The organism is Dysosmobacter sp., assembly GCF_052306735.1.
Taxonomy (GTDB): Bacteria; Bacillota; Clostridia; order Oscillospirales; family Oscillospiraceae; genus Oscillibacter.
This window is the reverse complement of sequence record NZ_DAWBAJ010000007.1, coordinates 19002-74977: the sequence shown is the minus strand read 5'-3', so window position 1 is coordinate 74977 and position 55976 is coordinate 19002. Positions and strand designations below refer to the sequence as shown.

Here is a 55976-nt window from a genome sequence, read left to right as displayed (position 1 = left end):
CGGTATATCGTCTGCTGAAATATGCCAAGATCAATCGGGTCCTCTTCTTGGTGGATACCAAGGGCCTGGGCGAACAGGCGGAGCGGGAATTTCTGGCCTACCGCCCCAATGATGACAACCGTTCCTTCTCGGAAATTTATGGGGTACGGCGGCTGAAAAGCTCTTACATTCCCCAGGATGTGCAGGTGTGCATCAGCACCATCCAGCGGATGTACTCTATTCTGAAGGGGGAGGAACTGGACGAGTCGGCGGAGGAGACTTCCCTTAATGAGCTGACCTCGGCAGACCACCAGAAGGCCAAAGAGGTAGTTTACAACGAAAAGTATCCGCCGGAGTTTTTTGACTGCATCATCATCGACGAGTGTCACCGCTCCATCTACAATGTCTGGCAGCAGGTGTTGGACTATTTCGACGCCTTCCTCATCGGCCTCACCGCCACGCCGGACAAGCGCACCTTTGCCTTTTTCAACGAGAATGTGGTCAGCGAATATTCTCGGGAGCAAGCCATCATCGATGGCGTCAATGTGGGCGAGGATATTTTCCTCATTGAGACCCAAGTGACCAAAAGCGGCGCCCATATCATGAAGCAGGTCATCGAATGCCGTAACCGGCTTTCGCGGGAAAAACGGTGGAAGCAGCTGGACGAGGATGTGGACTACCAGCCCACCCAGTTGGACCGGGACATCGTCAATCCCAGCCAGATCCGCATGGTGATCCGCACATTCCGGGACAACCTGTTTACCACGCTGTTCCCACGGCGTAAGGAAGTCCCCAAGACTCTGATTTTTGCCAAAACGGACAGCCACGCTGACGACATCATCCAGATTGTCCGGGAGGAGTTCGGCGAGGGTAACGAGTTCTGCAAAAAGATTACCTACTCTGCTGAGAATCCGGAGAGCGTGCTCAGCGACTTCCGCAACAACTACAATCCCCGCATTGCGGTGACGGTAGATATGATCGCCACCGGCACCGATGTCAAACCCATCGAGTGCCTGATCTTCATGCGGGATGTGCGAAGCAAGAACTATTTTGAGCAGATGAAGGGCCGGGGAACCCGCACCCTCAGCAAGGACGATCTGCAAAAGGTAACTCCCTCGGCCACTGAGAATAAGGACCACTTTGTCATCGTGGACGCGGTGGGCGTCACCAAATCCAAAAAATCCGAGACCCGCACCTTGGAGCGCAAGCCCTCGGTCTCTTTGAAAGAGCTGATGATGACGGTGGCTTTGGGCGCTCGGGACGAGGACACCTTGACCTCTCTTGCCAATCGGGTGATCCGGCTCAATAGTCAGATGAGCGCCGGCGAGCGGAAGGAATTTGCCCAGGTGGTGGGCGTTCCGGCCAATCAGCTGGCGGAGAATCTGCTCAACGCCTTTGACGAGGATGTTCTCACCGCCCGGGCCCAGGAGAAGTTTCACACCCAGAAGCCCACGGCGGAGCAGTTGCAGACGGTACAGTGGGAGGCAGCAGCCCAGGCGGCCGCGCCCTTCTGCCGTCCGGAGGTGCGGGACTTTATCGAGAATGTCCGCCGCAGCCATGAGCAGATCATCGACAACACCAATCCGGATACCCTGATCTTCGCCGGGTTTGACGCCCAGAAAGAGGAAAACGCCGACCGGGTGATTCGAACTTTCCACGAGTTTATCGAGGAGAACAAGGACGAGATCATTGCCTTGCGCATCCTGTACAGCCAGACCTATCAGGATCGGCCCATGGCCATTGAAAAGCTGAAAGCACTCTATGAGAAGCTGCGGAGCAGGGGCGTGACCATCGAACGGCTGTGGGACTGCTATGCCATCAAGAAGCCGGAGAAGGTGAAAGGAACAGGCACGCTGCGCCAGCTGGCCGACCTGGTGTCCATCATCCGGTTTGAGATGGGGGAAGCAGAGGGTTTACAACCCTTTGCGGATAAGGTAAACTACAACTTCCAGCAGTGGACCTTCCGCCGCAACGCCGGCGCGGTGCATTTCACCCCGGAGCAGATGGAGTGGCTCCAGCTGGTGAAGGATCATATTGCCACCTCTCTGAGTATCCAGCCGGAAGACCTGGACCTGAGTCCATTTGACCACAAGGGCGGCCTTGGGCGGTTCTATGAAGTGTTCGGGGAGCAGTATGAGGCGATTTTGATGGAAATGAATCGGGAATTGGTGGCGTAAGGAGATATACTATGGGAATTTATGATGCTTTTAAAGATGCACTTAATGTGGCACAAAAAGCAGACAATATTGAACTCTATCGGCAGCTTTTGGATTTAAGTGCCCAGGCGCTCGATTTGCAGGCAGAAAATGCGAGATTAAAAGAAGAAAATGCTGAGTTACGCAAAGTAAAAGATTTAGAACAGCAGATTGTTCGGCACAAACAGCCATTTATTTCTCTTAGTAACGATGAACAGAATATCCCTTATTGTGCTGTGTGCTGGGCTAAAGATAATAAACTTTATCAAATGAGAGTGCTTAATACTTACGGATTTGGAGAAGTGTATTGCAAAAACTGCGGAAATAGGTGCCGATATGAAAAGTGATACGCCGAGATATTTACTTAAAGATGTGGCTATCATTATAGCAGGACAGTCTCCAGATTCGAAATATTACAACACCAAAGGAGAAGGCCTTCCTTTTTTTCAGGGAAAGGCAGACTTTGGAGTACTGTATCCTAAAATCAGGACCTACTGTTCTCAACCAACAAAAATTGCTGAAAAAGATGATATTCTTTTGTCGGTTCGTGCCCCTGTTGGTCCAACGAATCTATCGCCTGGTAAGGTATGTATTGGTCGTGGTTTAACGGCAATTCGTCCGAGCAGTCGAATTTGTTTAAAATATCTCTTATATTTTTTCAGGTACTATGAGGTACAGTTACAGAAATCAGGAACAGGGACCACATTTAAAGCAATTACTCAAAATGTCATTAAAAATATTGAGGTGCCAGTTCCTGATCTTTATGAACAAGAGCGCATTGTCTCCAAAATTGAGGAGCTGTTTTCCGGGCTGGACGCCAGCGTGGCGGAACTGCAAACCGCAAAGGAAAAGCTGAAGGTCTACCGCCAGGCGGTGCTGAAAGAGGCGTTTGATTCAGTTCGAGTCAATAGCAAACGAGTAACGATCAGAAGCGTCTGTGAAACCATTAAAGTTGGGATTGTGATCAAACCTACTCAGTATTATGTGGAGCAAGGGGGAGTATTTGCTTTTAGAAATGCAAATGTTCGCAGAAATTATATCGAAGACAAAGACTGGGCTATGATCTCCCAGGAAGGGCATCAAAAAAACTTAAAGAGCCAAGTGCATAAAGGCGATGTACTTATTGCAAGATCCGGTGTGAATTTGGGGATGGCTGCTGCTGTGCCTCAAGAATATGATGGATATAACGCGATTGATGTAGTGATTGCTGTGCCCAAAAAAGAATTTATTTTACCTCAATATCTGGCTCAGTACACCAATTCACCATATGGACTTGAGATTGTAAGAAAGAATCAGCATGGTGCAGCTCAAGGTCACTTGAATGTGAAGGAATATGGCAATCTACCGATTTTCTTGCCTAACATCCCAGAACAATATAGTCTGCTTGAGAAAATTGAGTCTCGGCTGTCTGTCTGCGATAGTATTGAACAGACCATTGATATTTCCTTGCAGCAGGCGGAAGCCTTGCGGCAAAGTGTTTTGAAACAGGCCTTTGAGGGGAGACTGATATAGGTGCGAAAGCGGATAGAAGGCAAATGTAAGCTCTGCGGGCAAGTAAAACCTTTGACCTTTGAACATGTACCGCCGGAAAGCGCCTTTAATTCCTTTCCGGTGAGAGAAATCCCATTTGAAGAAAGCATCAAACTCATGACCGGAGAAGATGGTCGGCTCCCGTGGGATATGGAAGGATTAAAAGGCAAACTGAATCAGAGAGGTGGAGGAGGATATTATCTCTGCTCAGAATGTAACAACAGCACTGGTTCTTGGTATATTAGTGAATATGTTCGATTTGTCAGAGCCCTACACGAAATACTTTCTGAGTTGAAACCGTCAACAAATGACAGGTGTCAGTTTGTGCTTGAAAAAGTTCATCCGCTTCAAATTATTAAGGCCATCATGGTAATGTTTTGCGATATAAACCATGGGTGTTTTGGAGACGAATCTCTGAGAGAATTTTTACTGAATAAAGAATCAAATGTATTTAATAAAGAAAAATACTCTGTCTATCTCTATCTCACTAAAGGTCCGATGGTAAGAATTAATAGCCTAGCAGCAATTTGTCGTTCAGATGTAGGAATTGTCACACAATCTGAAATATCCCGCTATCCATTAGGAGCGGTATTATACATCGATAAACCAAAAGCGCTGACACCATTAGGGTTAGACGTTACTCAATTCGCAGATTGCAGATATTCCGATGAATGCAATGTGTCTTTTTATGGTATCCCACTGTTGGAAGTCAATACACAATTTCCTGATGACTATCGAAGCAAAAATGAGATCATCAAAGGGATTGAGTTATCACAGAAAGAACCGCCTCTGGAGGAGAACTGAATGTCCGAACAAACCACAAGCATAATTTCCAAGGTCTGGGGGATGTGCGGGCCGCTGCGGGATGACGGCGTGTCCTACGGCGACTACCTGGAACAGCTCACCTACCTGATCTTTTTGAAAATGTCTGACGAGTACGCAAAGCCCCCCTATAAGCGCCAGACCGGTATCCCGGAGGGCTGCGGCTGGGCAGATATGAGCGATCTCAGGGGCGCGGAGCTGGAGGAGAAGTATAAATCCATCCTGGAGACCCTGGGCGAGCAGGGTGGCACACTGGGCAAGATCTTCAAGGGCGCCACCAATAAGATCAATAACGCCGCCATTCTGTACCGCATCGTCCAGATGATTAACAATGAAAAATGGGTGTCCATGTCCACCGACGTCAAGGGCGAGATCTATGAGGGCCTGCTGCAAAAGAACGCCGAGGACGTGAAAAGCGGCGCAGGCCAGTATTTTACGCCCCGCCCGCTGATTCAGGCTATGGTGGAGTGTATCCGCCCGGAGCCCATGAAGACTATCGCCGACCCTTGCTGTGGCAGCGGCGGCTTTTTGCTGGCGGCCCAGAGCTACCTGGCCGACCCGAAGCACTACAACCTGGACCGGGAGGAAAAGGAGTTTTTGAAAAAAGAGGCCTTCCGGGGCTGGGAGATCGTGCCTACTACCTTCAAGATGAGCCTGATGAATCTCTACCTCCACAACATCGGAGACCTCTACGGCCAGGTGCCCATCACCCTGGGGGACGCCCTGCTCACCGATCCCGGTGAGCGGTTTGACTACGTGCTTACCAACCCGCCCTTTGGCAAAAAGTCCGCCTTGACCTTCACAAACGAGGAGGGAGAGCAGGAGGAAGAGGATCTGGTCTACAACCGGCAGGACTTCTGGACCACCAGCTCCAACAAACAGCTCAACTTTCTCCAGCACATCAACACTCTGCTGAAAGCCACCGGCAAGGCGGCGGTAGTAGTACCGGATAATGTGCTCTTTGAGGGGGGAGCAGGCGAGACCATCCGGAAGAAGCTGTTGGAGACCTGTGACCTCCATACCATCCTCCGCCTGCCCACTGGCATCTTTTACAAGCCCGGCGTAAAGGCCAACGTGATCTTTTTTGACAAGCGCCCTGCCAGCCCGGAGCGGCAGACCCAGGAGATCTGGGTGTATGACCTGCGGACCAATATGCACTTCACCCTCAAGCAGCATCCCATGACTTTTGGGGATTTGGAAGACTTCATTCAGTGCTACAACCCGGAAAACCGACATGAGCGCCATGAGACCTGGAGTGAGGAGAACCCGGAGGGCCGTTGGCGCCGCTTCACGGCGGAGGAGATTCTTGCCCGGGACAAGACCAGCCTGGATATCTTCTGGATCAAGGACAAGTCCCTGGCCGATCTGGACAACCTGCCCGCCCCGGAGGAACTGGCCCAGGACATCATGGAAAACCTGCAATCGGCTATGGATGGCTTTAGCGAGCTGTTGGAGACACTAAAGAAGTCATAGTACGGTTTGTTCCTACATTTAGAACTAAGTTGAAAAAGCCTGACAACAAAAGTCTCGCCAATAAACGGAATTTGATGACGTCCGCGGCCGGAAAGGATATTTCTGCGCCCACCGGAAGATTGCCTTTTATTCCTGTTCGTTCTGTGTTATGATAACAAAAACGAGACGGTCGGCATTTCGGCCGTGATCACGGCAAGGGAATGGCCAAGGAGGTATCCATGGAACAGATCTATCGTCAGCTCGGCGAGCTGGCCCGCCGGCATGGAGCCCGGAAGCTGGTCCTCTTCGGCTCCCGGGCCAGGGGAGATTTTCGTGAGCGCAGCGATATTGACCTGGCGGTGTACGGGATGCCCCCGGAAAATCGGACTTCCTTCTGGCTGGATGCAGAGGAGCTTCCGACTCTCCTGAAGCTGGATATCGTCCATGTGGCCCCTGATATGGCCCCTGAATTTTTGTCGAACATCGAAAAGGACGGTGTGATCCTTTATGCTGCAGAAAGTTGAAAATTACCGCAGGGCTGTGGAGCGGCTCAGGGAGGCGCTGTCTGATTTCGCCCAAAATCCGGACTCCACCGTCATTCGTGACGGCGTGATCCAGCGGTTTGAGTTCACCTTTGAGCTGGCCTGGAAATCCCTGCGGGAATACCTGGAAGACCAGGGGGCTGACATGAGCGGGATCGTTTTCTCCAAGCAGGTATTCAAAGCCGCCTATGCCGCGCAGATCATCAGTGACCAGCAGGTCTGGCTGGATATGCTGGCCTCCCGGAATATCACTTCGCACGTGTACGATGACGCGCAGGCGGCCCAGGTCGTCGCAGATATCAGTGATCGCTACATTGGTCCTCTCACCGCCCTGGCTGAGCGCTATCTGGAGGCATGAAACGGCGCCGGAGGATCGAACCGTTTCGCCTTTGACGCAGACTACTATTTGACTACTATCGAAAAAATCCCCGGAGGCATTGCGCCGCAATGCCTCCGGGGATTTTCTTCAATTCTCTGAAAATTTGCCAAAAACCAACAAAACCACTGTGCCTCAACGGGTTCCCGTTTGATCGCCTGATGACTCCGACTAGTAGCCTAAATCCGACTGTGCTATGATGCTCAAACCACTGCAGCACAACGGACTTGGGATCTGAATTTTGCAAAACTACAGGAAAGCATTACCGGGTTATCTACGACATAAAGCCTATGATTTCCAGAAGCAAGACGATTGCTCTATGTGAAAATGAACGTGTTTTCGCTGCGATGGCAATCGAGGGAATCAAACATTGCTTCGGAGCTGAAAGGGGTCACCGTATGTTCAGAGCTAAATACAAACAGACGGCACATGTGATGGACATACGTCAAATTATGCTGTATAATCGTAAAAACTACACACATGGAGGCCTGTATGGAAAATGTGATTGTGGAGCGGGTGAAGCACGCTACTTTAACAAAGGCACAGCAGAAGATTGCAGACTATTTCATTCGCAATCCGGAGCGCGTTGGTATGTGTTCCTCCATGGAGGTAGCTAGGGAAATCGGGGTCAGTGACGCATCCATTATTCGTTTTGCCAGAGCCATCGGTTATGACGGCTTTACAGATCTGAAGAATGACATTTACAATAGCCTGGCTATGCAGGCCTCCGGTGGAAGCAGTGGCCTTTCCCTGTCAGAGCGGTACGAGATTAACCGCAGCAAATACGGAGGAAAAGGCTCTCGGGAAGATTATATCAAAGTGATGCGGTATAATCAGGAGCGAACCTTTCAGCAAAATGGAGAAGAACTGTTCGACCGGGCAGTTTCCCGATTGATTTCCGCCAAGCACCGCTATATCGTGGGCTTTCGCGGCTGTCTTGGGATCGGGATTCAGTGTGCCTGGCTGATGAGGTTTCTGCTGGATCATGTCACAGCTGTTTCCGATGAAGGGCCGGGGGGAATCGGTCTGGTGCAGGATATCTCGGCCGAAGACTGTATGCTGTTTTTCTCCCTGAGTCGTTACTACAAAAGTGATCTGCGGTTGGCAAAACTCTGCCGGGAGCGGAACGCCTCTTTGATTGTTGTGACGGACAGTATTCTGTCGCCGCTGGCCGAGCTTGCGGACGTGCTTTTGGTTGTGGAGGTTAAGCAGATGAGTTTTTTCAATTCCACAGCTGCGGTTAACATGATTTCTGAATATTTGATTACGAAGATTGCCCAGCAGCGGACCGAGGAATACCAAGGGACAGCGAAAGAGCGGGATCTGCTGACCGAGGAACTTCGATTGTGAAGGACGTGACAAACTGGACAGAAAAGGGCGGGTGAAAACCCGCCCTTTTGCTTTTTTAAACAAAAAATATGTTGTATTTACTTCAAAATATCAATTGACAGAAATGAATGCTTCGATATATCATTTAGGTAGTGGTTACAACATGCAGATATAGAAAGAAATGAGCACTTCTCTTACGGCCGAAGAGAAGGTCACCAGCAAAGAGGAGGCAGAGAACATTTATGGTTGTCTATTTAAGCGAGTACATTTATCCTGAGGCGGCAAAAAAGCTGCGGGAACATGCCACGGTCGTTGATAATTTCGATCACATTGAGGACATCGATGCGATCATTCTGCGGAATATTCCGGTTACCGCAGAGATGATGGACCGAGCGAAAAAGCTGAAGGTCATTGCCAAGCACGGCATCGGCGTGAATACTATCGATGTGAAAGCAGCCAAAGAGCGGGGCATTCAGGTGATTTACACGCCCACTGCCAATGCAGACTCTGTGGCGGAAATGACGGTGGGACTGTTCCTGGCTCTGGAGCGTGGCATTGTGGAGGCCAACTTCAAATGCCGTAGGGGAGAGTTCAAGACCATCGCTCCCCGAAACTTCATGGGGACGGAGATCATGGGAAAGACCTTTGGTCAGATCGGCATGGGAAATATCGCCCAGCGGATTGCCCGCATCATGAGCGCAGGCTTCCAGGCAAAAGTTTTGGGGTACGATCCCTTCATCTCCGCCGAGGAGGCTGCCAGCCGGGGATTTGAAAAGGTGGAGACCCTGGAGGAACTGCTGGAGAGATCCGATATGGTGAACATCAATGTGCCTCTGGTCAAGAGCACGGAGAACATGATCTCCGGTGATCTCTTCAATCACTTTAAACCAGGTGCAGTCTTTGTCAATGCGGCCCGGGGCGCTGTGATCAACGAAGAAGATCTTTACAATGCGCTGGTCAGCGGAAAGCTGAAGGCCGCTGCCTGCGATACCTTTGTCAATGAACCGCCAACTGGTGAGAATAAGCTGCTGCAGCTGGAAAACTTCAGCGCTACGCCGCACCTGGGGGGTAACACGGAGGATGCCCTGCGTAAGGCCGGTACGGAGGTGGTGGAAGAGACTCTGAACGTCCTGGCCGGAAAGCCCCCGATCCATCCGGTTCCGTAAAAAGAGAGCAGTAGTGGGAGGAGAAAAATACTATGGAAATTTCCGCTGGTAACGTTTTTTCCGTCGCGGTAGACGATCTTGCGATTTTGCTGGTATTTCTGTTAGTCGGCCTGGTTCTGCGCCAGTTGATCAAGCCGCTGCAGAAACTGTTTCTGCCTGCTGGCCTGGTGGGAGGAGCTTTGGCACTGATTCTGGGGCCGCAGGTACTAGGCATCATCGATATCCCCTCCACCTGGTCGGGCATGGCAACGCCCATGATCAACGTGGTGCTCACCTGCACCATGTTCGGTACGGTGCTCAACGCCGGTAAAATCAAGAGCTATGCCGGCGCCATCAATCTGATCATTCTTACGTATTTTGCCCAGATGGTTGTGGGCACCCTGGTTGGTATCGGTCTCAGCCAGATCTGGACAGACCTGCCGTATAGCTGGGGCGTTATGACTGTTTTTACTTACTGGGGAGGACACGGTGCTGCCACCACGGCTGGTACGCTTTTTGAAGATCTCGGTATCAACGGAATGCTGAGCTTGGGCATTATTTTGGCAACGCTTGGGCTGATTGTAGCCATGGTGGCCGGTATGGCGGTGGTCAACTTTGGCGTCCGCAAGGGATGGGCCACCAATCTGCTCAAAAAGCCTGTGGGCGAGAAGGTTACCATCAGCGCTCTGATTCCAAAGGAGCAACAAAAACCCCTGGGTCACGCTACGGTTTCCTCTGATGCAGTCAACGGCCTGGCATTGCAGCTTTGCTTCGTGCTGCTGAGCATGTGGTTGGGCAAGATGATTTTCACCAACCTGGCAAAGGTTCCTGTGGAGCCGGTGGCTACCGTTATGGGTATGATCCCCGCTCTGCTCTATGGTATTGTGGGCGCGGCCATCGTTTGGGCCATCATGTGTAAGACGCATCTGGACGGCTATGCGGACAAAGAGGCGGTGGACAATATTTCCGGTGTAGCGCTGGAAATCTGCATTTGCTCTGCCACTGCAACATTGAATCTGGAATTGTTTGCGTCCTTCCTGGCGCCCATTCTGATCCACATGGTGTGCATCATTGCCCTGATGACGTTCATTTGCGTGTTCCTGGTCCGCCGTTGGATGAAGAAAGAGTGGTTTGAGCTGTGCCTGATGGCCTTTGGCCAGGGACACGGCTCTACTCCCAGCGGCCTGGCACTGGCACGCTGCGTGGATTCCGATCACAAGTCTACCAGTTGGGAAGCCTTTGGCGTTGCCCTTGGTTGTGTGACACCGGTCACATCGGCTTTGGCGGCACTGCTGCCGATTTTAGCGGCTCAGTCCCAGTGGATTCCGGTGGGTATCGGCTCTGCGGTGACCATTGCGTGCCTGCTGTTCGGTGAACTGGTGATCCGACGCAAGAGCTGAACTATATAAATAACAATTTCCCAGGGGCGGTGGTGCATCCGCACCTCCGCCCCGCACACTCCTTGAAAAGAGAAGGCAACCATGGATAAGCGCATACACTATGGATGGTTGATCTGCCTTTCCTGTACATTGCTGATGGTTTGCACCATGGGCTTTTGCAACGGCGTGTTTCCTGTGTATCTGCCTTTTTTGGAACGGCAGGGAATGTCAGGAGCCCAGACGTCGGCGTTGCTTGCCATCCGCTGCTTGTTTGGAATTGCGGGTATGTTGTTGGCAGAACCGTTTTATCGCAAGCTCTCCATGCGGATGGGCTTGACCGTTACCTGTGGGATTACCGCTGGAGCCTTTTTCCTCTACGGTGTTTCCCGGACAGCCTGGATGTTCGACGCAGCTGCTGCTGCCAGTGGAATTGGGTACGGCCTTGGGACCATGATTCCGGTGGGAATTTTGATGAAACGATGGTTCAGCAAACGGCGTGGAGTCGCCGTGGGGATATGTGCCGCAGGATCCGGCATCAGCATTACCCTGTTTTCCCCATTGATCACATGGATCATTGAATCCTGGGGTGTTTCAGTTGCCTTCCGCTTTCAGGCGATTTTTGTTGCCGCGGTGGGGCTGCTCTTGGTTGCTTTGGTTCGGGATTTCCCGGCTTCCATAGGACTGGAGCCTTATGGGGGGAGCGACTGTGAGAAGTCCCAGGAACAGACACGATCCGAAGGCGGACGGCGGCCTGGAGCTGAGTGGGCTTTGGTCAGTTGCTTTTTGATCGGGGCGGTAGCAACCTCGGCGCCCGGTCATTTCTCTGCCCACTTTGCGGCACAGGGATATGAGATGAGCCTGGTTTCCCTGGCGGTGTCCACATTTGGACTGTCCCTGACCTTCGGGAAACTGGTATGCGGAGAACTGATTGATGTGCTGGGAGGGCGCAACGGTCCGCTGGCGCTGTTTGCTGCTGCGTTGGCTGGCTGTATTCTCTGCTGCATGGCGGACGGGTTCCATGGCTGGATTCTGTTTGCGGCACTGATTTTAATGGGGGTCGGTATGGCACCGGCTACTGTGGGCATTCCTCTTTGGGCAGGAGATTTCGCCGGTGGAGCGGAATACCCGCGGGTATTGAAATGGCTGCAGATAGCCTATGCGGCCGGCGGCATGATATTGACCATGGTGCCCGGCCTGATTTTTGATCACACAGGCAGTTATCGGCTGGCTTATGCCCTGATGGTACTTTTGCTGGCTGCAGCAATGGGCCTTCTTTGGGGCGCTTATGAGATTCAAAAGAAACACAGAGTGTATTAAGGAGGAATTTTTCATGAATCTGTTTGATAATACCCTTCGAGACGGCGGTAATGTGGTGGGTCATGGTTTCTCTCTGGAACTGACCGAGAGTATGGTCCGGGGACTGCTGAAGGCCGGTATTGTGGACATCGAACTGGGTAACTGCAAGGGACTGGGTGCCTATGAGCAGGCGGGAGCAACCAAGGCCCCCAGAGATGAGGAGTACTTTGAAGTTCTCAAACCGTATCTTCCTAAGGGCCGCATCGGTATGTTCATGCTGGCCAAGTGCGCCAATGCGGAGAAGGTAAAAGCTGCGGCTGCTGCCGGATTGAACTTCTTACGGGTGGGTGCCAACGCCAGTGACGGCAAGGGTTCTCTGGAGGCGGTCCGCATGGTGAAAGAGGCCGGACTTATCTGCCGCTACTCTTTGATGAAGGCTTATGTATCTACGCCGGAGGAACTGGCTGCGGAGGCGAAAATGCTCCAGGACGCCGGCGTGGACAAGATCACCATTATGGACTCAGCCGGCACGATGTTCCCCTCTGATGCCACGGCATATGTTACCGCGTTGAAGAAGGCAGTCTCCATTCCTGTGGGTTTTCATGGGCACAGCAATCTGGGCCTCTCCCAGGCCAATGCGCTGGCAGCGGTGACCGCTGGTGCCGATGAGATCGATTGCGGTCTGTTGGGCATGGCCCGCAGCGCCGGCAACTGCGCCACAGAGTTGGCTGCCGCCACACTGAAGAAGGAGGGATACCTCCAGGATGTGGATTTGTACAGCTTGCTGGACTATCTGGATCAGGAGCTGATTCCGGCAATGGTACCTTATGGCTATCATGTGGCCGTTAATCCCACGGACTTGATGCTGGGTTTGGCTGGCTGCCACTCCAACTTCCTGCCTATGTTCCGGAAGGTTGCTGAAGAAGAAGGAGTTTCTTTGCTGAAGCTGATTGCGGACGTCTCCGCCATCGACCGCAAAAATCCGCCGGAGTCTCTGCTCCGGGAGGTTGCTGGAAAGCTGAAGGCTTAAAGAAAATAATCAAGGGGCGTTGCAGGTTTGCTATCTGTAACGCCCCCTTACGCTTATCAGATCCAATCAGATAGGTGATCTCCTGCAGACGGGTCAAATTAAGAGGCTGGGAGTTACAACGATAAAACTGCTTAGAGAAACGCACCGTCGTATGTTCGGTAGCTCTGCAGAGCGACAACTCACGTTGGGAAGCGTGAACGCAATGAAACGTTCCAGAGGACATCCGCAGGAGGAGCCTGCCCGTCTATCTGAGGAAAATGACCTTTTATTTCTGCTTTTTCTATGGTATACTTTAATAAGAATTACAAGTCAGGGGGGCGATGCGATGGAAGAACTGCGAGAGATTCAAGAGCAGATCGTCAAACTTTGCGCGCCGGAGAAAATCCTGCTATTTGGCTCTCGGGCCAAGGGAACAGCTACTGCAAGAAGTGATATTGACCTTTGCGTCATTGCCTCGACCACGAATAAAAGAGCGCTGTTAACAGATTTATACTGTGATACGCAGTCGGATACTCCCATTGACTTCTTGCTTTATACACCCGAAGAATGGAATCAGTGTGTAAGTGATTACCAGAGTTTTGCACATAAGTTGAATCAGGAGGGAATTGTTCTCTATGGGTGACAGTCTGCGGTACATGGATTGGTTTGAAAAAGCAGCACAGGATCTGCGCGGCGCGGAAATTCTGATGGCCCATGAAGGGGGCAATGACTTGGTCGCGTTTCATTGCCAGCAGGCAATGGAGAAGACCTTAAAGGGATGGCTCCTCAAAAACACAGGGGAACTCCTGGAAGGACACAGTCTCGTGTTTCTGTGCAGAAAGGCGATTTCTTCTGGAGCGCCGCTGAAAAACTCTCTTAGGGATTGCGCCTATGTAAACCAGTTTTACATTGAAACTCGCTATCCCTCTGATTCCTATATGCCTGTGTCTGAAGCAGAGGCACAGGATTGCATGGATGCAGCAAAGAAACTGGTGGCACTGCTGAAAGTATAATACGCAGACTACTATTTGACTACTATCGAAAAAATCCCCGGAGGCATTGCACCGCAACGCCTCCGGGGATTTTCTGTAATTCCCCATAAATTTGCCCAAAACCAACAAAACCACTGGGCCACAACGGTTTCCCGTTTGGCCGCCTGATGACTCCGACTCTGTAGGCCACTGGTTCGAATCCAGCCGGGCGTACCAATGTGTAAAGACGCACTCGAGTATTCGAGTGCGTCTTTTCCTCTTTCTGAATTTTTTGGAGGCGCGTGATGAAAAAGGCGGTCATCGGCGTGACGCCGCTCTGGGACAGGGACCGAGACTCCTGCTGGATGCTGCCGGGCTATCTGGAGGGACTGGAGCTGGCCGGTGCTCTTCCCATTACCCTGTCCCTGACGGAGGACGCTGGCGGCATCTCGCAGCTTGTTTCATTATGTGATGGATGTGATGGTTTTCTCTTCACCGGCGGGCAGGATGTCTCCCCGGAACTATACGGTGAGAAGCCTTGTGTGACCTGCGGGGAGATCTGCGCAAAGCGGGACACCTTTGAGCAGCGCCTGTTCACCCAGGCGTTGGAGCAGGACAAGCCGATGCTGGGGATCTGTCGAGGCATCCAGTTCTTCAATGCCTGCCTGGGCGGAACCCTCTATCAGGACCTGCCCACGGAGCACCCCTCAGAGGTGGCGCACGTTATGCATCCGCCCTACAATCGGGTGGTACATTCTGCGGCAATTCTGCCGGAGACGCCACTGGTCGCATTGCTGGGACAGAACTGGGCGTCAACAGCTACCACCACCAGGCGATCCGGATGTTGGCCCCCGGCCTTGCGGAGATGGCCCGCAGTGAGGATGGACTGGTGGAGGCGGTGTATTTGCCGGACAAGACCTTTGTGTGGGCGGTGCAGTGGCGCCCGGAGTTTTCCTTCCGCACCGATGAAAACAGCCGGAAGATTTTCTCCGCGTTTGTTGCGGCAGCCTCTGATCCGGGAGGCTGATTATAAAAAGTTTAAGGTAAGGCAGAAGGGAAAAGCATGTAGCATTTATCGCAGTTTCCCTGGTTTGGAGGTTTCATTTGAAACAGTAAAGGGTTTCAATGGGGATTCGCAATATTAAAAATCATTATGTCATACATGTTGAGAAATGCCGTTTCAGAAATACTGACACATAAAAGTGATGATCGACAGCCACCGTGTTCCTATGGGAATTCCTTCCGTCAAAAGAAGGAGGGGCCATGTGCGACCTATCATCTGGGTGTTCAAATTGATACAGAATTTTCCGGTCCCCGGTCTGACGGATCGTTGGAAAAACACTGAGCGCGCAGGCCCCGCAGCAAAGTTACCAATGGGGGGATCCGTGTGCCGGAGCGGATACAAGAAGGTGACTATGACGGTAATCATGCAAAGACTTGTAACCGGATTCATGCTACGGGCGTTATTCCTCCGCACATAGAAGATAGAGGTGGAGGCAGGATTCGCTTTCCTGTTTTTCCTCTGCCATAGAAAAAGAAAAAAATCTATCATACAGCGATTCCAGCACAAGTGTACCATTTCGTGATAGAGGGGACTGTGTAATTTCAACGGGGAAAACGCGACACAAATTGGAAACTGCTGAATACAATATACTGCAGGAGCAAAGGCGCTCGCCCTATGGGGCGGCGTCTTTATTATTTTATTGTGAGGTGGTTTGCATGTGCGGAATTGCAGGATTCTGCAATTTTCAGGAGAATTTTCTGTATGAGAGAGATAGGTGGCAGCACGTTCTGGTGGAGATGCGGGAAGCGATCGCCCACCGGGGACCTGATCAGACGGGAGAATACCTGCGGGAAACTGTGGGGCTCTCTCATGCAAGACTTTCCATCCGGGATCTGTCCGGCGGTGCGCAGCCGTTGCTGCGCCGGGCCAAGGGTGCGGAGTATGGAATTGTTTATAACGGAGAGGTGTATAACACGGGGGAACTGACAGCTGACCTGATTCAAAGGGGCTATCGGTTTGAGACTACCAGCGATACAGAAGTGGTTTTGTACGCATACATGGAGTATGGGCCGGCGTTTGTTACAATGCTCAATGGTATTTTCGCCTTTGCCATCTGGGACGGGGACAGGCAGGCTCTGCTGCTGTACCGGGATAGGCTGGGCGTGAAGCCCCTCTTTTATACGGTCAAGGGGGATACGCTGATCTTCGGCTCAGAGCCCAAAGCGCTTTTTCCGCATCCCCTGGTGACGCCGGAAGCGGATCTGGACAGCTTCCGGGAGATTTTCGGTATCGGTCCGGCCAGAACCCCCGGCTGCGGGGTGTTCCGAGACCTGTATGAGCTCAAGCCGGGACACTGTGCCGTCTTTTCCCGGGAGGGTTTTACCCAGACCGCCTATTGGACGCTGGAGGCCCGGGAACACACGGACACCTATCCGGAGACGGTGGAAAAGACAGCATGGCTCCTGCGGGACTCCATCCGGCGGCAGATGGTCTCCGACGTGCCGGTATGCAGCTTTTTGTCAGGGGGCATTGACTCCAGTGTGGTGACGGCTCTGGCCTCCAACTTTCTGGAGGAGCAGGGGGGACATCTCCATACCTTTTCATTTGATTTTACCCATAATCAGGAGTGCTTCCAACCCAACGCCTTTCAGCCTACCCAGGATCGGCCCTATGTGGATCAGGTGCTTTCCCTCTATCCGCTTCATCACACCTATCTGGAGTGCGACGAAGCCGATCTGGCGGAGCTGCTGGGCCAGGCGGTGTGGATGAAGGATCTGCCCGGTATGACGGATGTGGATGCCTCTCTCCTGTACTTCTGCGGCCGGGTGCGCCAGCATAATAAGGTGGCGCTGACCGGGGAATGCGCCGACGAGATCTTCGGCGGATATCCATGGTTTTACCGGCCGGACCTGCTCAATGCCGACGGCTTCCCCTGGTCCTTCGACCTGAGTGCCCGGACCGCTCTTTTGAATCAGGAGACCATCTCCCGCCTGGACCTGGAGGGCTATGTGCGCAGCCGTTATGAGACGGCCTTGGGGGAAGTTCCCCATCTGCCGGGAGAGAACCAGGAGGAGCGGAGACGGCGGGAGGTGTCCTATCTGAATCTCCGCTGGTTTATGCAGACGCTCCTGGACCGGATGGACCGCACCAGCATGGCCTGGGGACTGGAGGCCCGGGTGCCCTTTGCGGACCACCGGATCGTGGAATATCTCTACAATGTGCCCTGGGAGATGAAGTATCAAAACGGGATGGAGAAAGCCCTGCTGCGGGAGGCGTGCAGAGACCTCCTTCCTTCGGAACTGCTGTGGCGGAAGAAGAGCCCTTATCCCAAGCCCTATTCTCCCTGGTATGAACAGATCCTGGTGAGAAAGTTCCAAGCGGTCATGGCGGATCCCGAGGCGCCGGTTCTGCGTTTTGTGGACATGGAAAAGGCGCGGCGCTTCCTGGAAGCACCCAAGGATTACGGCAAGCCCTGGTTCGGCCAGCTGATGGCAGGCCCCCAGATGATCGCCTATCTGCTGCAGGTGAACGAGTGGATGAAGCGCTACCAGGTGGGGTGACGGTCACCCCACGCTCTGGCGCAGATTTTTCCCAAATCTTCCAGAAACGGACTGTCCCGGGTGCGGCGAAATTCGCCATACACCCGGGACAGTCCTGTATGAGAGAGGGATATCAGCTTTTTAAAAACAGGGGCAGGGCCTTGCGGATCATCTCCACACAGCCGTCCTCCCCAAGGGCATCGGAGTCCAGGCTCAGGTCATAGGCCGCGGCGTCCCGCCACTCCTCGCCGGTGTAATAGTGATAGTAGGCGGAGCGACGGTGATCCTCCACCCGGATGTGTTTGGCAACTTCCCGCTGGCTCCAGGCCAGGGAGTAGGATGCTACCCGGGCCACCCGGGCCTCAACCGGGGCATGGATGAATACCCGCAGTACGTTGGGGTGTCCTGCCAGTAAGAAGTTGCCGCACCGGCCCAGGATGATGCAGCTCTCTGTTTCCGCCAGTTCCTTGATGATCTTGGCCTGGAAGCTGAAGAGGTTGCGGGTGGAGATATAATCGTCGCTGTCCGGCGGCAGAATTTCCCCGGTATAGACCTTCTCCGCCGCGGAGAGCATCTGCCGCAGGCCGATGCGCTCGTCCGCCGCGCCGAAGAGCCGCTCGTGGATACCGCTGACCTCCGAGGCCAGCCGCAGCAGATCCCGGTCGTAATAGGGTACACCCAGGGCCTCCGACAGCTTGCGGGTGATGTCGTGCCCGCCGCTGCCGGTCTCCCGGGCCACGGTAATCACAAATCGTTCCATAGGCTCCTCCTTTCTTATGCACCCAGATAGGCCTTGCGCACCCGGTCGTCGGCGGCCAGCTGGGCCGCAGGACCCTCCATGGAGATGACGCCGGTTTCCAGCACGTAGGCCCGGTCGCTGACCGCCAGGGCCATTTTGGCGTTTTGCTCCACCAGCAAGATGGTGATACCGCTTTTGTGGAGCTCCTCGATGATGGCGAAGATCTCCTTGACCAGAATGGGGCTCAGGCCCATGGAGGGCTCATCCATCAGCACGATCTTGGGGTCCGTCATCAGCGCCCGGCCGGTGGCCAGCATCTGCTGCTCGCCGCCGGAGAGGGTGCCGGCCAGCTGGCGGCTGCGCTCTTTGAGCCGGGGGAAGTGGGCGTAGACTTTTTCCAGATTTTCCTGGATCTTGCGCTGGTCCTTGATGATGTAGGCGCCCATGCGGAGGTTTTCCTCCACACTCATGCGGGCAAACACATGGCGGCCCTCCGGCACATGGGATAGTCCCAGGCTGATGATGGTGTTGGCGGGGACCTTCTGGAGGTTTTTGCCGTCCAGGGTGATGGAGCCGGAGGAGGCGGTCAGCAGGCCGGAGATGGTGTGCAGCGTGGTGGTCTTGCCGGCGCCGTTGGCGCCGATGAGGGACACCAGTTCGCCGTCCGCCACCTTTAAAGAGATGCCCTTGAGGGCGTGGATGGCGCCGTAAAAGACATTCAGGTCCTTGATTTCCAGCATCGTGTCGCTCCTCCTTTACTGGCCCAGATAGGCGGCGATGACCCGGGGGTTCTTGGCAATCTCCTCCGGGAGGCCCGCCGCGATGGTTTGGCCGTAGTCGATGACCTGGATCCGCTGGCACACGTTCATCACCAGGGCCATGTCGTGCTCGATGAGGAGAATGGCCACGCCGAAGCGGTCCCGGATGGTGTTGATGCACTCCAGCAGCTCCGCCGTCTCCGTGGGGTTCATGCCGGCGGCAGGCTCATCCAGCAGCAGCACTTTCATGTCCGTGGCCAGAGCCCGGGCGATCTCCAGCTTGCGCTGCTGGCCGTAGGGAAGGCTGGAGGCCAGCACGTCGGCCTTGTCCTCCAGGCGGCAGATGGAAAGAAGATCCATGGCCTTCTCCGTCAGGGCCTTTTCCGTCCGCCAGTATTTGGGGGTGCGGAAGGTGGCGTCCAGCAGGTTGTAGGAGATGTCCTTGGTAAAGGCGGCCTTCACGTTTTCGATGACGGTCATCTGCCGGAACAGGCGGATGTTCTGGAAGGTGCGGGCCACCCCTGCCGCCACGAACTGATAGGCCTTTTTGCCGTTGAGGGGGACGCCGTTTAACAGCACGGTGCCCTCCGTGGGGACGTACACGCCGGTGAGCATGTTGAAGACGGTGGTTTTTCCGGCTCCGTTGGGGCCAATGAGGCCCACCAGCTCTCCGGAATAGATCTGGATATTGAAGTCCTGTACCGCTTTGAGGCCGCCGAAAGTGATGCCCAGCTTACGGGTTTCCAGGACAGGTGTTCTGGTCTCAGGCATGGATGTTGGCCTCCTTTCGCTCCGCCTTGGCGGCGGCTTTTGCCGCCCGGGCCGCTTTCAGATCCCGGCCCAGATGGATGAGGGAGAATTCATAGGTGCCGAAGATGCCCTTGGGCCGGAACAAGATCACCACGATCAGCACCGCTGCGTACACCAGCATGGGGTAGGTGAACACACCCTGCACCGCCGCAGGCAGCAGTTCCACCCAGGCGCCGTTTTTGATCTGGTAGTTCACCAGGAACATCACCACAGCGGCCACCATGGAGCCGGTGAGAGAGCCCATGCCCCCCAGCACCACCATCACCACTACGAAGGTGGAGTTGAGGATACCGCTGTTGGTAAAGGCAAAGGAGGAGGTGGAAAGGGTCGCGTTGGCGCAGGCATACAGTGCCCCGGCCACGCCGGCGAAAAACGCGGAGTATACGAAGGTCATCACCTTATAGAAAGAGGTGTTGATGCCGGAGGCAGAGGCGGCAATCTCGTCGTCCCGGATGGCCCGGATGGCCCGGCCGTGCTTGGAGCAGATAAACAGGAACATCTGTGTCATGCACACCATGGTCACCAGGATGGCCACCCACAAAAAGGTGACCTTGGCCTTGGTGCCGAAGCCCAGGCCGTTTTTATACAGCGAGGCGGAGGCAGAGCCCAGGCTCAGGCCGTCCTGTCCGCAGAAGGGCAGGTTGTTGATGATGTTGACGATGATCATGCCGAAGCCAAGAGTGATGATGGCCAGGTAGTCCCCCTTGAGCCGCAGGGCGGGGATGCCCACCAGCAATCCCACCAGAGCGGAGAGCAGACCGCCTGCCAGGATGCAGGCAAAGAGCACCACCAGGAAAACGGGCTGGTCGTTGTCCGTGAACACCTCCGCCCGCTCGCAGGCCAGGCTCAGCAGGGCGGCGGTGTAGGCGCCGATGGCCATAAAGCCGCAGTGGCCCAGGGACAGCTGGCCCAGGAAGCCCAGCACCAGGTTCAGCGATGCCGCCAGAATAATGAGGTAGCAGCACTGCCACAGGCAGGGAGCCAGCACCAGCTTGAAGGAACTGTTTCCGCCCAGAACGGAGGTCAGTACCTGCATGCCCACGAACAGCACCACCAACACGATGGTATTGAGCAGGTAGCCCTGCGCAGTTGTATTCTTTTTCATACCTTTTCCCCCACATTCTTTCCCAGAATGCCGGCAGGCTTTGCCATCAGCACCACGATGAGGATCAAAAAGACAAAGGTGTCCGCCATGCTGGAGGAGACGTAGCTGGTGGTAAAGGACTCCACCAGGCCGATGACGATACCGCCCAGCATGGCCCCGGGCAAAATGCCGATGCCGCCCAGTACGGCGGCGATAAAGGCCTTCAATCCCAGAAGGACGCCCATAGTGGAGTAGATCTTGGGGTACTGGGCCATATACATCAGCGCCGCCACCGCCGCAAGGCCGGAGCCGATGGCGAAGGTGGAGAGGATGGTGTGGTTGACGTTGATGCCCAGGATGGTGGCTGCTTCCTTATCCTCGGAGACGCACCGCATGGCACGGCCCAGCCGGGTCCGCTGGGTGAAGAGGTACAGCGCCGCGCAGACCAGGGCACCGATGACGATGGTGAGGATGGTGGTGTATTCCAGGGTGACACCTCCCAGATCCACACCGCCGGAGGCAAAGATCTGGCTGGAGACCTTGGGGTTTGGTCCGATGGCGGGGATAGCCTGGGCCAGGTTTTCCAGAAACAGGCTCATGGCAATGGCGGTGATCAGGGCAGTCATGTTGGTGCCTTTCTTGCGCACGGGGCGGTAGGCGATGAGCTCTGTGCCCATGCCCACCAGGGCGCATACCGCGATGGCGGCCAGCACGGCGGCCCAGGCCGGCAATCCCAGGCCTAGCACCAGCGGAACGGTAAAGATCATGGCATAGCCGCCCACCATGATGAAATCGCCGTGGGCGAAGTTGATGAGGCGGATGATGCCGTATACCATGGTGTAGCCCAGGGCGACCAGGGCGTAAATACTGCCCAGGCGCAGCCCCACGATCAGGGTTTGGATAAATGTACTCATTGGGGATCCCCCTTTAGTTCTTGATAAAGAGACAGGGGCGGCTGACTCCCACAGGAGCGCCGCCCCTGCTGTATCGCAGAGCCGATTTCTCAGGATGGTGAGCGGGAGTGTGTGAACGCGCTGCCAAATCAGAGATCAGATGCCTGCATAACCTCCACCAGGGAAGTGACGACAGCGGGATTGCCCTCTTCGTCCGTGCCGGCGGCGAAGGAAATGATGGGGGCGCCCTTTACGGGGGTGCCGGTCTCATCCAGAGAGAAGGTGCCGCTGACGCATTCATACACCGCAGAGGTGTCGGCCAGAGCGTCCCGGACAGCGGAAGAATCCGTGGAACCGGCGGCCTCGATAGCGGCTTTGTACATGTACATGCAGTCATAGCCGGTGGCGGCGAAGGCACTGGGGGTGGAGCCGAACTTGTCCTCGTAGGCCGTTACGAAGGACTGGACGATTTCAGAGGTGTCACCGGGATAGTAGTGGTTGGTCCAATAGACGTTGTTGAAGGCAGAGAGGTCGGCACCCTCCACCACGTAATCGGGGGTGGTGTCGTAGCCGTCAGCGCCCATGATGATGCCGGTGTAGCCGGCGGCACGGGCCTGGGGGATCACGTAGGGGCCAACCACGTCATAGTAGAAGGGAGCGTATACCAGTTCCACACCGGCGTTGGCCATGGCGGCAAACTGGTTGGTGTAGTCCTGCACGTCCAGGGAAGCGGTGGACTCCACAGCGGCCACTTCCACGCCGTAGCCCTCGCAGGCGGCGGAGAAGGAGTCGTACAGGCCCTTGGAGTAGACGTCGGCGGCACAGTACACGACGCCGACCTTGGTATAGCCGGCCTTCTTGGCGTAGGCGGCGGCGATGGCGCCCTGGAAGCTGTCGGCGTAGCAGGCCCGGAAGATGTAGTCATCCTCGGTGGTGACGGAGTCGGCGGTGGCGGTGGGCGCCAGCAGGCAGATCTCCTCTTCGTTGGCGGCCTCGGTGATGGCGCTGGTGCAGCCGGAGGTGGCGGAGCCGATGATCAGGCCCACGCCCTCAGCCACCAGGGAGTTGAAGGCATTGAGACACTCGGTGGGATCGCCCTGGTCGTCGGTGGTGATGACCTCCACCTGGCGGCCCAGAATGCCGCCGGCGGCATTGATCTCCTCTACTGCCAGCTCCACACCGGTGATGATTCCAGTGCCGTAGGCTGCCAGGGAACCGGTGTTGGGGGAGATGGATCCGATGACGATGGGATCATCGCTTCCGGAGTCACCGCCGCCGCTTTCCTCAGACCCGGAAGTGCCGCCGCAGGCGGCCAGGGAGAGGGACATGGAGGCTACCAGCAAGAGACTTAAAAACAACTTCTTTTTCATCATAAATCCTCCCTTTCATACCGTGGATTTCTCCTAAACAACAAGGGGAGTGCGAACGAATTTCCGTTCGCACTCCCTTGTGCATAATAAAAACCTACATGGACTTGGTTGTTTTGTCAATCGCCAAAGTGCTATAAAGATTCCTGCATTTTCCATAAAAGTTTGGTACTACCGGAGAACGGCTGCACCGACAATGGAGGGCCGCTGAAGCAGCGGCAGTGGGTTTTGCTGGTGGGAATGGGGGAGTGTTTCGGGGCAGAAAGAGGCTTTGAAGATTCACTTGATTTCTGAGTGCTGCTGGAAACAAACTGGAATCGCTGCGGCGCGGGTACGTCAAATTGCCCTCCAACACCCTGCGGGATGGGGCGAACTCCGCATCTCAGGGTTACTGCTTCTTGACAAAGTGACAGCGCCGGTTCTATAATCCCATTTGGGATTATAGAACCGGCGCTGTTTTGAAATTGGCCGGATGAATATGGGAGGGTGTTATGGATCGGGAATCACTGAAATTATTGGCTGACATCAACCGCGCGGTGATCCAGTTTCGCGGACTCTATGCCGCCTGGTCGAAAGAACATGGGATCAGCTATCATGAGCTGTTGGTGCTCTATACCATCCGGGATCAGGGCTTCTGCACCCAAAAGCAGATTTGCGACAGCTACCTGCTGCCCAGACAGACGATGAATCATGTGATCCTGGATCTGCGGGAGCGGGGACTGTTGGAGCTGAGTCCGGAACACGGTGTCGGGCGGGAAAAGGCCTTTGTGCTGTCGGAACAGGGAAAGGAATACGCCCAGCCTCTGCTGGAGGCCCTGAACCGGATGGAGATGCGGGCCTTGGAAACTTTTGGACGGAAGAACATCCGGTCCATGGTAAAGGCGGTCCTTTCCTATGACCAAGCTTTGCAGGAAGCCATGGGCAAGAATGGGTGAGGGGAGAGTGCAAATGGAGAATACCAGCGCGGAAGCACAATTTTTCGGGCGTGAGAAGATCTGGAAGATCCTCTTGAAGATCGCTCCGCCCGTTATGCTGGCACAGCTGATCCAGGCCCTTTACAACATTGTGGACAGCCTGTTTGTGGGACGGTATGCGGAGTCTGGTTTGACAGCACTTTCCATCATCTACCCCATTCAGCTTTTGATGATGGCCCTGGCCATCGGCACCGGTGTGGGGATCAATACGGCCATGGCGGCCCGGTTTGGGGTCGGAAAGAGGGCGGCAGCTCAGGAATTTGCCGGGATCGGGACACCATTGGCCGGTATTTTATGGGTCCTCTTTGCCGTACTTACCTGGCTGCTGATGCCTGCCTATGCCAGGCTTTCCTCCACCTCACAGGAGGTGATCGGGGAGGTCGTGCTCTACGGCCGCATCGTGTGTGTGTTCAGCTTCGGGCTGTTTTTTGAGAGCATCTGGACTAAGATTCTCCAGGCGGAGGGAGATATGAAAACCCCCATGGTGGCCCAGATCCTGGGAGCAGTCACCAATATTGTGCTGGATCCACTGTTGATTTTCGGGCTTTTCGGACTGCCCCGAATGGGAATTGCCGGGGCGGCGGCGGCCACAGTGATGGGACAGGTGGTGGCGGCGCTGGTGGTGATGAAAAAGGGATTCCGGAAGTCTCCTGGCAGAGCAGTTTATCCCCGGCGCGTGGCGGAGATCTTTCGTCTGGGAATCCCAAGCATCCTGATGCAGTCTGCCTATACCGTTTACATCCTCGGCCTCAATTTGATCCTGTCCCGTTTTTCCGACCAGGCAGTGACTGCCCTGGGCCTGTACTACAAATGGCAGACTTTTTTCTTCATTCCCCTCAGCGCCATGCAGACCTGCATCGTGCCTATCGTCAGCTTCAATTATGCTGCCCGGCGCATCCACCGCTGCAAGGTGACGCTGATGACCGCTGTGCTGTTCGGCATGGCGTTGATGGCGGTGGGAACGCTCTGCTTTGAAGCCATTCCGGCGCCTATGCTCCGGGTGTTTACTTCGGATGAGCGGGTGGTGGAGATCGGTCGCCTGGGTTTTCGCTTTATCGGTGTCAGCTTTATCCCTATGGTCACCTCTCTGGTTTTCCCAGTGTTTTTCCAGGCGGTGGGCGCTGCGGTGAAGAGCTCCCTTTTGACGGTGGTGCGGACAGTGGTGCTGTTTGTGCCTCTGGGTGCCCTGTTTGCACAGTTTGGACTGGAGCGGTTCTGGTTGACCTTTCCGGCCACAGAGACCCTGACCAGCCTTTTGGGTGTGGTGTACTACCGGCAGTTCCTGGCCCATCCCTATGTAAGGAACGCTCCGCTGATGGATCAGAAGCATCCTGTCACCATTATCCAGCCCTCGCGCCCCGGCGTCATCATCACCATCGCCCGGGAGCACGGCTCCTCCGGCAAGGAGATCGGCAGGCAGGTTGCGGAGCGGTTGGGCATCCCTTTCTACTACAAGGAAATGACGGCACTGGCCGCTCAGGAGAGCGGGCTGGATCGGGAATTCATCTCCGGCCTCAACCGCAATGCGCCCAAGGCGCTGTATAATCTGTACCTGAGCACGAAAGTGGTTCGCCTTGCAGTAGTGGCCCAGCATCAGATCATTGAGAAGATCGCCCAAAGCGGCAGCTGCGTCATCGTGGGCCGGGCAGCAGACTATGTGCTGCGGGATCACGCGGATGTGGTGAAGATCTTTATCCGCGCGTCCAGGGATTACCGCATTGGTCGGGCCATGGAGGTCTACGGAGATACCCGGGAGGAGGCAGAGGAAAATATCCGCCGCTCCGATAAAGCCAGAGCTGCCTACTATCACCACATCTCCGGAAAGCGCTGGGGTGATCCGGCTAATTACGATCTGGTGGTGGATTCCTCCCAGGGTGTTCGTCCCGCAGTGGAAGAGATCCTTCAGTATCTGAATTCCTGTGTTTTGCCGCAGCAATGATCTTTGCCTCAGTAAGAGCAGGTGCGGAGATGAAAAGGAAAGGAGACTGCCCCCAACGGGGGCAGTCTTCTTGTGCGCTAAAACGGTTGTGGCTGTCAAGGGGCGGTGCCTTTGCCGCCTCACTCCACTTCACGGATGGAAACGGGCCGGTGCTCCTGCAGGGAGCGGGCGGCAGCCACAGCCATCAGAACCGGATACAGTCCGTCCATTCCGGTGACCGGCGGCTGGCGATCCTGAATCACCGCGTCGGCAAAGGCCTGCATCTCTGAGACGAAGGCACCGGTATAACGGTCCCACATGACGTGATAGGCGGTGTCGGTGACACAGCCCTCCTGGTTCCAAAGGGCCGCCGTGGTAGGCACGTCGTTGCCGTCCATGGCGCAGCCCCGGGAGCCGAAGACTTCCACCCGCTGGTCATAGCCGTAGACCGCCCGGCGGCTGTTGTCAATGACGCCGATGGCGCCGTTTTCAAACCGCAGCGTCACCACGGCGGTATCCACGTCTCCCGCCTCTCCGATGGCCGGATCCACCAGCACGGAGCCGCAGGCGCTGACCTCCGTTACTTCCGATCCCGCCAGGAAGCGGGCCATATCGAAGTCGTGGATCATCATGTCGCAGAAGATGCCGCCGGAGGATTTCACGTAGGCGATGGAGGGGGGCTCCGGATCCCGGGAGCTGATCTTTACCAGATGCACCTGGCCCACTTTCCCCGCCCGGACCATATCGTAGACCGCCCGGTGATTGTGGTCAAAACGGCGGCAGAAGCCGACCTGCAGCTTGACTCCGGCCTGATCGGCTGCGGCGATGGCGGAGCGGACACGGCCGATGTCATAGTCGATGGGCTTTTCGCAGAAGATGTGCTTTCCCGCTGCTGCCGCCTGGTGGATGAGATCCGCATGGGTGTCGGTGGAGGAGCAGATCAGTACCGCCTGGATCTCCGGATCCCGGAAAAGCTCCTGGGGATCCTTGCAGGTGTGGGGGATTCCCAGCTCCTTGGCAAACTGCTCCATCTCCGGATTCATAAAGGGATCGGCGATGGATTTGATCTGCAGCTGCGGTACAAAGCGGGTAATGTTTCTGGCGTGGACCTTGCCGATTCTTCCGGCCCCAATGATTCCGATTTTCATGATGTAAGACCTCCCATAAGATATGTTCAATACTGCATGATCGTTTGGACTGCCTGAGCAGTAGTTTCTGCCGGAATCAGCTCAAAGCCCACCAGACCCGTGTAGCCGGTTTCTTCCAGACAGGAAAAGACCTTGCGGTAGTTAATCTCCCCGGTGCCGGGCTCGTGGCGGCCGGGGGCGTCGGCCACATGGATATGGCCGAATTGATCGCCGTAAGTACGGATATTGTCGCACAGACTCCCCTCATTGAGCTGCATGTGATAGACGTCGTAGAGAACCTTCAGCATGGGGGATCCGATGAGCCGGGTCATTTCCGCCGCCATACGGGTGGTGGTGAGAAAATTGCCACGGTGATCGGTGGTGATGTTCAGGGGTTCCAGATTCAAGCGGATACCGGATTCCTCCGCCAGATCCGCACAGGAACGGAGATTGTCGAACATGGTGCACAGCTTTACCGTGTCGCTGAGCTCCGGATAGCTGTTGAGCACCACGCCGCCTTCTCCCAGTCCGTTGGAATGGATGGTGAGCGAGCGGGCCCCCACCTCCCGGGCTGCCGCAATGCTGCGCCGAAGAAAGGCCAGATAAGCTTCTTTTTGGCGGGGGTCGATGAGGGAGAGCTCCGCATCCCCGTTGAATCCGGCTATCCCCACGCCGGCATCCTCTGCCGCCTGCCGGACAGCCCGGAGATCCTTGTCCGTCCAGCTCCAGAATTCCACATAGGCGAAGCCGTCTTGTCCGGCTGCCCGGAACCGCTCTAAAAAGGGCAGTTCCTGATACATGGGTTCAATACAGGCCGATTTCTCAAACACCATGGTGATCCCCCTTTAATTTTAGTGTGCAAAGCACATTGTGTGCTTTGCACACATTATGGCAAACTTGTTTCGTTTTGTCAAGAGGGGCGGAAAAATTTCTGGAGCGCTGAAAAAAGGGCGTTGCATCAGAAAAGAAGATATGGTACAATCAAAAAAACATGTGCAAAAGCACACAAGACAGGAGGCGCAAAACGTGGGAAAGCGTCCGACCATTCAAATGGTGGCGGAAATGGCAGGGGTATCCCGGGGTACCGTGGATCGGGTGCTCAATGGCCGCTCCTATGTCAGTGCTCAGGTGCGTCAGCGGGTACTGGCTGCCCTGCAGGAGACAGGGTATATCTCCAGCAGGGAACACCATCAGCAGGCGCTGCAGTCGGCCACCGCTTTGCTGACGCTGGGCGTTCTGCTGCCCAACTGGGAAAATCAGTTCCGCTCGGAGGTGGAGCAGGGGATTCGCATGGCCCGGGAGGAACTGGAGGATGCAGGGGTTCGGGTTTTGGTGCGCCGCTGCCGGACGGATCTGCCGGGGGAGGCACTGGAGCTGCTGGAGGAGCTGGTGAAGGAAGGTGCTGCCGGGCTTTCCATCTGTGCCGTCCATGACCGGACTGTGGAGGCCCGGGTGGCGGAGCTGGTGGATGCCGGCATTCCCTGCATCACCTTCAACTCCGACCTGCCGGACAGCCACCGGGTCTGCTTTGTGGGACAGGACGTGTATCAGACCGGCCGGGTGGCTGCGGAGCTGATGGGAAAATCCGTGGTGTCCGGGGCCCGGATCCTGGCCACCGTGGGAAACCAGAAGTTCGACGGCCATCAAAAGCGCCTGCGGGGGTTTCTGGATCGTATGGAGGAACTGGGCTTTTGCCGGGACGGCATCCTGGTGCGGGAGACCTTCAACGACTACGGTACGACCGTGCAGGTGGTCTCCGAGACACTGGCAGAGTATCCGGATCTGGCGGGAATCTACATGGCAAACCTCAGTGTGTCCGGCTGTGTGGAGGCAGTCAGGGCAGCGGGGCGGACAGGGCAGGTTCGGGTGATCTGCCATGATATCAACGAGGGGATCCGCCAGCTTCTGCTGAGCGGCGGTGTAGACTATACGATTCCACAGGACTTCGTGCAGCAGGGCTACGCCCCGGTTATGCTGCTCAAGGATCTGCTGCGCAAGGGGAAGATGGAGGATTCCGCCCGCTTTGCCAGTAAGATCGGAATTCTCTGCCGGGAAAATCTGTAGCAACAAGGCGGAGCTTGGGGGAAAGCTGCCGCTCCCGGGTCCGGTTCCAGCGGGGGATGTCTTCCCGGGGGAGTTTCGTGGTGAGGGAATCTCTTTTTTAGAATTAGGAAATGGAGGCGGTCTGGTTTCCCAGACCGCCTCCATTTTGTTCTTGCTCCAGAGACTTTCGCGGAAGCGAAAGGAATAGCCACCCACTCTGCGGGTGAGGTTAAAAATTCAAAAAGAGCCGTACCGGTGGTAGAATGATGGATGTTCAGACCATCAAAAAGCCAAGAAAGACGGTGAGGTTCTATGGCGGACCGTTAGCATACAGCAAATGGGTATGCGAAAAGAAGGGCGTAGCGATCCAAGTGGTACCGGATCATATTCATCTGCCAGGGCATCCAGGAGAAGGCATTGAGGAAGTATATTCAAGAGCAAGAGAAACAGGCGCAGATAGAGGATCAAATCCCCACGAAAGAGTACGAAAATCCTTTTAAGGGTCGTGTGAAATGGCTTAAACAGAGTGAAAGCCAGCGTTATTTAGACGCTGGCATCACGATGCCCTTTTGGGGCTTGTTCGAGCCATGCGTTTCACGCATGGTTTTAGCTGGTTTTATCCGCCAAAGAACGGGCGGAATCGCGATTTCGTTTATTGGCAAGATGGTTTTTCCGGTACTCCGTTGGCAGCAGCTGCGTCACATCCTTGAAAGCCTTGGTAAACTTTCCTTGGCTGCCATATCCCACCTGTTCCGCAATGGAGGCGATGCTGTCGTCCCGTTCCCGCAATAACACCATGGCCCGGTGTATCCGGTATTCTTTCATGTATGTGGCGATGGGGAGACCGTATACGGTTTTGAATACCGCTTTCAAGGTGGAGGTATTCATAAGATAGCGCCTGGAAAGGTCTTCGATGGTGAACCGTTGATCCAGATGCTCTGTGAGAAGCTTATGGATGTCCTTGATCTGTTCCGTCTGCCGGGAAAAATACTGAGTCAGTTCCTTGCCGCCGGTTTGATATTGGCTGAGGTAGAGCAGCAGTTCCTGAACTTTCAGCTGCAGGTATGGCAGACGCAAGGAGGGCTTCGCCGTGTACAGCGGCTGAAAGATCCCTTCCAGCTCCGGAGAGGAGGGCAGCGCCGCGGGCTTTCCGGAGCAGAATGCGGATTGCAGGGTTTTCGGGTCAAACGCCGCCGCCTGTAAAATGCCGGGGCGGTCTGCAGCCAGACGCCGGAGATCAACAGAAATGGAAAGGCCTTCTCCATAGCCCAGGGGAAACATCATGGCCGAGTCTGCGCAGCAGGCCGCACTGTGAACGGTCATATCTCCGGAGCCCAGATAAACGGCGGTATCTCCCTGCATGTTCCAGCCGATTCGCCCGTTTCGGCAGTAAAAGATCTCAAGCACATGGACGGAGTCTTCATGCTGAAACCGCATTTGCTGTGCCACGAACACGTTATAAGATGCCTCGATGCCTGGAAGAACGGAATAGGCCTCTATTCGGCCCTTTCCATCGGTCCGGGCCTGAAACTGATCTGACAAAAGCGTGTGATCCGGCAGGGAAGTGTGGCATATGATGCTGAGATTCCCTGCTGCGACGTCTGTCAGCAGGCGTTCTGCGTGAACCGGTTCCCCGTGTTTCATGCCGGGCCTCCTTTATATGGAGAGCCTGCCGGGCAAGTGATGGCCACCATCTGTTCGATCATATGGTGGAGGAGCTGCGCGGACATAGACGAAGAGGCTTTGTAATAGACCTCTTTTCCTTCCCGGCGGCTGACGATCAGATTGGCGGCCTTGAGCTGTTTGAGATGGTGGGAGATTGCGGGGCTGCTCATGTTCACCATGGCGGAGAGGTTGATGACACATTCCTCGCAATGGCATAACAGCCAGAAAATACGGATCCTGCTGCCGTCACTGAGCTGTTTGAAAATATTTGCAGCAGTTTGAAAGTCATCTGTGCTGGGCATGTTCTCCAGCTCTTGTTCCACGGCTTGCCCGTGGTTATGGGGCAACTGCATGTTTGACATGAGCGTTCCTCCTTTCTTCAAAAGCATATCATATGATGAAGAAATTTGGAACCCAATGCAGAATTTATTGGGCGTCGTGGGTGTAATCCAAAATACGGATGTTCTCTCCCACTTCTTTTTGCACCAATTCCTTCATGCGTTTGGCAAAGGGGCAGGGGTATCCGATGGGAGATCCCTTCTGAATACAAGAGGTAAATGCGATGGTGTCGGCCCCCTGGGCCACCAAGGAGCGGGCGCGGAGCACTACCTTTTTCCCGGGACAACCGCCGCAGTTGATAAAGCCCACCACTTCGACCTCATCTTCTCCCCGGAATGCGCCTGCACGGGCACGGACCGTCTGAAAATCACCGGTGCCGGGGCAGTAATCCTCTGTCTGCATACAACGAATCATTCCGACCTTCATAACGGGCCATTCCTCTCTGTGTCTGTTTTTGGGATCATAACCTGCTCCAGTATAGACCTGTCAGAAAAGGGCGTATCGCCCGTTTGGAAGTTCTTTTCGCCCAAAGGGAAATCCTTGAGCAGGAAGAGGGGGATCCCACCCCCGATCTGGAAGGGGATCGCCTTATCCGGGTGCGTTTAGCCTGTCCTCGTAACGCTCCAGGATTTCCTGGAGTGTAATGCCCTGCATTGCCTCCTCGGCTTTTTGCTGCACCAGGTCATAGCAGTCCCGCAGTGCCAGCTGGATATTCACGCCGACGCCGCAGGCGGGATTGGTGTGGGTGTCCTGATGCAGGAGCGGCTTGTCCCCTTCAACCGCACGGTAGGCATCCAGCAGCGTGATCTGTCTGGGTGTCCGGGTCAGTGACGGCCGGGGATGCCCCTTGACGCTGGTGAGCAGCCCGCCTTTTCGCAGGGCGGACATCAGCTGACGGACGTATGCGGGGTTGGTATGGATGCTCTCGGCGATTTTATCGCTGGTGAGGTCGGATCCGGGATGCAGAGCGAGAAAAGCCAGGATGTGGACGGCGTCGCTGAGCTTGGTGGGGTATTTCAAGGATCAATTCCCCCTTCTTCTTGGGTGTTAATTTAATTATAACAACATGTTGACAGAGGCGCAAGAGGATGTTAGGATGATTGCTGTTAGTTAAATGGAGGGCGCCCGGGACCGCTCTCTGGACTGGATAGCTCCTCTGGACCAGTGCTGCGGGCGGCGCGTGAAATATGATGCCGGAGCCCCGGGCAGTGCATGGACGCAGCACGGAGGGATTGTCTTTTAAAGCGCGCAGGGCAGGAAGGAATGGCTCATGGAACAGGGAAAAATTGGACTTGTTGTGGAAGGCGGAGGGATGAAGTGCGCCTATAATGCCGGGATCCTGGATGCTTTTTTGGATGCCGGGATTTCCTTTGACTACTGCATCGGCGTCTCTGCCGGTTCGGGAAATCTGGCATCCTATCTGGCCGGGCAGCGGGGCAGAAATCTCCGCTTTTTTACAGAGCACATCCACTCTCCCCGCTACTTTGGCCTGAAAAGCCTGATGAAAACGGGGGATCTGTTTGGACTGCAGTACATCTACGGAGAACTGACCTGCGCGGAAGGACAGGATCCGCTGGATTTCAACGCTTTTATGAAAAATCCGGCAGAGTATGAGGCTGTGGTCACAAACGCCCTGACGGGAAAGCCGGAGTACTTTGGCCGGGAGATGATGAAGCAGGATGATTACCGTTTGATCATGGCCTCCAGCGCCATACCGGTTGTGTGTCATCCGGTGGAGCTCAATGGGGTGCCCTATTTTGACGGGGGCCTTACCGATGCGATTCCGGTTCGCCGCGCCCTGGAGCAGGGCTGCGGGAAGCTGGTGGTCATCCTCTCCAAGAACCGGGACTATGTACGAAAGCCCCAGGGTATGCGGAGACTGTACAGCCGGGTCTGCCGCAGCTACCCCAACATCGTGGATGCCATAGAGCGGCGCCATATCGTCTACAATGAGAATATGAAAGATGTGTTTTCCCTGGAACGGCAGGGGGTTGCGTTCGTCTTCGCAGCCAGTGAGCCGATCCATGTCGGGACTTACTCCATCAAAGAGGACGCGGAGCGGGAGCTGTACGACCTTGGCCTGCGGGATTTTGCACAGCAGAGGGAACAGCTTCAGGCTTTTCTCAGAGCCTGAAACGGGCAGTAAGGAGGAACTACGCATGCAGTGGCCAGATGGAAAGACCCGGTGCCGCTGGGCCAACCCCGGCAATCCCCTCTACATTCGCTATCATGATGAGGAGTGGGGCGTGCCGGTTCATGATGACCGGAAACTGTTCGAGATGCTGATCCTGGAGAATTTCCAGGCAGGGCTTTCCTGGGAATGTATCCTTAATAAGCGGGAGGCTTTCCGCAGGGCTTTTGATGGCTTTGATTTGGAGATGGTCTGTGCCTATGGGGAAGAGAAACTTGCGGCGCTGGAACAGGATCCCGGCATCGTTCGCAACAGGTTGAAAATCCGCGCCGCTGTGAACAACGCCAGAGTTTTCAAATCGATTCGCCGGGAGTGGGGGAGCTTTGACCGCTATCTCTGGCACTGGACCCAGGGAAACGTCGTCTGTGAGACCGGAAAGGTTTCCTCAGACCTGTCGGACACCGTTTCCAAGGATCTGAAAAGGCGGGGGATGAAGTTTGTGGGAACGGTCACCGTCTACGCATACCTGCAGGCGGTGGGGGTCATCCATTCTCATGAAGAAACCTGCTTCTGCAAAGCGCCGGAGTGTGACCGTCCCATGTGAAGCATGACAAAAAACACCGGGATGGGCTGATACAGTCAGTCCATCCCGGTGTTTTTACATGATAAGGGAGATCGTCCGGTTTCCGCGTATCAGGGGATGTACTTCATGCCCCACTGGAAGATGGCATAGAAAACGGGCAGCAGATCCTGTCCCTTTTCCGTCAGGGAATACTCCACCCGGGGCGGGATCTCGTTGTACTGCTCCCGATGCACCAAACCATCCGCTTCCAGCTCTTTCAGGGCGTTGGTGAGCATGGTGTTGGTGATGGGCTTGAGCATCTTCTTCAGTTCTCCAAACCGCATGGGAGACTGGATGCAGAGTTCATAGATAATCTGGAGCTTCCATTTCCCCTGGAGCATCTGAACTACCGGTGTGACCGGGCAATTTCCGCTTTCTGTCAGAATGACGCTGCTGACTCTCTTTTGAAATTCCTCATAGGTCATGGATCGGTTCATAGGCCGGGCCTTCTCTCTCAGTATGGCTTTTCGTACCAAGTACAAATATTCTGCGTACTTGCACCTTTATTTCTTCCAAGTATAATCATTATATCGATGCCGAAAGGGCGTGTCAATCACAGAAAACACAGAGAGTGAGGTCTAAACTTTATGAAAGAACTGAACATCATGGAGGCCACTGTCTTTACCTCCCCCAATCCTCTTACCTTGATCTGCTCTCAGAACAAGGACGGAACCACCAACCTGGCCCCCATCTGCTTTGTCACCTATTTGTCCTTCAACCCGCCTATGATCGCCTTTGCCGCCGGAAGGCAGTCCCACACCGGCAAGCGGGTGCGGGAGACCGGCAAAGTGATTGTGACGGTTCCGGGAGAGAGCCTGGCCCGGGCTGTCATGGCCTGCGGCAGCACCACCGGTGCCACCGCCAATAAAGTTGCGGAAAACCATATCGAGATGACCGCTGTGGAAGGCAGTGACATCCAGATCCCCGCAGATACCCGCCTTGCCATGGTGGCCACGCTGCAGCAGTCTGTGGAAGTGGGCGATCACATCCTGCACATCTGCCGGGTGGACAAGTTCCTGGGGGATGAGAACAAGAAAGGGCTTTGTGCCTGGAACGGCTTCGGCAAAGTTGCCCCCGCTGTGGAAGGCTGAGGACTGAAACGATACAGGGGGGAGAATCCAATGTCGGTTTGCATCAAATCCCTGATCCAGAATATGAATCTGGTTATCGGCTGTACGATTGGCTGCAGCTACTGCTATGCCAGAAACAATGTCCGGCGGTTCCATATGACGGAGGATTTTGAGAAGCCGGAGTATTTCCCCCATAAACTGCGGCTGATGGAGAAGGCCCGGCCTCAGATCTTTCTGCTTACCGGGATGAGCGACTTTTCCGGCTGGAGGCCGGAATGGCGGGACGAGGTATTTGCCAGGATGGAGCGCAATCCCCAGCACCAATATCTGTTCCTGACCAAACGGCCGGAGGAAATTTCCTTTTCCTCCGCCCTGGACAACGCATGGTTCGGTGTGACCGTTACCTCCTGCAAGGAGAAGAACCGTATACGGGCGCTGCGGGAGCATATCCGCGGCGGACACTACCATGTGACCTTTGAGCCGATGTTCGATGATGTCGGCCAGGTGGATCTGACTGGGATCGAGTGGATCGTCATTGGAACGGAGACCGGCCGCCGGAAAGGAAAGGCCGTATCCAAGCCGCAGTGGGTGTGGAATCTGACCGGCCAGGCACACGACCTGGGAATCCCGGTTTTTATGAAGGAAGACCTGCTTCCCATTATGGGAGAGGAGCAGATGGTGCAGGAGTTGCCCCCGGCTTTCTGCCGGGTATTGGAGGAGCAGAGGAAATGGCGGAAATTATAGAAAACGGCATCCTGATCCGGGATGTGGAGACGAAAACTATCATGACCAAATCCAGCCTGCCGGTGGGGGGGTATTCCGTAAACCCCTATGTGGGCTGCACCCACGGCTGCAAGTACTGCTATGCCTCCTTTATGAAGCGCTTTACCGGCCACACAGAGCCATGGGGGACCTTCCTGGATGTGAAGCACTGGCCGGAGATCCGGGATCCTCAAAAATACCGGGGGCAGCGGGTGGTCATCGGTTCGGTGACCGACGGTTACCTGCCCCAGGAGGAACAGTTTGGGAATACCCGCAGGCTGCTGGAACAGCTCCGGGGCAGCGGTGCTGAGATCCTCATCTGCACAAAATCCGACCTGGTGATCCGGGACATTGACTTGCTTAAGGAAATGGGAAAGGTAACCGTTTCCTGGTCTATCAACACGCTGGACGAAGCCTTTCGGGCGGATATGGACAAGGCGGTGAGGATTGAACGTCGGCTGGCCGCCATGAAGCAGGTCTATGACGCGGGCATCCGCACCGTCTGCTTTATCTCGCCGGTTTTTCCCGGCATTACGGATTTTGAGGCCATCTTCCAGCGGGCCAAGGATCAGTGCGACCTGGTATGGCTGGAGAACCTGAACTTGCGGGGTGGGTTCAAGCAGGAGATCCTGGACTACATCGGAGAAAAGTACCCCCATCTGGTTCCGCTGTATCATGCCATTTACAGCAAGAAAGACCGCAGCTATTTCCGGGCTCTGGAGGAGCAGGCAGCCCGGCTGGCTGCGGAAAACGGCTGTCCCTTCGTGGACAACGAGCTGCCCTATGGCCGGGCGGAGCCGGGCCACCCGGTGATCGTGGACTACTTCTACCACGAGGAGATCCGGGGATCGGACAATACCGGGCAGCGAAAACGACCCTAATCCCGCAGTAAAAAGAAGGCTGGAGCGAAGAAGCTCCGGCCTTTTGCATTTTGGGCGTGATGCCGTTGGATAAAGCGTGGTTATGAAATGGATTTTCCCAGATCATAGGCCTGCTGCAGCTCCGGTTTTCCGGTGATATCCCCCGCCTCTCCGTTGCCGCCGGCCAGGACAGCACCGAGATTCTTCCACTGAAGATGTTCCATCAGGTGGTTGTAGTAGGTCAGCACGTCTTCGAAGCCGTGTCCTTCCGCAGCCATCAGCAGCGCGCCGGAGCGGTCATGTCCCCGAAGCAGATTGCCGCTGTTTCTCAGATTTTATCAGCCAGCGCGGCGGCCTGTCGGCAGCCATCTGTCTTTGCAATATCCCCTGCATTTAAGACCCCGGGAATCAACACTTCACCCACCATCTTCCACTTGTTCAGAGCGGCAGTGCGCTCCATGGGGATGCGCACTCCGTCCAGCACAGAAAGGTCGTCCTCCTCACAGCAGGCGATCAGGGCGCACTCCTTTCCGGCAATATCCTTGCCGCCCACCACCAGGGAATAGATCCGGTCGATGACACCCTTGATCTGAGCGGGGATGGAGTACCAGTAAACCGGCATGGTGAAGACAATGACGTCGGCATCCAGGATGGCCGGGGCGATGGTGTTGAAGTCATCATCGAAAGAACAGGCTTTTCCGGTTTTGAAGCAGGTCTCGCAGGCATGGCAGCCGCCGATCTTCAAAAAGGCTGCGTCAAAGCGGGTGACGGTATGACCCTTTTCCGCCGCCGCCTTGATGAAACTGTCCGTCATGGCAAAGCTGTTGCCGTTTTTCCGGGGACTGCCTGTGATTACAACGATGTTCTTGCTCATAATTGTTCCTCCTTATGTTGGTAAGATTGACTTTCTCTTCTGCTGATATTACAATCATAGCAAGAATGGAAGAAAGAACAAGTACGCACATAAAAGTGCGATACTTCCATGAAAGTTTGGTACTTACCGGGGGGAAAGTGTACATGAAGGAAGCAGAAGCATATAAAGCCTGCATCTCCACCGCAAATCTGGCCGATACGGGCTTCAGCTATACGCTGTCTTTAATCAACGGCAAATATAAAATGACGATTCTCTATACCCTCATGTGTTTTGGTGTGGTTCGGTTCAATGAGATGAAAAAGTACATTGGGGAGATCTCCTACAAAACCCTCAGTTCCACCCTGAAGGAGCTGGAAGCGGATCAGCTGGTTCACCGGGAGGAATATCCCCAGATTCCGCCTAAGGTGGAATACAGCCTTACGGAGCGGGGCAAATCCCTGATTCCTATTTTAGACCAGATGTGCGACTGGGGCGAGCAGAACAGACTGTGAAGAGTGAGAGGAGCCCCTGTCAGCATGAGGGGAGATCCGGGCCGTTGGCCTGAAAAAGATAGCGGGAGCCGCAGGGCTCCCGTTTTCTTTTCCCAAATGGAAGCGCTTTTTACCCAAACGGCAGGATGTCGGCAAAACCGATTGACGTCAGAAAAAAGGATGCTATGATGGCAGTAAAGTTAAACGATTGTTTAATTATTTAAGCGTTTAAAAGCAATGAGAGGAGTTTTTACGATGAAAAAGACTTACAAGATCGAAGTGGACTGTGCCAACTGCGCCAATCTGATGGAGGAGGCTGCCCGCAAGACCGGCGGTGTCAAGGCGGCCACCGTGAATTTCATGACCCAGAAGATGATGGTGGAATTTGAAGAAGGGAAGGATGCCGCCTGCGTGATGGGCGATGTGGTCAAGGCCTGTAAGAAGGTGGAGCCTGACTGCGAGATTTTCCTGTAATGACGGAATATACAGATCCATGACGAAGCAAGAACAGAAAGCGTGATTGTGATGCAGGAACTGATTGTCAATATTTTATTAGTCCTTGTAGCCCTGTTGGCTGTGATCCTTCTCCTGATTGGGCAAAATGACCGGAGCGGTATGACGAGAAAGCAGAAGATCATGCTCTGGCGGATCCTGGCGGCTGTGGTGGTGCTGCTGGGACTTCAATGCGTAGGGGCTGAGGCGTTCAACCGGTTGGGAGCTGCCGGCCGCTGGGTGCGGTTGGCGGCCTATCTGGTGGATTATTACATCATCGGCCATGATATTTTGAGGAAAGCCTGGAAAGGGATTCGGAATGGTCAGGTATTTGATGAGAACTTTCTCATGGCAGTGGCGACTTTGGGTGCGCTGGCGCTGGCTGTCTACGAAAACGGAGATTACCTGGAAGCCATCGCCGTCATGCTGTTCTACCAGGTGGGGGAGTGGTTCCAAAGCTATGCTGTGGGCAAGAGCCGTCGGAACATCAGCGATCTGATGGACATTCGTCCGGACTATGCCAACATTGAGCGGGATGGAAAATTGGAACAGGTGGATCCGGACGAGGTGGGGATTGGTACAGTCATTGTGGTTCAGCCGGGGGAGAAGGTTCCCATTGACGGAACGGTGACAGAGGGAACCTCCACGCTGAATACTGCTGCCCTTACCGGGGAGAGCCTGCCCCGCCAGGTTCGGGCAGGCGATGAGATCATCAGCGGCTGCATCAACATGACCGGCCTTCTGAAGATCCGGACCACCAAGGCCTTCGGGGAGTCCACCGTGTCCAAGATCCTGGATCTGGTGGAGAATGCATCCTCCCGCAAGTCCAAGTCGGAGGACTTTATCTCCCGTTTTGCCAGGATCTATACCCCTGCGGTGTGCTATGGGGCCGTGGCACTGGCCATTCTTCCTCCGCTGGTTTTCGTGCTGGGTATGGGGCGGAGCCCGGACTGGGAGACTTGGATCTACCGGGCGCTCACCTTCCTGGTGGCAAGCTGTCCCTGTGCGCTGGTCATCAGCATCCCGCTGAGCTTCTTTGCGGGGATCGGCGGAGCCAGCAAGTCCGGCGTACTGGTCAAGGGCTCCAATTACCTGGAGATCCTGTCTCAAACGAAAATCGTGGTGTTTGACAAGACCGGAACCCTGACTCAGGGCGTTTTTGAAGTCAACGGCATCCACCACAGTAAGCTGGAGGACGCGAAGCTGGTGGAGTATGCGGCACTGGCTGAGAGTGCGTCCTCCCATCCCATCAGCAAGAGCCTCCAGAAAGCCTATGGGAAGCCCATTGACCGCAGCCGCGTAGGGGAGGTTCAGGAACTCAGCGGCAACGGGGTCATCGCCCAGGTGGACGGACATCAGGTGGCGGCGGGAAACGGCAAGCTTATGGAACATCTTGGCGTACCCTACATCGGCTGCCGCAGCGTGGGCACCATCATTCACATGGCCATTGACGGCAAGTACATGGGCCACATCGTGATCTCGGACGTGGTGAAGCCTCATGCCAAACAAGCCGTCCGGGAGCTGAAATCTGCCGGCATACAAAAGACGGTGATGCTCACGGGAGACGCCAAAAAAGTGGCCGATCAGGTGGCCGGAGAACTGGGTATCGACCAAGTGTACAGTGAGCTGCTTCCGGCGGACAAGGTAGAGAAGGTGGAAGAGCTTCTGACGGGGAAACTGGAGAAGGCAAAGCTGGCCTTTGTGGGCGACGGCATCAACGATGCGCCGGTGCTGGGCCGGGCAGACATCGGCATCGCCATGGGGGCCATGGGCTCCGACGCCGCCATTGAGGCAGCCGATGTGGTGCTGATGGACGATGACCCCCTGCAGATTTCCAAAGCCATCAAAATTTCCCGTAAGTGTCTGGGGATCGTCTACCAGAACATTGTGCTGGCCATTGGTGTGAAACTGGTTTGCCTGGTTATGGTAGCCTTGGGCCTTGCCAATATGTGGCTGGCTGTTTTTGCGGATGTGGGCGTCATGATCCTGGCCGTGCTGAACGCCATCCGGGGGCTGTTTGCAAAATCGTAAAAATCAGATATACTGCAAGTATCAACCTGTCGGACTGATTGGAACATGCAGGTAATTTTGGTATGATAGATTTGACCTGTCGGAAGAGCGGGGGAGGGACCATCAGGCTGCCTGCAGAGTGGAGATTACGCGGAATCTAGCGGGAACCCTATTTAAGAGTTCCGATGCAAAGAACCGGTGGAGGGGAATTTGCGGACAGTCCGGGAGAAAGGAAGAGGAGCAAATGATGAAATTCGGCTGTTGTACGAAAGCAGAGAACTACCGGGCCCTTGCGGCATGTGGTTATGACTTTATTGAGCTGTCCGGACACGAAGTGCGCTATATGGAGCAGGCACAATGGCAGGAGCTGGTCCAAGAGATTCACCGGACAGGCGTGCCGTGCATCGGCTTCAACGACTATTGCCACCAGCAGCCCGCTATCGTGGGCGAGGGATTTGACCCGGAAGCGGTTCGGGACTATGCACAGCGCCTTTTGGACCGGGGGGCGCAGCTCCAGATTCAAAATGTGGGAATCGGCGCACCCACAGCCCGCCGGCTGCCTGCTGGGTATCCGGAAGAGCTGGCGGAGGAACAGTGCTGCCGCTTTTTGGAGATTACAGCGGAGGAAGCGGCAAAACGAAACATCCGGGTGCTGTTTGAGGCCGTACACAGCCATATGTGTGATTATGCCAATCGGACGGAGGATGCCCTCCGGCTGATTGAAAAGGTCGCTGCTCCGAATCTCTTTATGGTGCTGGACTTTTACCATATGGAGGTCATGGGGGAGGACCGTTTGGCGATTGAACCGTATATTCCGTACGTGCGCCATACGCATTTCAGTCATTGCGCTCCGGCGTATGCCCGGGAATATCCCGGCCCGGCGGATCTGGAGGACCTGACAAGGATTCTGACAAAACTCCGCGCCCTTGGATATGACGGAAGCGCCAGCGTGGAGGCAGAAACGCGGAATTTCCCTGTGGATGCGGCCCAGTCGCTGGCGGTTTTCCGTCAGGCCGTGGGTCAATGACATTAGAAAGGAGCATGAAGGGGATGAAAAAGCAGAACAAGGTGGTTGTGGCAGGGGCAGGAACCATGGGCGCTTCTTTGGCGCAGGTGTATGCCCGGGCCGGATGGGATACGGTGCTCTATAACCGCAGTGCCTCCGGGCTGGAGCGGGCCAAAAATCTGATCAGACTGAACCAGGAGACATTTGTCAAGGAGGAGATCCTGACCACCCAGGAATCCGAAGACTTGCTGGCCCGAATCAAAATGACCACGGAGAAAGCGGATTTTGCGGATGCGGCGCTGGTGGTGGAGAACATTGTAGAGGATCTGGATGCCAAACAGGCATTCTGGGGGGAGATCTCCCAGATCGTACCGGAGGATGCCCTGCTGGCTACCAATACTTCCGGACTTCACATCACCGACATTGCCAAAGCCTGTAAGTACCCGGAGCGGTTCATGGGTCAGCACTGGCTGAACCCGCCTCATCTGCTGCCGCTGTGCGAGATCATTGCCGGAGAGAAGACCAGCCCTGAGAACGTACAGAAGATGCGCTCTCTGGTAGAGAGCCTGGGCAAGCAGCCGGTGGTGGTGGCGGATATCAACGGCTTTATCATCAACCGCATCCAGTTTGCCCTGCTGCGGGAGGCACTGCACATTGTGGATATCGGTGCTGCCACCTTTGAGGACGTGGACACGGTACTCAAGGCCGGCATGGGGCTTCGCTATGCGGCTCTGGGTCCTTTCGGTGTGGCAGACTTCGGCGGATTGGATACGTTCGACCATATCAACAGCTATCTGAATGCGGAGCTGGATGATTCCAAGGTAGGGAACAAGCGGCTCCATGAGATGGTGGAAGCTGGAAAACTGGGCGTCAAGAGCGGTCAGGGATTCTATGATTACAGCGGCGATAAGGCGGATGCGGCCATCCGGGAGCGTGACCGGCTGTACATTGAGCTGGCCAAGGTTTTATATTTCAAAAAATAAGCTGGCGGTATGGACGTGATCCCGTGAAAGGAGAGCTGTCCGGGCTGGGGAATATCCCGGGACATAGAATCTCTCATGGTCTGATCCATATTGTTGCGTACGAATTCATGGAGACGTGTATCCGACAGCAGGCGATCTGTTTCTTCTGCATGACTGGGAATCCTTCGGCCGGTTCCCAGTCATGTTTTGCCAAATGCCCCTGCACAGACGGTTATGCAGGCAGTCTTCCGGCAGTGAAGGTGCATATGGGAGCTGCGGAGAACTTCACCCACCGGTCCTGCGAAGCGGGCAGCGTGCCCGGCAGATGAAAAGGATTTTCCCTTTCCACCTTCTGAACTTGTTTTTACTGGGATATTGGGCTTTAACCGATCCGTTCCCGTTTGGAGGCCCGGCGGTCTGCATTGAGAGGAAGTGTGACCTGTATCACAAGAGACGATCCGTCGGGGCTGTCTGCTCGGATCCGGCCTTTGTGGGCACTTGCGATCCCCTTAGCAATGGACAGCCCCAGGCCGTAGCCTCCGGTATGGCTGCTCCGGGAGGGGTCTACGCGGTAAAAACGGTCAAAGAGGTGGGCGACGCTCTCCTGGTTCAGAGCCTGGGTTGTGGAGTTGGAGACCGTCAGCACCAGGGCCCGGCCCTGCTTTTCCAGCTGCAGGGAGATCCACCCGCCGGAGGGCGTGTATTTTAAGGCGTTGTCCATCAAAATGGAAACCAGCTGCCGGATGGCCTTTTCATCTCCGGTATAGGCCAGCATAGGCTGGATCCGGAGGGCAAAGTCCTGATTCTGGTTTCTGGCAGGAGCCGCAAAGGACTGGGCCATTTCCTCCACCACGTCGGAAATGGGAAATTCGATGCACTGCATCCGGGGCTGTGCTTCCTCCAGCCGGGAGAGGTAGACCAGATCGTTGGTCAGGCCTGTCAGGCGCTGGGCCTGGCGGCGGATGTCCGCCAGCCACTGGTTTTCTCCGCACTCCATCTCCGCAAGATCGGTGTCCGCGCTGATAATGGTCAGAGGGGTCTTGAGTTCATGACCGGCGTCGGTGATGAACCGCTTTTGCTTTTCATAGCTCTCCGCCATGGGCCGGACGATACGCCGGGAGAGAAGCAGCAGCAAAACCAGCACCGCGCCCAGACCCAGCAGGGACAAGGCGGCGCTGGCCATCAGCGTGATTCGGAAGGAGGACAGGCTTCGGTGACAGTCCAGAAAGATGATCCGGGTTCCGTCTGCCTCCTGACTGACCAGATAGCGGTAATCCTCCAGGAATCCGCTTGTCCGCCCGGAAGCCCATACCGTTGCGGCGTAGGCATCGGCGTCCGCTTCGTCCACGGCTACGATCTGATCCGTCTGAGTCTGAATCACCTGGCCGTTTTCTCCCAGCAGCACCCAGAAATACCGGGACTCATAGGGGGTTTCCGGAGACATGCCGGGGCCGGTCAGAAAGGGCTTGCCCCCTTCCGGAGCGCCGGGGGCTGCGCTGCCCTCGCCCCGGAGCCCTCCCTGAGGCCTGGGGAATGCGCCGTTGTTGGAGGCCAGTACCGTCAAAACGGAATCCGCGTCGGAGACCACGTTCTGATAGCTCATGAGGTTGACGCCGCCCAAGATAATGAGCAGAACCAATGCCAGGGAGAACATGGAAGCCAAGATCAGCTTGGCCCGCAGCTTTTTGATCATGGGCGGCCCTCCAGGGAATAGCCGGCGTTCCGGGTGACTTTGATTTGGATGTCTGCCCGCAGGGCGGCAAGCTTTTTGCGCAGGTAGGAGATATAGACCCACACCACATTCAGCTCCACGTCGCTGTCATAGCCCCAGATCCGCTCCAAGAACCGCTCCGTAGGGATCAGCTGCCGGGGGTTGCGCATCAGCAGCTCCATCATCTGAAACTCCTTGTTGGCCAGGCGGAAGCTGCCGGAGGGGGAGGAGAGTTCAAAGGTGGCCTGATCCAGGGTGATGTTTCCGAAAGTGAGGCGGCTTGTGAACTGGCCGGTCTGGCTGCGGGTCATGGCCCGGATCCGGGCCATGAGCTCCTGAGTGGAAAAGGGCTTGGTGAGGTAGTCGTTGGCGCCGCTGTCCAGGCCCAGAACCTTGTCGTCCACTTCGGACTTGGCGGTAAGCATCAGCACGGGGATCCGGTTTCCCCGCTGCCGCAGCGCCCGCAAAACACAGAGCCCATCCAGCTTGGGCATCATCCAGTCCAGGATCAGCGCGTCGTAATTTCCCGCCTCCAGATAGGCCAGGACCTCCTGGCCGTCATAGACCGCGTCGGCGGAATAGTTGTTTCGTTCCAGCAGGGCGATGATGGCCCGGGACAGCGAGCGCTCATCCTCCGCAAGCAAAATGCGCATCTTCCCATGTCTCCTTTGCCGTCAGGGGATATTATAACTTCAGGATAGCGCAGGAACTTTAAATGCAGCTAAAAGCCTGGCCGGAGTATGGGAAAAATTTTCCCATAAACAGGAAAAACGCCCCTCTTTTAAGTTCAGTTATGGTTCACCCCGTACAATCACCTGCATTCCAGAACACAAGGGGGAACCGGCCATTGAACAGGAAAATGGTGTTTGAACGCTATGAATATAAGTACCTTATGACCCGGCGGCAGCAGGAAGCAGTGCTCGCTGCCATGGCGCCGTATATGGTGGCGGATGAATACAGCCACAGCTCCATCCGAAATCTCTATTTGGATACGCCCGGGTTCCGGCTGATCCGCCGGAGTCTGGAGAAGCCCGTGTACAAGGAGAAGCTGCGGGTGCGCAGCTATGGCCGTGCCGCCATGGGGGAGGAGGTCTTTGTGGAACTGAAGAAGAAATACCGCTCCGTGGTGTATAAGCGCCGCCTTGCCCTGCCTCAGGAGCAGGCTCTTGCGTGCCTGGCGGGTGAGGCACCCTGGCCCGGCACCCAGATTGGCGGAGAACTTGCCTATGCTGTGGGATTTTATCAGGATCTTGCCCCGGCGGTGTTCCTCTCCTATGAACGGGATGCCTACCGAGGAAGGGAGGACGCGGAGTTCCGGGTGACCTTTGACCGGGAGATCCGCTACCGCCGTCAGGCGATGACCCTGGACTCCGACCCCTGGGGCAGTGCGCTGCTGGATCCCAATCAGGTACTTATGGAGCTGAAAGTGGCCGGTGCCATGCCCCTCTGGATGGCCCGGACCCTGCCGGAGCAGAAGATTTTTCAGACGTCTTTTTCCAAATACGGCAGTGCCTACCGGCAGATGCTGCTGGAAAAACAGCAGGAGGTGAGACGGTATGCCTGAGAGCCTGTTTCGCGGGATCTTTGACACGGAGCTGACCGCCACCATCACGCCGGGGGAATTCCTTTTGTGCGTGGGTGTCTCTCTGGTCATAGGTCTGATCCTGTGCGCCATGACCCTGTGGCGCTCCGCATTTACCAGGAGCTTCGCCGTCACGCTGGCCATTTTGCCGGCAGTGGTGTGCGTGGTCATCATGATGGTCAACGGCAACGTGGGAACCGGCGTGGCGGTGGCCGGAGCGTTCAGCCTGGTGCGCTTTCGATCCGCTCCCGGCTCCGCCCGGGAGATTGGGGCCATTTTCGTGGCCATGGGGGCGGGCCTCATTACGGGAATGGGGTATCTGGGCTATGCGGTGCTCTTTACGCTGATCCTGGGAGGCGTGACCATGGTGTACACCGCCCTGGATCTGGGCGGGCGGCGGGGGATGCCCCGGCTGCGCACCCTGCATATCACGATCCCCGAGGATTTGGACTATGCCGGTGTGTTTGATCCGGTTCTGGAGCAGTATGCCACCGGGTATACCCTGACCCAGGTGAAGACCACCAATATGGGGAGCCTTTTTAAGCTGACCTATGACCTGACACTGAAGGATCCCGCCCAGGAGAAACGCTTCCTGGACGAATTGCGGCTGCGCAATGGAAACCTGGAGCTCTCTTTGTGCCATCAGGATACCACGGCGGTCAGCCTGTAAGGAGGAGTATATGCGTATCTTCGTGAGAAAAACCGTGCTTTCCCTGACTCTTTGCCTGATGGTGCTTTTGAGCGGGTGCGGAGCCTCCGCCGACGATGAGGCCAGCCCGGGTGAATCAACGGATACTGCCGGTACCGCGGTGGTGGATCCGGACGGGTTGTTCAGCGACCGGGATTTGGCAGGCACCTATGACGAGAGCACGGCAGTCTCTATTGAACTCAACGGGGAGACTGCTTCCTGTTCCTCCGACGCGGTCACTGTTGACGGCGGCCGGGTGACCATCACCGACGCGGGAACCTTCCTCCTCTCCGGAACCCTGACGGAGGGACAGATCGTGGTCAACGCGGGGGACACGGACAAGGTCCAGCTGGTGCTGGCCGGGGCGGATATCACCAGTGCCGCTTCCGCCGCCATCTACGCCCTGGAGGCGGATAAGGTATTTGTGACCCTGGCGGAGGGAACGGAGAATACCCTGACCAACGGCGGGACCTATGAGGCCATCGATGACAACAACATCGACGCGGTGATCTTTGCCAAGACGGATCTGACCCTCAACGGCTCCGGCAGCCTCACCATCCAGGCTCAGGCGGGACACGGCGTGGTGTCCAAGGACGACCTGGTGGTGGCCGGGGGAAACTATACCATCACGGCCGCAAGCACCGGTCTGACAGGGAAGGACAGCCTGTCCATCTCGGACGGCAGCTTTGCCATCACCTCCGGCAAGGACGGCCTCCACGCTGAGAATGCCGACGATGCCGCTTTGGGCTGTTTGTACATTGCCGGCGGCAGCTATACCATCCGGGCCCAGGGAGACGCCGTCAGCGCCAGCGGGGCGCTGCGGGTGGACGGAGGCACCTTTGACCTGACCACCGGGGAGGGAAGTGCCAGCGTGACCATGGACACCGGCGAGAGCTTTGATCCCGGCCAGCGGGGAGCCCCCGGCCAGGCTCCCGCCACTCCGGAGGAGCCTGCCCAGACGGAGGAGGCAGAGACAGATTCTGTCAGTGAAAAGGGCCTCAAGGCAGATGATTCCATTACTGTAAATGGGGGGAGCTTTACGGCGGATACGGCGGATGACTCCATCCATGCCAACGGAGACATCCTGATCACGGCAGGCACCTTCACGCTGCGCAGCGGAGATGACGCGCTCCATTCCGATGGGGCTGTCACCATCCAGAATGGCACCTTCGACATCCCGTACTGCTACGAGGGGATCGAGGGCCTGACGGTCACCATTGACGGCGGAGACTTTACGATCACCTCTCAGGATGACGGTATCAACGCCGCCGGAGGGGCGGACAGCTCCGGCTTCGGCGGCGGGAGGCCCCAGCAGGATCAATTCTCTGCCTCTTCCGACAGCTGGATCGTCATCAACAGCGGCACCTTCACCATTGTCTCCCAGGGGGACTGCATCGACTCCAACGGAGCCCTCACCATCAACGGCGGCACCCTGGATCTCACCTGCAACGGAAACGGGGATACCGCGTTGGATGCCGACGGTACCTATACCAACAACGGCGGCGATGTGACCACCAACGACGGTTCCGAGGAAAATCCCGGCGCCATGACCGGCGGCCGGGGCGGCGGACAGATGGGTGACGGCCATGGGCCTTCTGAAATGCCCCGTCAGGAGGACGGCCCACAGGGCCGGATACCCGGGGAAGCCGAAACCGCCCTTTCCTAAGCAGCTGAAAAAAGAACCCGTTCTCTTTGGGGAACGGGTTCTTTTGACGCCTTTCCCCGACGGGCCGCATATCCCGGCTGCAACAGATGCGGGGACTGCCCCGGAAAGCGTGTATCATTCTTAGTATAGATGCGGACTATAGAGAAAGAGATGTCGGTCCGGGAAGGCGGGCGGCAGGCATATCGGTAAATCTGCCGGGAAAAGGTGAGAGGTAATCGTTTCCTGCGGAAGTTTTATGGGGATTTTTACCTGATATCTACACATATTTACTTTTTGGAACGGGAGCCGGGGGCGATGCTGGTTATCATAAAAACAGGGAATCCATTATTCGAAATCGGTATTAACGGCTTTCACGCAAAATATGATATGATTTTGCACAGAGGAGAGAGCAAGATACCATAAAAATTTATGCAATCAGACGAAACGAGGGTGTGCACACGGGAAAAACAGAATTGTAGAGGAGAAAGATTATGGACAATACCTTGAATAAGAAAGGCAGAGGCTCCGCACTGATCCCGTTTTTGGTATTTGTGGTGATTTATCTGGGCGCCGGTCTGATCCTCCAGGCACAGGGAACGGATATGGCGTTCTATCAGTTCCCCTCGGTGACGGCCATGTTTATTGCGGTGCTGGTGGCCTTCTGCATGACCAAGGGCTCCATCAATGACCGCTTCCGCATCTTCGCAAAGGGCGCCGCCAACGAGGACGTCCTGACCATGCTGATGATCTATCTTCTGGCTGGTGCCTTCTCCGGTGTGGCCGCCGCCATGGGCGGACGGGACGCCACGGTGAATCTGGGCTTGTCCCTGATCCCCGTTCATTTCCTGGCTGCCGGCGTGTTCATCATTTCCGCGTTCATGGGCACCGCCACCGGTACCTCCATGGGCACCATCAGCGCCATCGTTCCCATCGCCGTGGGCTTGGCGGACAAGGGCGGCTTGAGCATTCCCATGATGGTGGGTGCCTGCGTGGGCGGCGCCATGTTCGGCGACAACCTCTCCATGATCTCTGATACCACCATCGCTGCCACCCGTTCCCAGGGCTGCGAGATGCGGGACAAGTTCCGGGTGAACTTCTTCATCGCACTGCCTGCCGCCATCATCACCATTATCATCCTGCTGGTGGTGGGCCGCCCGGAAGTGGTGCCTGATATGGGCGCTTTGGAGTACAGCATCGTCAAGGTGGTGCCGTATCTGCTGGTTTTGATCCTGGCCCTGTTGGGCATGAATGTGTTCCTGGTGCTGACCATCGGCATCTTTGCCGCCGGTATCATCGGCATGGCCACCGGCGCACTGGATATCTTCGGCTTTGCCCAGAACATCTGGACGGGCTTTACCGGCATGAACGAGGTGTTCTTCCTGACCCTCTTCTGCGGCGGTATGTCTGAGATGGTGACCCACAACGGCGGCGTCACCTGGCTCATTTACAAGCTGCGGGGCATGATGAAGGGCAACAAGTCCGCCCAGGTGGGCATTGCCGCCCTGGTTTCCCTGGCGGACTGCGCCACCGCCAACAACACCGTGGCCATCGTCCTCAGCGGCAGTATGGCCAAGGATATCAGCCGGGAGTATCATGTGGATCCCCGCCGCACCGCGTCCTTGCTGGACGTGTTCTCCTGCGTGCTCCAGGGAGCCATCCCCTATGGTGCGCAGCTGCTCTCCGCGGCGACGCTGACCACCGCCTACGGCATTACCATGAACCCCACCGAGATCATCCCCAACCTGTGGTACTGCTGGGTCTTGGCCGTGGTTGGCCTCCTGTCCATCTTCATCCCCTTTGCCGACGGCGTCTGCCGCCGCAATCCCTGGAACTGGGAGTATGATGTGGCGGAGTCCGGCGTGGCTGAGAAGAAAGCCGCCATGGAGCGGGAAGCCGCTGAATTGGAGGCCGAGGCCGCCAATCTGGAAGCGGAGCTGTAACAAAGGAACAACGCCGGCCCACAGGGGCCGGCGTTGTTTTCGCCTGAGCGTCTGGTTCAATGAGAGGGACCATGGCAAAGGGATTGGTGGACGCGATCGGTAAAGGCGATGGATTCTGCGATGGATTGATCCAGAAGCCCCACAAACTGGGCTGCCTGGGGAGTGAGCTTGCTGCTGCGGGGACGGATCCAGCCCAGGCGGATGCAGGTTTTTCCGGACAGGGGAATAGTCACCACCGCCTGGCTGGTGAGCCGCTCCACCAGAAGGCCGCTGCCGGTGGTATAGGCATCCGTATTGGCAAGGACGTTCATCATGGTGGCCCGGTTATTGACGCTGATCTGCTGGGCAGGCTTTTTGATGGACAGGATCTGGTACTCCTCGGAAAAGTCGGTTCCCACGCCCTGGCTGTGCTCAAAGGAGACATAGGGATACCCTGCCAGATCTTCCTCACTGACCCCGTCCCGGTTTGCCAGCGGGTGGCCCTTGCGAACGTAGATGCAGGGGGATACGGAGGCGATCTCGTGGAAATCCAGCTCCCGGGCGTCCAGCAGCCGCCGGATGATCTTTTCCGTCAGCTCCGTCAAGAAGATGACGCCGATATCCGCCCGGTGGTCGTAAACATCGTCGATCACGGCGTCCATGCTCGCCTCCCGGATGGAGAAGCAGTAGCGGTTGTCCTGGGTACACTGCAGCATCCGCAAAAAGGCGTCTTCCGTAAAGGGGTAGCGCTGGGTGGAGACGGAAAAGCGGGTGGGGGCGGCAGTATTGGAGGATTCGCCGTACAGGCTTTCGATGCGTTGCTTCTGCTCCAGCAGGGAGACGGCATAGCTGAGGAATTCTTTGCCCTCCGGTGTGAACTCCACCCCCCGATTGCTGCGGGTGAAAAAGCGGATGCCCAGCTCTTCCTCCAGCTCCCGAACGGCGGTGGAAATGCCGGACTGAGATAAAAAGAGCTTGTGGGCGGCCTTGTTGATGGAGCCGCATTTGGAGATCTCCACCACGTATGTAAGCTGCTGGAACGTCATATACAGCCCTCCTGCATGATTCGTCCGTTCATCCGCGCTTCCAGTTTCCACTATAACGCCGCAGTCGGATCTTGTCAAATGGTTATCAAAAAAAGCGTGAACAGATTCAGGAAATACCGTACTAACACTTTTCGGGCAGCCATGTTACAGTATAGTTGAAAGAACCAAAAAAGTGATTCTTCAAAACGAAACTTCTGTGAAATCATGCCAGTAAAAAACGGACTTTGAAACACCCTTTGCTCTCCTTCTCTTCTAACAGACCTCTTATTGCCAAAACACGCTCAACAACGAAAAAGAAATAACAGCGGAAATCAGACAAAACATTGACGTGAAACGGTCGAGAAAGGACGGTACGTTTTTATGAACAAGAAGAACCTGGGCTTTGCCACCCGTCAGATCCATGCGGGCAAGACTTCCAACGATGCCGGTGCTCTGTGCGCGCCCATTTATCAGACCTCTACCTTTGAGTTTGAGACTGTGGAGCAGGGCGGTGCCCGCTTCGCCGGTCAGGAGTCCGGATATATCTATTCCCGCCTGGGCAACCCCACCGTAGGCGTGGTGGAGGCCAAGATGGCGGAGCTGGAGGGCGGCGAGGACGCCCTGGCCACCGCCTCCGGCATGGGCGCCATTTCCACCGCCATCTGGAGCAGCGTGGAAGCCGGCGACGAGATCGTGGCCAGCGATACCCTCTATGGCTGCACCTATGCGCTGCTCAACCACGGCATCTGCAAGTTCGGCGTCAAGGTCACCTTCATCGACATGACCAATCTGGAGGCCCTGAAGGCCGCCCTTACCGACAAGACCCGGGTGGTGTATCTGGAGACCCCCTGCAATCCCACGCTGAAGATCGTGGACATTGCCGCTGTCTCGGAGCTGGCACACGCATACAATCCTGCCATCAAGGTCATGGTGGACAATACCTTCTGCACGCCCTATCTGCAGCGCCCGCTGGAGCTGGGGGCCGATGTGGTAGTCCACAGCGCCACCAAGTACCTGAACGGCCACGGTGACGTCATCGCCGGCGTGGTGGTGGGCAGCAAGGAGTTCATCGGCACCTGCCGGATGTTCGGCCTGAAGGATATGACCGGCGCCGTCATGAGCCCCTTCAACGCCTTCCTGATGGCCCGGGGCATGAAGACCCTGGACATCCGCATGGAGCGCCACTGTGCCAATGCCAAGAAGGTGGCGGAGTTCTTCGCCGGCCACCCGGCGGTGGACAAGGTCTACTATCCCGGTCTAGACACCTTCCCCGGCCACGAGATCGCGGCCCGTCAGATGAAGCTGCCCGGCGGCATGATCTCCATTGAGCTCAAGGCCGACAAGGCCGCCACTGCCGCCGCCCTCAACAAGCTGGAGCTGTGCGTCATTGCCGTCTCCCTGGGTGATGCCGAGACGTTGGTGGAGCATCCTGCCACTATGACCCACTCCACCTACTCCGCCGAGGAGCTGAAGGTGGCGGGCATCTCTGAGGGCCTGGTGCGTATCAGCGTGGGCCTGGAGGATCCCGAGGATATCATTGCCGACTTCAAGGCGGTTCTGAATACCCTGGTGTGATTTTGACAGGGCTGCCGGGCGCTTGATCCCATGAGCAACATGCGGCGCGCTTTTTGCACAAATTGAGTCCTTTTATCTGGAATATTTTTGTAGTATTATAATAAACGAGCCCGAGAGCCTGGTTGCCATCAGGATCAGGCTGGAGATCTCCATGCGGGCCTGAGAAGAAAAAAGGAGGAAGAAGCATGAGCGATATCGTAGAGATCCGGTGGCACGGCCGGGGCGGCCAGGGCGCCAAGACGGCGTCGCTGCTGCTGGCGGACGCTGCTTTCAACACGGGCAAGTATGTCCAGGGTTTCCCGGAGTACGGCCCGGAGCGGATGGGCGCGCCCATCACGGCGTACAACCGGATCAGCTCGGAGCGAAGCACCGTGCACTCCAACATCTACTATCCCGACTATGTGGTGGTGGTGGACGAGACGCTGCTCTCCGCCGTGGATGTGACGGCGGGACTGAAGAAAGAGGGCGCCATCGTCATCAACTCCGGCAAGTCTCCCGCGGAGCTGCGTCCTCTGCTCAAGGGCTATGAGGGCAAGGTGTGCACCATCGACGCCGGCAAGATCAGCGAGGAGGAGCTGGGCAAGAACTTCCCCAACACTCCCATGCTGGCAGCCATCGTGAAGGTGTCCGGTGTGATCGGCGAAGAGGAGTTCGTCAAGGATATGGAGGGCTCCTTCAAGCATAAGTTCGCCAGCAAGCCTCAGGTCATCGAGGGGAACATGCGGGCGCTGAAGAGATCTCTGGAGGAGGTGCAGGTAGGATGAGCCATCTGGCAAAGGATATGACCCCCGACGTGACCTGGAAGGACATCACCCCGGGGTGCAACATTTTTGAAGGCGGGACCTCCGCCGTGGTGGAGACCGGCGACTGGCGCACCATGAAGCCTGTGGTGGACTGGGACAAGTGCAAGCAGTGCCTGCTGTGCGTACCGGTGTGCCCGGACATGTCCATCCCTGTCAGCGCCGAAGGCAAGCGGGAGGATTTCAACTACTTCTTCTGCAAGGGCTGCGGCATCTGCGCCAACGCCTGCCCCTTCGGAGCCATCACCATGGTCAAGGACGAGAAATAAGGAGGGGAAGGACATATGGGAATCAGAGAAAGACTTTCCGGCAACGAAGCCGTTGCCTTTGCCATGAAGCAGATCAACCCCGATGTCATGGGCGCGTTCCCCATCACGCCGTCCACGGAGATCCCCCAGTATTTCTCCACCTACGTGGATAACGGGGAAGTGGACACGGAGTTCATTGCCGTGGAGAGCGAGCACTCCGCCATGTCCACCTGCATCGGTGCCGAGGCTGCGGGCTGCCGGGCCATCAGTGCCACTTCCTCCTGCGGCCTGTGCTACATGACGGAGATGCTGTATGTGGCCGCTTCCGACCGACTGCCCATCACCCTGGCGGTCTCCTGCCGTGCTCTGTCCGGCCCCATCAACATCAACAACGACCACTCCGACGCCATGGGCGTGCGGGATACCGGCTGGCTGATGCTCTTTGCCGAGACCAATCAGGAGGCCTATGACAACTATCTCCAGGCCATGCGCATCGGCGAGGCGGTGGGCCTGCCCATCATGGTCTGCCAGGACGGCTTCATCACCTCCCACGCCATCGAGAACATCGAGCTGGTGGAGGACGACAAGGTCAAGAAGTTCGTGGGCGAGTACCATCCCCAGCATTACCTCCTCAACAAGGACGAGCCCATGGCCGTGGGCGCCTACGCCACCCCCGTGTACTACATGGAGGCCAAGCGCCAGCAGGCCCAGGCCATGATGGATGCCAAGGACGTCATCCGCAAAGTGGGTGCCGAGTTCGGCGAGATGACCGGACGGCCCTACGGCCTCATCGAAAAGTATCAGATGGACGACGCCGAGGAGGCCATCATCATCATCGGCTCCTCCGCCGGCACCGCCAAGGAAGCGATTAAGCAGCTGCGTGCCCAGGGCAAGAAGGTAGGCCTCATCAAGATCCGCGCCTTCCGCCCCTTCCCGGCGGAGGAGATCGCCGAGGCCCTCAAGAATGTGAAGGCCTTTGCCGCCATGGACAAGGACGACAGCTTCAACGCCCACTGCGGCCCCATTTACGCGGAGGTGTGCGCGGCGCTGTACGCCGCCGGCATCAGCGCCCCCAAGGGCATCAATTACATCTACGGCCTGGGCGGCCGTGACGTGCGGGTGGAGAGCATCCAGCATGTCTTCGCGGAGCTGGAGAAGGTGGCCGCCACCGGCGAGACCGGTGAGACCTACCGGTACCTGGACGTCCGGGAATAAGGAGGGGGAGAAGTCATGAGCTACAATCTGAAAGAGAATGTCATGAAGGAGGACCGCCTTTCCGGCGGTCACCGGATGTGTGCCGGCTGCGGCTCTCCCATCGCGGTGCGGACGGTGCTGCGCGCCCTGAATCCTGAGGATCACGCGGTTGTGTGCTCCGCCACCAGCTGCCTGGAGGTCTCCACCTTCATGTATCCCTATACGGCCTGGAAGGACAGCTTCATCCACAACGCCTTCGAAAACGCGGGCGCCACCATCTCCGGTGTGGAGACGGCCTACCGTGCCATGAAGAAGCGGGGCAAGATCGACGAGACCTGGAAATTCATTGCATTCGGCGGTGACGGCGGCACCTATGATATCGGTTTCCAGAGCCTATCCGGTGCCATGGAGCGGGGCCACGACATGGTGTATGTCTGCTACGACAACGAGGCTTACATGAACACCGGCATCCAGCGCTCCTCCTCCACGCCTCATTTTGCCGATACCACCACCACGCCTGCGGGCAGCGTGATCCCCGGAAAGCTGCAGCAGAAGAAGAACCTCACCAAGATCATGGTGGCTCACGGAGTGCCCTACGTGGCCCAGACCACCTTCATCGGAAACTTCAAGGACATCACGGAGAAAGCCCACAAGGCCATCTACACCCCGGGCCCGGCTTTCCTGAACGTGATGGCGCCCTGCCCCCGGGGCTGGCGGTATCCCAGCGAGAAGCTGATGGAGGTCACCAAGGCGGCTGTGGAGACCTGCGTGTGGCCGCTGTATGAGGTGGTCGACGGCAAGTACATCCTCAGCTACAAGCCCAAGAACAAGCTGCCGGTGGAGGAATATCTGAAGATGCAGGGTCGGTTTGCCCACATGTTCAAGCCCGGCAACGAGTGGATGATCGAGGAAGTCCAAAAGGAAGTGGACCGCAACTGGGAGGAGCTCCTGAAGCTCTGCGAGCTGTGAGCCCCCGGGGGAGGAGCTGATCCTCCCCACGGCACCGGATGCGTTTCCATATAGGCAGAAGGAATCAGGCGGATGC

Annotated in this window: 56 protein-coding genes (1 of these 56 only partly in view); 38 read left to right on the top strand and 18 right to left on the bottom strand. The window is 56.2% G+C overall.

What is annotated here, in order from left to right:
- From ACT67G_RS03495 to asnB, 16 genes are all read left to right on the top strand, one after another.
- A protein-coding gene (locus ACT67G_RS03495; protein WP_443663011.1) for a type I restriction endonuclease subunit R crosses the window boundary here: on the top strand, window positions 1–2156 show its 3' portion. Its footprint begins 514 nt before the window's first position; the window shows 2156 of its 2670 coding nt (coding positions 515–2670); its start codon lies off the left edge, out of view; the stop codon is at window positions 2154–2156.
- A gap of 11 nt (window positions 2157–2167) precedes the next feature.
- Entirely contained in the window at window positions 2168–2521 is a 354-nt protein-coding gene (locus ACT67G_RS03490) for a hypothetical protein (RefSeq protein ID WP_443663010.1), read from the top strand.
- Window positions 2511–3686, top strand: coding sequence for a restriction endonuclease subunit S (locus tag ACT67G_RS03485; RefSeq protein WP_443663009.1), 1176 nt, complete (start codon window positions 2511–2513; stop codon window positions 3684–3686). Before ACT67G_RS03490 ends, ACT67G_RS03485 begins: the two co-directional genes overlap by 11 nt.
- Complete coding sequence (locus tag ACT67G_RS03480) at window positions 3687–4508, top strand: hypothetical protein (protein WP_443663008.1); 822 nt, start codon at window positions 3687–3689, stop codon at window positions 4506–4508.
- The gene (locus ACT67G_RS03475; protein ID WP_443663007.1) at window positions 4509–5999 is read left to right on the top strand and encodes an N-6 DNA methylase; all 1491 of its coding nucleotides are present in this window, start codon (window positions 4509–4511) and stop codon (window positions 5997–5999) included.
- 218 nt (window positions 6000–6217) lie between these two features.
- Window positions 6218–6502, top strand: a complete 285-nt coding sequence (locus tag ACT67G_RS03470; protein WP_443663006.1) for a nucleotidyltransferase family protein — start codon at window positions 6218–6220, stop codon at window positions 6500–6502.
- Window positions 6486–6878, top strand: coding sequence for a nucleotidyltransferase substrate binding protein (locus ACT67G_RS03465; RefSeq protein WP_443663005.1), 393 nt, complete (start codon window positions 6486–6488; stop codon window positions 6876–6878). Before ACT67G_RS03470 ends, ACT67G_RS03465 begins: the two co-directional genes overlap by 17 nt.
- A 510-nt stretch (window positions 6879–7388) precedes the next feature.
- Window positions 7389–8246 carry a MurR/RpiR family transcriptional regulator gene (locus ACT67G_RS03460; RefSeq protein WP_443663004.1) on the top strand — a complete coding sequence of 286 codons (858 nt, stop codon included), beginning with the start codon at window positions 7389–7391 and terminating at the stop codon, window positions 8244–8246.
- A 221-nt stretch (window positions 8247–8467) separates the two neighbouring features.
- Window positions 8468–9391 (top strand): hydroxyacid dehydrogenase, encoded by a 924-nt coding sequence (locus ACT67G_RS03455; protein ID WP_443663003.1) that lies wholly within the window; start codon window positions 8468–8470, stop codon window positions 9389–9391.
- A gap of 32 nt (window positions 9392–9423) precedes the next feature.
- Window positions 9424–10770, top strand: a complete 1347-nt coding sequence (locus tag ACT67G_RS03450) for a sodium/glutamate symporter (protein WP_443663002.1) — start codon at window positions 9424–9426, stop codon at window positions 10768–10770.
- Between the two features lie 81 nt (window positions 10771–10851).
- The gene (locus ACT67G_RS03445; RefSeq protein WP_443663001.1) at window positions 10852–12066 is read left to right on the top strand and encodes an MFS transporter; all 1215 of its coding nucleotides are present in this window, start codon (window positions 10852–10854) and stop codon (window positions 12064–12066) included.
- Window positions 12067–12079: 13 nt separating this feature from the next.
- Window positions 12080–13075 carry a 4-hydroxy-2-oxovalerate aldolase gene (locus tag ACT67G_RS03440; protein WP_443663000.1) on the top strand — a complete coding sequence of 332 codons (996 nt, stop codon included), beginning with the start codon at window positions 12080–12082 and terminating at the stop codon, window positions 13073–13075.
- A gap of 202 nt (window positions 13076–13277) precedes the next feature.
- Window positions 13278–13697: a nucleotidyltransferase domain-containing protein gene (locus tag ACT67G_RS03435; protein ID WP_443662999.1), complete on the top strand. Its 420-nt coding sequence runs from the start codon at window positions 13278–13280 to the stop codon at window positions 13695–13697.
- Window positions 13690–14067 (top strand): HEPN domain-containing protein, encoded by a 378-nt coding sequence (locus ACT67G_RS03430; protein ID WP_443662998.1) that lies wholly within the window; start codon window positions 13690–13692, stop codon window positions 14065–14067. Before ACT67G_RS03435 ends, ACT67G_RS03430 begins: the two co-directional genes overlap by 8 nt.
- A gap of 263 nt (window positions 14068–14330) precedes the next feature.
- Window positions 14331–15170: a gamma-glutamyl-gamma-aminobutyrate hydrolase family protein gene (locus tag ACT67G_RS03425; protein ID WP_443662997.1), complete on the top strand. Its 840-nt coding sequence runs from the start codon at window positions 14331–14333 to the stop codon at window positions 15168–15170.
- A 574-nt stretch (window positions 15171–15744) separates the two neighbouring features.
- On the top strand, window positions 15745–17589 hold the full coding sequence (gene asnB, locus ACT67G_RS03420) for an asparagine synthase (glutamine-hydrolyzing) (RefSeq protein WP_443662996.1): 1845 nt from the start codon (window positions 15745–15747) through the stop codon (window positions 17587–17589).
- A 112-nt stretch (window positions 17590–17701) separates the two neighbouring features.
- On the opposite strand, the gene ACT67G_RS03415 is transcribed toward asnB, so the two are convergent.
- The 6 genes from ACT67G_RS03415 to ACT67G_RS03390 form a co-directional block, all read right to left on the bottom strand.
- Complete coding sequence (locus ACT67G_RS03415; RefSeq protein WP_443662995.1) at window positions 17702–18328, bottom strand: AAA family ATPase; 627 nt, start codon at window positions 18326–18328, stop codon at window positions 17702–17704.
- 14 nt (window positions 18329–18342) lie between these two features.
- Window positions 18343–19047: an ABC transporter ATP-binding protein gene (locus ACT67G_RS03410; RefSeq protein WP_443662994.1), complete on the bottom strand. Its 705-nt coding sequence runs from the start codon at window positions 19045–19047 to the stop codon at window positions 18343–18345.
- A 15-nt stretch (window positions 19048–19062) separates the two neighbouring features.
- On the bottom strand, window positions 19063–19836 hold the full coding sequence (locus ACT67G_RS03405) for an ABC transporter ATP-binding protein (protein ID WP_443662993.1): 774 nt from the start codon (window positions 19834–19836) through the stop codon (window positions 19063–19065).
- Window positions 19829–20980, bottom strand: coding sequence for a branched-chain amino acid ABC transporter permease (locus ACT67G_RS03400; RefSeq protein WP_443662992.1), 1152 nt, complete (start codon window positions 20978–20980; stop codon window positions 19829–19831). The genes ACT67G_RS03405 and ACT67G_RS03400 overlap by 8 nt, the downstream gene beginning before the upstream one ends.
- On the bottom strand, window positions 20977–21873 hold the full coding sequence (locus tag ACT67G_RS03395) for a branched-chain amino acid ABC transporter permease (RefSeq protein ID WP_443662991.1): 897 nt from the start codon (window positions 21871–21873) through the stop codon (window positions 20977–20979). The genes ACT67G_RS03400 and ACT67G_RS03395 overlap by 4 nt, the downstream gene beginning before the upstream one ends.
- 128 nt (window positions 21874–22001) lie before the next feature.
- Complete coding sequence (locus ACT67G_RS03390; RefSeq protein ID WP_443662990.1) at window positions 22002–23222, bottom strand: ABC transporter substrate-binding protein; 1221 nt, start codon at window positions 23220–23222, stop codon at window positions 22002–22004.
- A 488-nt stretch (window positions 23223–23710) separates the two neighbouring features.
- Here ACT67G_RS03390 and ACT67G_RS03385 point away from each other — a divergent pair, with 488 nt between their 5' ends.
- The gene (locus ACT67G_RS03385) at window positions 23711–24154 is read left to right on the top strand and encodes a MarR family winged helix-turn-helix transcriptional regulator (RefSeq protein WP_325244685.1); all 444 of its coding nucleotides are present in this window, start codon (window positions 23711–23713) and stop codon (window positions 24152–24154) included.
- A gap of 13 nt (window positions 24155–24167) precedes the next feature.
- On the top strand, window positions 24168–26132 hold the full coding sequence (locus ACT67G_RS03380) for an MATE family efflux transporter (protein WP_443662989.1): 1965 nt from the start codon (window positions 24168–24170) through the stop codon (window positions 26130–26132).
- Between the two features lie 119 nt (window positions 26133–26251).
- Here ACT67G_RS03380 and iolG read toward each other — a convergent pair whose 3' ends face one another.
- Together iolG and ACT67G_RS03370 are read right to left on the bottom strand one after the other, a co-directional pair.
- Window positions 26252–27262, bottom strand: a complete 1011-nt coding sequence (gene iolG / locus ACT67G_RS03375; protein ID WP_443663019.1) for an inositol 2-dehydrogenase — start codon at window positions 27260–27262, stop codon at window positions 26252–26254.
- Window positions 27263–27285: 23 nt separating this feature from the next.
- Window positions 27286–28071, bottom strand: a complete 786-nt coding sequence (locus ACT67G_RS03370) for a hydroxypyruvate isomerase family protein (protein WP_443662988.1) — start codon at window positions 28069–28071, stop codon at window positions 27286–27288.
- Window positions 28072–28264: 193 nt separating this feature from the next.
- Between ACT67G_RS03370 and ACT67G_RS03365 the strand changes: the two genes are divergently transcribed.
- Complete coding sequence (locus ACT67G_RS03365; protein WP_443662987.1) at window positions 28265–29302, top strand: LacI family DNA-binding transcriptional regulator; 1038 nt, start codon at window positions 28265–28267, stop codon at window positions 29300–29302.
- Between the two features lie 585 nt (window positions 29303–29887).
- On the opposite strand, the gene ACT67G_RS03360 is transcribed toward ACT67G_RS03365, so the two are convergent.
- The 4 genes from ACT67G_RS03360 to ACT67G_RS03345 form a co-directional block, all read right to left on the bottom strand.
- Entirely contained in the window at window positions 29888–30925 is a 1038-nt protein-coding gene (locus ACT67G_RS03360) for a helix-turn-helix domain-containing protein (protein ID WP_443662986.1), read from the bottom strand.
- Window positions 30922–31308 carry an ArsR/SmtB family transcription factor gene (locus ACT67G_RS03355; RefSeq protein WP_325245938.1) on the bottom strand — a complete coding sequence of 129 codons (387 nt, stop codon included), beginning with the start codon at window positions 31306–31308 and terminating at the stop codon, window positions 30922–30924. Before ACT67G_RS03355 ends, ACT67G_RS03360 begins: the two co-directional genes overlap by 4 nt.
- Window positions 31309–31372: 64 nt before the next feature.
- The gene (locus tag ACT67G_RS03350) at window positions 31373–31711 is read right to left on the bottom strand and encodes a CGGC domain-containing protein (RefSeq protein ID WP_443662985.1); all 339 of its coding nucleotides are present in this window, start codon (window positions 31709–31711) and stop codon (window positions 31373–31375) included.
- 162 nt (window positions 31712–31873) lie between these two features.
- On the bottom strand, window positions 31874–32305 hold the full coding sequence (locus ACT67G_RS03345) for an Rrf2 family transcriptional regulator (RefSeq protein WP_443662984.1): 432 nt from the start codon (window positions 32303–32305) through the stop codon (window positions 31874–31876).
- 250 nt (window positions 32306–32555) lie between these two features.
- On the opposite strand from ACT67G_RS03345, the gene ACT67G_RS03340 reads away from it, so the two are divergent.
- The gene (locus tag ACT67G_RS03340; protein WP_326216246.1) at window positions 32556–33419 is read left to right on the top strand and encodes a patatin-like phospholipase family protein; all 864 of its coding nucleotides are present in this window, start codon (window positions 32556–32558) and stop codon (window positions 33417–33419) included.
- Window positions 33420–33444: 25 nt separating this feature from the next.
- Window positions 33445–34020 (top strand): DNA-3-methyladenine glycosylase I, encoded by a 576-nt coding sequence (locus ACT67G_RS03335; protein ID WP_443662983.1) that lies wholly within the window; start codon window positions 33445–33447, stop codon window positions 34018–34020.
- An 89-nt stretch (window positions 34021–34109) separates the two neighbouring features.
- Here the strand turns inward: ACT67G_RS03335 and ACT67G_RS03330 are convergent, their stop codons facing one another.
- The gene (locus tag ACT67G_RS03330; RefSeq protein ID WP_443662982.1) at window positions 34110–34475 is read right to left on the bottom strand and encodes a winged helix-turn-helix transcriptional regulator; all 366 of its coding nucleotides are present in this window, start codon (window positions 34473–34475) and stop codon (window positions 34110–34112) included.
- Window positions 34476–34625: 150 nt separating this feature from the next.
- Between ACT67G_RS03330 and ACT67G_RS03325 the strand changes: the two genes are divergently transcribed.
- The 3 genes from ACT67G_RS03325 to ACT67G_RS03315 are packed head-to-tail and all read left to right on the top strand — an operon-like array spanning window position 34626 to window position 36751.
- Complete coding sequence (locus tag ACT67G_RS03325) at window positions 34626–35129, top strand: flavin reductase family protein (protein ID WP_326216243.1); 504 nt, start codon at window positions 34626–34628, stop codon at window positions 35127–35129.
- A gap of 30 nt (window positions 35130–35159) precedes the next feature.
- Window positions 35160–35852 carry a radical SAM mobile pair protein A gene (locus tag ACT67G_RS03320; RefSeq protein WP_325245951.1) on the top strand — a complete coding sequence of 231 codons (693 nt, stop codon included), beginning with the start codon at window positions 35160–35162 and terminating at the stop codon, window positions 35850–35852.
- Window positions 35837–36751, top strand: a complete 915-nt coding sequence (locus tag ACT67G_RS03315; protein ID WP_443662981.1) for a radical SAM mobile pair protein B — start codon at window positions 35837–35839, stop codon at window positions 36749–36751. Before ACT67G_RS03320 ends, ACT67G_RS03315 begins: the two co-directional genes overlap by 16 nt.
- Window positions 36752–36831: 80 nt before the next feature.
- Here the strand turns inward: ACT67G_RS03315 and ACT67G_RS03310 are convergent, their stop codons facing one another.
- A complete protein-coding gene (locus ACT67G_RS03310) occupies window positions 36832–37008 on the bottom strand; it encodes a hypothetical protein (protein WP_325245955.1) in 177 nt (58 codons plus the stop codon).
- A gap of 50 nt (window positions 37009–37058) precedes the next feature.
- A complete protein-coding gene (locus ACT67G_RS03305) occupies window positions 37059–37604 on the bottom strand; it encodes a flavodoxin family protein (RefSeq protein ID WP_443662980.1) in 546 nt (181 codons plus the stop codon).
- Between the two features lie 143 nt (window positions 37605–37747).
- On the opposite strand from ACT67G_RS03305, the gene ACT67G_RS03300 reads away from it, so the two are divergent.
- The 5 genes from ACT67G_RS03300 (at window position 37748) to ACT67G_RS03280 (ending at window position 42565) form a co-directional block, all read left to right on the top strand.
- Window positions 37748–38095, top strand: coding sequence for a winged helix-turn-helix transcriptional regulator (locus ACT67G_RS03300; RefSeq protein WP_325245959.1), 348 nt, complete (start codon window positions 37748–37750; stop codon window positions 38093–38095).
- A gap of 234 nt (window positions 38096–38329) precedes the next feature.
- The gene (locus tag ACT67G_RS03295; protein ID WP_326216239.1) at window positions 38330–38548 is read left to right on the top strand and encodes a cation transporter; all 219 of its coding nucleotides are present in this window, start codon (window positions 38330–38332) and stop codon (window positions 38546–38548) included.
- Between the two features lie 51 nt (window positions 38549–38599).
- A complete protein-coding gene (locus ACT67G_RS03290) occupies window positions 38600–40597 on the top strand; it encodes a heavy metal translocating P-type ATPase (protein WP_443662979.1) in 1998 nt (665 codons plus the stop codon).
- A 223-nt stretch (window positions 40598–40820) separates the two neighbouring features.
- Complete coding sequence (locus ACT67G_RS03285) at window positions 40821–41603, top strand: sugar phosphate isomerase/epimerase family protein (protein ID WP_443662978.1); 783 nt, start codon at window positions 40821–40823, stop codon at window positions 41601–41603.
- Between the two features lie 23 nt (window positions 41604–41626).
- Window positions 41627–42565, top strand: coding sequence for a 3-hydroxyacyl-CoA dehydrogenase family protein (locus ACT67G_RS03280; RefSeq protein WP_443662977.1), 939 nt, complete (start codon window positions 41627–41629; stop codon window positions 42563–42565).
- 361 nt (window positions 42566–42926) lie between these two features.
- Here ACT67G_RS03280 and ACT67G_RS03275 read toward each other — a convergent pair whose 3' ends face one another.
- Window positions 42927–44237, bottom strand: coding sequence for a sensor histidine kinase (locus tag ACT67G_RS03275; RefSeq protein ID WP_443662976.1), 1311 nt, complete (start codon window positions 44235–44237; stop codon window positions 42927–42929).
- A complete protein-coding gene (locus ACT67G_RS03270) occupies window positions 44234–44908 on the bottom strand; it encodes a response regulator transcription factor (RefSeq protein ID WP_443662975.1) in 675 nt (224 codons plus the stop codon). Before ACT67G_RS03270 ends, ACT67G_RS03275 begins: the two co-directional genes overlap by 4 nt.
- Window positions 44909–45102: 194 nt before the next feature.
- Here ACT67G_RS03270 and ACT67G_RS03265 point away from each other — a divergent pair, with 194 nt between their 5' ends.
- From ACT67G_RS03265 to ACT67G_RS03250, 4 genes are all read left to right on the top strand, one after another.
- A complete protein-coding gene (locus ACT67G_RS03265) occupies window positions 45103–45819 on the top strand; it encodes a polyphosphate polymerase domain-containing protein (protein ID WP_443662974.1) in 717 nt (238 codons plus the stop codon).
- Complete coding sequence (locus ACT67G_RS03260) at window positions 45812–46507, top strand: DUF4956 domain-containing protein (RefSeq protein WP_326215992.1); 696 nt, start codon at window positions 45812–45814, stop codon at window positions 46505–46507. The genes ACT67G_RS03265 and ACT67G_RS03260 overlap by 8 nt, the downstream gene beginning before the upstream one ends.
- 10 nt (window positions 46508–46517) lie before the next feature.
- A complete protein-coding gene (locus ACT67G_RS03255; protein ID WP_443662973.1) occupies window positions 46518–48191 on the top strand; it encodes a carbohydrate-binding domain-containing protein in 1674 nt (557 codons plus the stop codon).
- A gap of 470 nt (window positions 48192–48661) precedes the next feature.
- Window positions 48662–50110 carry a Na+/H+ antiporter NhaC family protein gene (locus tag ACT67G_RS03250; RefSeq protein ID WP_325247677.1) on the top strand — a complete coding sequence of 483 codons (1449 nt, stop codon included), beginning with the start codon at window positions 48662–48664 and terminating at the stop codon, window positions 50108–50110.
- A gap of 56 nt (window positions 50111–50166) precedes the next feature.
- On the opposite strand, the gene ACT67G_RS03245 is transcribed toward ACT67G_RS03250, so the two are convergent.
- Entirely contained in the window at window positions 50167–51135 is a 969-nt protein-coding gene (locus ACT67G_RS03245) for a LysR family transcriptional regulator (RefSeq protein ID WP_325247676.1), read from the bottom strand.
- Between the two features lie 360 nt (window positions 51136–51495).
- Here ACT67G_RS03245 and megL point away from each other — a divergent pair, with 360 nt between their 5' ends.
- The 5 genes from megL (at window position 51496) to ACT67G_RS03220 (ending at window position 55900) form a co-directional block, all read left to right on the top strand.
- On the top strand, window positions 51496–52689 hold the full coding sequence (megL, locus tag ACT67G_RS03240) for a methionine gamma-lyase (protein ID WP_443662972.1): 1194 nt from the start codon (window positions 51496–51498) through the stop codon (window positions 52687–52689).
- A gap of 185 nt (window positions 52690–52874) precedes the next feature.
- Window positions 52875–53453, top strand: a complete 579-nt coding sequence (locus tag ACT67G_RS03235) for a 2-oxoacid:acceptor oxidoreductase family protein (protein ID WP_325247674.1) — start codon at window positions 52875–52877, stop codon at window positions 53451–53453.
- Window positions 53450–53758, top strand: a complete 309-nt coding sequence (locus ACT67G_RS03230) for a 4Fe-4S binding protein (protein ID WP_326215989.1) — start codon at window positions 53450–53452, stop codon at window positions 53756–53758. Before ACT67G_RS03235 ends, ACT67G_RS03230 begins: the two co-directional genes overlap by 4 nt.
- A 15-nt stretch (window positions 53759–53773) precedes the next feature.
- Window positions 53774–54952, top strand: coding sequence for a pyruvate ferredoxin oxidoreductase (gene porA / locus ACT67G_RS03225; protein ID WP_443662971.1), 1179 nt, complete (start codon window positions 53774–53776; stop codon window positions 54950–54952).
- 15 nt (window positions 54953–54967) lie between these two features.
- Window positions 54968–55900 (top strand): thiamine pyrophosphate-dependent enzyme, encoded by a 933-nt coding sequence (locus tag ACT67G_RS03220; RefSeq protein WP_325248076.1) that lies wholly within the window; start codon window positions 54968–54970, stop codon window positions 55898–55900.
- Window positions 55901–55976 lie beyond the last annotated feature (76 nt).

What these genes read in the sequence shown, in the direction of transcription:
- ACT67G_RS03485 (WP_443663009.1), top strand. Translation starts at nt 2,511, where the DNA reads ATGAAAAGTGATACGCCGAGATATTTACTTAAAGATGTGGCTATCATT.
- ACT67G_RS03435 (WP_443662999.1), top strand. Translation starts at nt 13,278, where the DNA reads ATGAAACGTTCCAGAGGACATCCGCAGGAGGAGCCTGCCCGTCTATCT.
- ACT67G_RS03285 (WP_443662978.1), top strand. Translation starts at nt 40,821, where the DNA reads ATGATGAAATTCGGCTGTTGTACGAAAGCAGAGAACTACCGGGCCCTT.
- ACT67G_RS03440 (WP_443663000.1), top strand. Translation starts at nt 12,080, where the DNA reads ATGAATCTGTTTGATAATACCCTTCGAGACGGCGGTAATGTGGTGGGT.
- ACT67G_RS03250 (WP_325247677.1), top strand. Translation starts at nt 48,662, where the DNA reads ATGGACAATACCTTGAATAAGAAAGGCAGAGGCTCCGCACTGATCCCG.
- ACT67G_RS03280 (WP_443662977.1), top strand. Translation starts at nt 41,627, where the DNA reads ATGAAAAAGCAGAACAAGGTGGTTGTGGCAGGGGCAGGAACCATGGGC.
- ACT67G_RS03295 (WP_326216239.1), top strand. Translation starts at nt 38,330, where the DNA reads ATGAAAAAGACTTACAAGATCGAAGTGGACTGTGCCAACTGCGCCAAT.
- ACT67G_RS03310 (WP_325245955.1), bottom strand. Translation starts at nt 37,008, where the DNA reads ATGGCTGCGGAAGGACACGGCTTCGAAGACGTGCTGACCTACTACAAC.
- ACT67G_RS03360 (WP_443662986.1), bottom strand. Translation starts at nt 30,925, where the DNA reads ATGAAACACGGGGAACCGGTTCACGCAGAACGCCTGCTGACAGACGTC.
- ACT67G_RS03235 (WP_325247674.1), top strand. Translation starts at nt 52,875, where the DNA reads ATGAGCGATATCGTAGAGATCCGGTGGCACGGCCGGGGCGGCCAGGGC.
- ACT67G_RS03270 (WP_443662975.1), bottom strand. Translation starts at nt 44,908, where the DNA reads ATGCGCATTTTGCTTGCGGAGGATGAGCGCTCGCTGTCCCGGGCCATC.
- ACT67G_RS03385 (WP_325244685.1), top strand. Translation starts at nt 23,711, where the DNA reads ATGGATCGGGAATCACTGAAATTATTGGCTGACATCAACCGCGCGGTG.
- ACT67G_RS03245 (WP_325247676.1), bottom strand. Translation starts at nt 51,135, where the DNA reads ATGACGTTCCAGCAGCTTACATACGTGGTGGAGATCTCCAAATGCGGC.
- ACT67G_RS03230 (WP_326215989.1), top strand. Translation starts at nt 53,450, where the DNA reads ATGAGCCATCTGGCAAAGGATATGACCCCCGACGTGACCTGGAAGGAC.
- ACT67G_RS03400 (WP_443662992.1), bottom strand. Translation starts at nt 20,980, where the DNA reads ATGAAAAAGAATACAACTGCGCAGGGCTACCTGCTCAATACCATCGTG.
- ACT67G_RS03470 (WP_443663006.1), top strand. Translation starts at nt 6,218, where the DNA reads ATGGAACAGATCTATCGTCAGCTCGGCGAGCTGGCCCGCCGGCATGGA.
- porA (WP_443662971.1), top strand. Translation starts at nt 53,774, where the DNA reads ATGGGAATCAGAGAAAGACTTTCCGGCAACGAAGCCGTTGCCTTTGCC.
- ACT67G_RS03405 (WP_443662993.1), bottom strand. Translation starts at nt 19,836, where the DNA reads ATGCCTGAGACCAGAACACCTGTCCTGGAAACCCGTAAGCTGGGCATC.
- ACT67G_RS03355 (WP_325245938.1), bottom strand. Translation starts at nt 31,308, where the DNA reads ATGTCAAACATGCAGTTGCCCCATAACCACGGGCAAGCCGTGGAACAA.
- ACT67G_RS03390 (WP_443662990.1), bottom strand. Translation starts at nt 23,222, where the DNA reads ATGAAAAAGAAGTTGTTTTTAAGTCTCTTGCTGGTAGCCTCCATGTCC.
- megL (WP_443662972.1), top strand. Translation starts at nt 51,496, where the DNA reads ATGAACAAGAAGAACCTGGGCTTTGCCACCCGTCAGATCCATGCGGGC.
- ACT67G_RS03255 (WP_443662973.1), top strand. Translation starts at nt 46,518, where the DNA reads ATGCGTATCTTCGTGAGAAAAACCGTGCTTTCCCTGACTCTTTGCCTG.
- ACT67G_RS03465 (WP_443663005.1), top strand. Translation starts at nt 6,486, where the DNA reads ATGCTGCAGAAAGTTGAAAATTACCGCAGGGCTGTGGAGCGGCTCAGG.
- ACT67G_RS03450 (WP_443663002.1), top strand. Translation starts at nt 9,424, where the DNA reads ATGGAAATTTCCGCTGGTAACGTTTTTTCCGTCGCGGTAGACGATCTT.
- ACT67G_RS03320 (WP_325245951.1), top strand. Translation starts at nt 35,160, where the DNA reads ATGTCGGTTTGCATCAAATCCCTGATCCAGAATATGAATCTGGTTATC.
- ACT67G_RS03425 (WP_443662997.1), top strand. Translation starts at nt 14,331, where the DNA reads ATGAAAAAGGCGGTCATCGGCGTGACGCCGCTCTGGGACAGGGACCGA.
- ACT67G_RS03490 (WP_443663010.1), top strand. Translation starts at nt 2,168, where the DNA reads ATGGGAATTTATGATGCTTTTAAAGATGCACTTAATGTGGCACAAAAA.
- ACT67G_RS03305 (WP_443662980.1), bottom strand. Translation starts at nt 37,604, where the DNA reads ATGAGCAAGAACATCGTTGTAATCACAGGCAGTCCCCGGAAAAACGGC.
- ACT67G_RS03220 (WP_325248076.1), top strand. Translation starts at nt 54,968, where the DNA reads ATGAGCTACAATCTGAAAGAGAATGTCATGAAGGAGGACCGCCTTTCC.
- ACT67G_RS03275 (WP_443662976.1), bottom strand. Translation starts at nt 44,237, where the DNA reads ATGATCAAAAAGCTGCGGGCCAAGCTGATCTTGGCTTCCATGTTCTCC.
- ACT67G_RS03300 (WP_325245959.1), top strand. Translation starts at nt 37,748, where the DNA reads ATGAAGGAAGCAGAAGCATATAAAGCCTGCATCTCCACCGCAAATCTG.
- ACT67G_RS03415 (WP_443662995.1), bottom strand. Translation starts at nt 18,328, where the DNA reads ATGGAACGATTTGTGATTACCGTGGCCCGGGAGACCGGCAGCGGCGGG.
- ACT67G_RS03410 (WP_443662994.1), bottom strand. Translation starts at nt 19,047, where the DNA reads ATGCTGGAAATCAAGGACCTGAATGTCTTTTACGGCGCCATCCACGCC.
- ACT67G_RS03445 (WP_443663001.1), top strand. Translation starts at nt 10,852, where the DNA reads ATGGATAAGCGCATACACTATGGATGGTTGATCTGCCTTTCCTGTACA.
- ACT67G_RS03460 (WP_443663004.1), top strand. Translation starts at nt 7,389, where the DNA reads ATGGAAAATGTGATTGTGGAGCGGGTGAAGCACGCTACTTTAACAAAG.
- ACT67G_RS03475 (WP_443663007.1), top strand. Translation starts at nt 4,509, where the DNA reads ATGTCCGAACAAACCACAAGCATAATTTCCAAGGTCTGGGGGATGTGC.
- asnB (WP_443662996.1), top strand. Translation starts at nt 15,745, where the DNA reads ATGTGCGGAATTGCAGGATTCTGCAATTTTCAGGAGAATTTTCTGTAT.
- ACT67G_RS03260 (WP_326215992.1), top strand. Translation starts at nt 45,812, where the DNA reads ATGCCTGAGAGCCTGTTTCGCGGGATCTTTGACACGGAGCTGACCGCC.
- ACT67G_RS03330 (WP_443662982.1), bottom strand. Translation starts at nt 34,475, where the DNA reads ATGAACCGATCCATGACCTATGAGGAATTTCAAAAGAGAGTCAGCAGC.
- ACT67G_RS03290 (WP_443662979.1), top strand. Translation starts at nt 38,600, where the DNA reads ATGCAGGAACTGATTGTCAATATTTTATTAGTCCTTGTAGCCCTGTTG.
- ACT67G_RS03340 (WP_326216246.1), top strand. Translation starts at nt 32,556, where the DNA reads ATGGAACAGGGAAAAATTGGACTTGTTGTGGAAGGCGGAGGGATGAAG.
- ACT67G_RS03315 (WP_443662981.1), top strand. Translation starts at nt 35,837, where the DNA reads ATGGCGGAAATTATAGAAAACGGCATCCTGATCCGGGATGTGGAGACG.
- ACT67G_RS03455 (WP_443663003.1), top strand. Translation starts at nt 8,468, where the DNA reads ATGGTTGTCTATTTAAGCGAGTACATTTATCCTGAGGCGGCAAAAAAG.
- ACT67G_RS03350 (WP_443662985.1), bottom strand. Translation starts at nt 31,711, where the DNA reads ATGAAGGTCGGAATGATTCGTTGTATGCAGACAGAGGATTACTGCCCC.
- ACT67G_RS03335 (WP_443662983.1), top strand. Translation starts at nt 33,445, where the DNA reads ATGCAGTGGCCAGATGGAAAGACCCGGTGCCGCTGGGCCAACCCCGGC.
- ACT67G_RS03325 (WP_326216243.1), top strand. Translation starts at nt 34,626, where the DNA reads ATGAAAGAACTGAACATCATGGAGGCCACTGTCTTTACCTCCCCCAAT.
- ACT67G_RS03370 (WP_443662988.1), bottom strand. Translation starts at nt 28,071, where the DNA reads ATGGTGTTTGAGAAATCGGCCTGTATTGAACCCATGTATCAGGAACTG.
- ACT67G_RS03395 (WP_443662991.1), bottom strand. Translation starts at nt 21,873, where the DNA reads ATGAGTACATTTATCCAAACCCTGATCGTGGGGCTGCGCCTGGGCAGT.
- ACT67G_RS03380 (WP_443662989.1), top strand. Translation starts at nt 24,168, where the DNA reads ATGGAGAATACCAGCGCGGAAGCACAATTTTTCGGGCGTGAGAAGATC.
- ACT67G_RS03430 (WP_443662998.1), top strand. Translation starts at nt 13,690, where the DNA reads ATGGGTGACAGTCTGCGGTACATGGATTGGTTTGAAAAAGCAGCACAG.